The organism is Streptomyces sp. H51, assembly GCF_035656535.1.
Taxonomy (GTDB): Bacteria; Actinomycetota; Actinomycetes; order Streptomycetales; family Streptomycetaceae; genus Streptomyces.
This window is the reverse complement of sequence record NZ_JAYMHD010000050.1, coordinates 113,131-168,287: the sequence shown is the minus strand read 5'-3', so window position 1 is coordinate 168,287 and position 55,157 is coordinate 113,131. Positions and strand designations below refer to the sequence as shown.

Annotated in this window: 54 protein-coding genes and 1 pseudogene (1 of these 55 running past the window's edge); 32 read left to right on the top strand and 23 right to left on the bottom strand. The window is 72.7% G+C overall.

The genetic code is table 11. The features are described from left to right. The first annotated feature begins 156 nt into the window (after window positions 1-156). Window positions 157-1,218 carry an NAD-dependent epimerase/dehydratase family protein gene (locus tag VKA29_RS16840; RefSeq protein WP_324786496.1) on the top strand — a complete coding sequence of 354 codons (1,062 nt, stop codon included), beginning with the start codon at window positions 157-159 and terminating at the stop codon, window positions 1,216-1,218. Window positions 1,219-1,232: 14 nt separating this feature from the next. Continuing rightward, a complete protein-coding gene (locus VKA29_RS16835; protein WP_324786494.1) occupies window positions 1,233-2,291 on the top strand; it encodes a lysophospholipid acyltransferase family protein in 1,059 nt (352 codons plus the stop codon). 201 nt (window positions 2,292-2,492) lie between these two features. Here VKA29_RS16835 and VKA29_RS16830 read toward each other — a convergent pair whose 3' ends face one another. The 3 genes from VKA29_RS16830 to VKA29_RS16820 form a co-directional block, all read right to left on the bottom strand. After that, window positions 2,493-3,719: a DUF5667 domain-containing protein gene (locus tag VKA29_RS16830; RefSeq protein WP_324786492.1), complete on the bottom strand. Its 1,227-nt coding sequence runs from the start codon at window positions 3,717-3,719 to the stop codon at window positions 2,493-2,495. Between the two features lie 233 nt (window positions 3,720-3,952). Continuing rightward, window positions 3,953-4,723: an ECF subfamily RNA polymerase sigma factor, BldN family gene (locus VKA29_RS16825; RefSeq protein ID WP_324786491.1), complete on the bottom strand. Its 771-nt coding sequence runs from the start codon at window positions 4,721-4,723 to the stop codon at window positions 3,953-3,955. 515 nt (window positions 4,724-5,238) lie between these two features. Continuing rightward, window positions 5,239-6,159 carry an HAD family hydrolase gene (locus VKA29_RS16820; protein WP_324786490.1) on the bottom strand — a complete coding sequence of 307 codons (921 nt, stop codon included), beginning with the start codon at window positions 6,157-6,159 and terminating at the stop codon, window positions 5,239-5,241. 96 nt (window positions 6,160-6,255) lie between these two features. Here VKA29_RS16820 and VKA29_RS16815 point away from each other — a divergent pair, with 96 nt between their 5' ends. From VKA29_RS16815 to VKA29_RS16790, 6 genes and pseudogenes are all read left to right on the top strand, one after another. After that, entirely contained in the window at window positions 6,256-6,537 is a 282-nt protein-coding gene (locus VKA29_RS16815) for a glutaredoxin family protein (protein WP_324786488.1), read from the top strand. Window positions 6,538-6,773: 236 nt separating this feature from the next. Beyond that, window positions 6,774-7,535 (top strand): redox-sensing transcriptional repressor Rex, encoded by a 762-nt coding sequence (locus VKA29_RS16810; protein ID WP_324786487.1) that lies wholly within the window; start codon window positions 6,774-6,776, stop codon window positions 7,533-7,535. Further along, window positions 7,532-9,253: a glutamyl-tRNA reductase gene (locus VKA29_RS16805; RefSeq protein WP_324786486.1), complete on the top strand. Its 1,722-nt coding sequence runs from the start codon at window positions 7,532-7,534 to the stop codon at window positions 9,251-9,253. Before VKA29_RS16810 ends, VKA29_RS16805 begins: the two co-directional genes overlap by 4 nt. After that, a complete protein-coding gene (gene hemC / locus VKA29_RS16800) occupies window positions 9,250-10,245 on the top strand; it encodes a hydroxymethylbilane synthase (protein ID WP_324786483.1) in 996 nt (331 codons plus the stop codon). Before VKA29_RS16805 ends, hemC begins: the two co-directional genes overlap by 4 nt. After that, complete coding sequence (locus tag VKA29_RS16795) at window positions 10,242-11,948, top strand: uroporphyrinogen-III synthase (protein WP_324786481.1); 1,707 nt, start codon at window positions 10,242-10,244, stop codon at window positions 11,946-11,948. Before hemC ends, VKA29_RS16795 begins: the two co-directional genes overlap by 4 nt. A gap of 88 nt (window positions 11,949-12,036) precedes the next feature. Next, a pseudogene (locus VKA29_RS16790) lies at window positions 12,037-12,144 on the top strand (ATP-binding protein); the annotation flags it as partial. Window positions 12,145-12,289: 145 nt separating this feature from the next. Here the strand turns inward: VKA29_RS16790 and VKA29_RS16785 are convergent. Next, window positions 12,290-13,009, bottom strand: a complete 720-nt coding sequence (locus VKA29_RS16785; RefSeq protein ID WP_324786479.1) for a hypothetical protein — start codon at window positions 13,007-13,009, stop codon at window positions 12,290-12,292. Window positions 13,010-13,060: 51 nt separating this feature from the next. Then, a complete protein-coding gene (locus VKA29_RS16780; RefSeq protein ID WP_324786477.1) occupies window positions 13,061-13,294 on the bottom strand; it encodes a metallophosphoesterase in 234 nt (77 codons plus the stop codon). 423 nt (window positions 13,295-13,717) lie between these two features. Between VKA29_RS16780 and VKA29_RS16775 the strand changes: the two genes are divergently transcribed. From VKA29_RS16775 to hemB, 3 genes are all read left to right on the top strand, one after another. Beyond that, the gene (locus VKA29_RS16775) at window positions 13,718-14,713 is read left to right on the top strand and encodes a helix-turn-helix domain-containing protein (RefSeq protein ID WP_324786475.1); all 996 of its coding nucleotides are present in this window, start codon (window positions 13,718-13,720) and stop codon (window positions 14,711-14,713) included. Between the two features lie 177 nt (window positions 14,714-14,890). Then, the gene (locus VKA29_RS16770; protein ID WP_324786473.1) at window positions 14,891-15,142 is read left to right on the top strand and encodes a hypothetical protein; all 252 of its coding nucleotides are present in this window, start codon (window positions 14,891-14,893) and stop codon (window positions 15,140-15,142) included. A gap of 68 nt (window positions 15,143-15,210) precedes the next feature. Beyond that, window positions 15,211-16,209, top strand: a complete 999-nt coding sequence (gene hemB / locus VKA29_RS16765) for a porphobilinogen synthase (protein ID WP_324786470.1) — start codon at window positions 15,211-15,213, stop codon at window positions 16,207-16,209. A gap of 24 nt (window positions 16,210-16,233) precedes the next feature. Here the strand turns inward: hemB and VKA29_RS16760 are convergent, their stop codons facing one another. Beyond that, on the bottom strand, window positions 16,234-17,007 hold the full coding sequence (locus tag VKA29_RS16760; RefSeq protein WP_324786468.1) for a DUF4232 domain-containing protein: 774 nt from the start codon (window positions 17,005-17,007) through the stop codon (window positions 16,234-16,236). A gap of 167 nt (window positions 17,008-17,174) precedes the next feature. Between VKA29_RS16760 and VKA29_RS16755 the strand changes: the two genes are divergently transcribed. From VKA29_RS16755 to VKA29_RS16745, 3 genes are all read left to right on the top strand, one after another. Then, window positions 17,175-18,572, top strand: a complete 1,398-nt coding sequence (locus VKA29_RS16755) for a helix-turn-helix domain-containing protein (protein ID WP_420718506.1) — start codon at window positions 17,175-17,177, stop codon at window positions 18,570-18,572. Window positions 18,573-18,700: 128 nt separating this feature from the next. Then, complete coding sequence (locus VKA29_RS16750; RefSeq protein ID WP_324786463.1) at window positions 18,701-19,603, top strand: SAM-dependent methyltransferase; 903 nt, start codon at window positions 18,701-18,703, stop codon at window positions 19,601-19,603. A 118-nt stretch (window positions 19,604-19,721) separates the two neighbouring features. Next, a complete protein-coding gene (locus VKA29_RS16745; RefSeq protein ID WP_324786461.1) occupies window positions 19,722-20,966 on the top strand; it encodes a PLP-dependent aminotransferase family protein in 1,245 nt (414 codons plus the stop codon). 38 nt (window positions 20,967-21,004) lie between these two features. On the opposite strand, the gene VKA29_RS16740 is transcribed toward VKA29_RS16745, so the two are convergent. Then, complete coding sequence (locus tag VKA29_RS16740; RefSeq protein WP_324786459.1) at window positions 21,005-21,868, bottom strand: DUF4253 domain-containing protein; 864 nt, start codon at window positions 21,866-21,868, stop codon at window positions 21,005-21,007. Window positions 21,869-21,963: 95 nt separating this feature from the next. Continuing rightward, window positions 21,964-23,727, bottom strand: coding sequence for an arginine--tRNA ligase (gene argS, locus VKA29_RS16735; RefSeq protein ID WP_324786456.1), 1,764 nt, complete (start codon window positions 23,725-23,727; stop codon window positions 21,964-21,966). Between the two features lie 128 nt (window positions 23,728-23,855). Between argS and lysS the strand changes: the two genes are divergently transcribed. Continuing rightward, window positions 23,856-25,625 carry a lysine--tRNA ligase gene (lysS, locus tag VKA29_RS16730; protein ID WP_324786454.1) on the top strand — a complete coding sequence of 590 codons (1,770 nt, stop codon included), beginning with the start codon at window positions 23,856-23,858 and terminating at the stop codon, window positions 25,623-25,625. A gap of 85 nt (window positions 25,626-25,710) precedes the next feature. On the opposite strand, the gene VKA29_RS16725 is transcribed toward lysS, so the two are convergent. The 3 genes from VKA29_RS16725 to VKA29_RS16715 form a co-directional block, all read right to left on the bottom strand. Then, entirely contained in the window at window positions 25,711-26,964 is a 1,254-nt protein-coding gene (locus VKA29_RS16725; RefSeq protein ID WP_324786452.1) for a DUF2637 domain-containing protein, read from the bottom strand. 156 nt (window positions 26,965-27,120) lie between these two features. Then, complete coding sequence (locus tag VKA29_RS16720; RefSeq protein ID WP_324786450.1) at window positions 27,121-28,026, bottom strand: DUF3558 family protein; 906 nt, start codon at window positions 28,024-28,026, stop codon at window positions 27,121-27,123. 133 nt (window positions 28,027-28,159) lie between these two features. Next, window positions 28,160-29,080 carry a DUF3558 domain-containing protein gene (locus VKA29_RS16715; RefSeq protein WP_324786448.1) on the bottom strand — a complete coding sequence of 307 codons (921 nt, stop codon included), beginning with the start codon at window positions 29,078-29,080 and terminating at the stop codon, window positions 28,160-28,162. 203 nt (window positions 29,081-29,283) lie between these two features. Here VKA29_RS16715 and VKA29_RS16710 point away from each other — a divergent pair, with 203 nt between their 5' ends. Beyond that, on the top strand, window positions 29,284-30,477 hold the full coding sequence (locus VKA29_RS16710) for an RtcB family protein (RefSeq protein ID WP_324786446.1): 1,194 nt from the start codon (window positions 29,284-29,286) through the stop codon (window positions 30,475-30,477). Window positions 30,478-30,579: 102 nt separating this feature from the next. On the opposite strand, the gene VKA29_RS16705 is transcribed toward VKA29_RS16710, so the two are convergent. The 4 genes from VKA29_RS16705 to VKA29_RS16690 form a co-directional block, all read right to left on the bottom strand. Beyond that, window positions 30,580-30,726 (bottom strand): hypothetical protein, encoded by a 147-nt coding sequence (locus tag VKA29_RS16705; protein ID WP_324786536.1) that lies wholly within the window; start codon window positions 30,724-30,726, stop codon window positions 30,580-30,582. Continuing rightward, window positions 30,726-31,502 (bottom strand): SDR family NAD(P)-dependent oxidoreductase, encoded by a 777-nt coding sequence (locus tag VKA29_RS16700; RefSeq protein WP_324786534.1) that lies wholly within the window; start codon window positions 31,500-31,502, stop codon window positions 30,726-30,728. The genes VKA29_RS16705 and VKA29_RS16700 overlap by 1 nt, the downstream gene beginning before the upstream one ends. Window positions 31,503-31,575: 73 nt before the next feature. Next, on the bottom strand, window positions 31,576-31,911 hold the full coding sequence (locus tag VKA29_RS16695; RefSeq protein ID WP_324786532.1) for a YnfA family protein: 336 nt from the start codon (window positions 31,909-31,911) through the stop codon (window positions 31,576-31,578). 157 nt (window positions 31,912-32,068) lie between these two features. Continuing rightward, window positions 32,069-32,863: a helix-turn-helix domain-containing protein gene (locus VKA29_RS16690; RefSeq protein WP_324786444.1), complete on the bottom strand. Its 795-nt coding sequence runs from the start codon at window positions 32,861-32,863 to the stop codon at window positions 32,069-32,071. A gap of 140 nt (window positions 32,864-33,003) precedes the next feature. Between VKA29_RS16690 and VKA29_RS16685 the strand changes: the two genes are divergently transcribed. From VKA29_RS16685 to VKA29_RS16650, 8 genes are all read left to right on the top strand, one after another. Further along, window positions 33,004-34,131 (top strand): LLM class flavin-dependent oxidoreductase, encoded by a 1,128-nt coding sequence (locus tag VKA29_RS16685; RefSeq protein ID WP_324786442.1) that lies wholly within the window; start codon window positions 33,004-33,006, stop codon window positions 34,129-34,131. Beyond that, window positions 34,128-34,895: an FMN reductase gene (locus tag VKA29_RS16680; protein ID WP_324786440.1), complete on the top strand. Its 768-nt coding sequence runs from the start codon at window positions 34,128-34,130 to the stop codon at window positions 34,893-34,895. Before VKA29_RS16685 ends, VKA29_RS16680 begins: the two co-directional genes overlap by 4 nt. An 86-nt stretch (window positions 34,896-34,981) precedes the next feature. Continuing rightward, window positions 34,982-35,716 carry a response regulator transcription factor gene (locus tag VKA29_RS16675; RefSeq protein WP_324786531.1) on the top strand — a complete coding sequence of 245 codons (735 nt, stop codon included), beginning with the start codon at window positions 34,982-34,984 and terminating at the stop codon, window positions 35,714-35,716. Beyond that, a complete protein-coding gene (locus tag VKA29_RS16670; protein ID WP_324786438.1) occupies window positions 35,717-37,198 on the top strand; it encodes a HAMP domain-containing sensor histidine kinase in 1,482 nt (493 codons plus the stop codon). 467 nt (window positions 37,199-37,665) lie between these two features. After that, window positions 37,666-38,175 (top strand): DUF3515 family protein, encoded by a 510-nt coding sequence (locus tag VKA29_RS16665; RefSeq protein WP_324786529.1) that lies wholly within the window; start codon window positions 37,666-37,668, stop codon window positions 38,173-38,175. Window positions 38,176-38,313: 138 nt separating this feature from the next. Continuing rightward, on the top strand, window positions 38,314-39,192 hold the full coding sequence (locus VKA29_RS16660; RefSeq protein ID WP_324786436.1) for a universal stress protein: 879 nt from the start codon (window positions 38,314-38,316) through the stop codon (window positions 39,190-39,192). A 115-nt stretch (window positions 39,193-39,307) separates the two neighbouring features. Next, on the top strand, window positions 39,308-40,000 hold the full coding sequence (locus VKA29_RS16655) for a hypothetical protein (protein ID WP_324786434.1): 693 nt from the start codon (window positions 39,308-39,310) through the stop codon (window positions 39,998-40,000). 159 nt (window positions 40,001-40,159) lie between these two features. Beyond that, on the top strand, window positions 40,160-40,819 hold the full coding sequence (locus tag VKA29_RS16650; RefSeq protein ID WP_420718505.1) for a sigma-70 family RNA polymerase sigma factor: 660 nt from the start codon (window positions 40,160-40,162) through the stop codon (window positions 40,817-40,819). Window positions 40,820-40,965: 146 nt separating this feature from the next. On the opposite strand, the gene VKA29_RS16645 is transcribed toward VKA29_RS16650, so the two are convergent. Continuing rightward, a complete protein-coding gene (locus tag VKA29_RS16645; RefSeq protein ID WP_324786432.1) occupies window positions 40,966-41,247 on the bottom strand; it encodes a metal-sensitive transcriptional regulator in 282 nt (93 codons plus the stop codon). Between the two features lie 26 nt (window positions 41,248-41,273). After that, window positions 41,274-42,326, bottom strand: a complete 1,053-nt coding sequence (locus VKA29_RS16640; RefSeq protein WP_324786430.1) for a hypothetical protein — start codon at window positions 42,324-42,326, stop codon at window positions 41,274-41,276. Window positions 42,327-42,505: 179 nt separating this feature from the next. On the opposite strand from VKA29_RS16640, the gene VKA29_RS16635 reads away from it, so the two are divergent. Further along, window positions 42,506-42,760 carry a heavy-metal-associated domain-containing protein gene (locus tag VKA29_RS16635; protein ID WP_324786429.1) on the top strand — a complete coding sequence of 85 codons (255 nt, stop codon included), beginning with the start codon at window positions 42,506-42,508 and terminating at the stop codon, window positions 42,758-42,760. A gap of 98 nt (window positions 42,761-42,858) precedes the next feature. Continuing rightward, entirely contained in the window at window positions 42,859-45,138 is a 2,280-nt protein-coding gene (locus tag VKA29_RS16630; protein WP_324786428.1) for a heavy metal translocating P-type ATPase, read from the top strand. 325 nt (window positions 45,139-45,463) lie between these two features. Here VKA29_RS16630 and VKA29_RS16625 read toward each other — a convergent pair whose 3' ends face one another. The 4 genes from VKA29_RS16625 to VKA29_RS16610 all read right to left on the bottom strand — a co-directional run bounded on the left by VKA29_RS16625 (window position 45,464) and on the right by VKA29_RS16610 (window position 48,481). Continuing rightward, window positions 45,464-46,159 carry a class I SAM-dependent methyltransferase gene (locus tag VKA29_RS16625; protein ID WP_324786427.1) on the bottom strand — a complete coding sequence of 232 codons (696 nt, stop codon included), beginning with the start codon at window positions 46,157-46,159 and terminating at the stop codon, window positions 45,464-45,466. A 210-nt stretch (window positions 46,160-46,369) separates the two neighbouring features. After that, a complete protein-coding gene (locus VKA29_RS16620) occupies window positions 46,370-47,263 on the bottom strand; it encodes a phosphorothioated DNA-binding restriction endonuclease (protein ID WP_324786426.1) in 894 nt (297 codons plus the stop codon). Between the two features lie 190 nt (window positions 47,264-47,453). Next, window positions 47,454-47,993, bottom strand: a complete 540-nt coding sequence (locus tag VKA29_RS16615) for an SRPBCC family protein (RefSeq protein WP_324786425.1) — start codon at window positions 47,991-47,993, stop codon at window positions 47,454-47,456. Window positions 47,994-48,031: 38 nt separating this feature from the next. Continuing rightward, complete coding sequence (locus VKA29_RS16610) at window positions 48,032-48,481, bottom strand: ASCH domain-containing protein (RefSeq protein ID WP_324786424.1); 450 nt, start codon at window positions 48,479-48,481, stop codon at window positions 48,032-48,034. Between the two features lie 207 nt (window positions 48,482-48,688). Between VKA29_RS16610 and VKA29_RS16605 the strand changes: the two genes are divergently transcribed. Then, window positions 48,689-49,648, top strand: coding sequence for a LysR family transcriptional regulator (locus VKA29_RS16605; RefSeq protein WP_324786525.1), 960 nt, complete (start codon window positions 48,689-48,691; stop codon window positions 49,646-49,648). 148 nt (window positions 49,649-49,796) lie between these two features. Here the strand turns inward: VKA29_RS16605 and VKA29_RS16600 are convergent, their stop codons facing one another. Beyond that, complete coding sequence (locus VKA29_RS16600; RefSeq protein ID WP_324786423.1) at window positions 49,797-50,453, bottom strand: CGNR zinc finger domain-containing protein; 657 nt, start codon at window positions 50,451-50,453, stop codon at window positions 49,797-49,799. Window positions 50,454-50,477: 24 nt separating this feature from the next. On the opposite strand from VKA29_RS16600, the gene VKA29_RS16595 reads away from it, so the two are divergent. Further along, window positions 50,478-51,053: a DUF6817 domain-containing protein gene (locus VKA29_RS16595; RefSeq protein WP_324786422.1), complete on the top strand. Its 576-nt coding sequence runs from the start codon at window positions 50,478-50,480 to the stop codon at window positions 51,051-51,053. Between the two features lie 352 nt (window positions 51,054-51,405). Continuing rightward, on the top strand, window positions 51,406-51,804 hold the full coding sequence (locus VKA29_RS16590; protein WP_324786421.1) for a DUF4440 domain-containing protein: 399 nt from the start codon (window positions 51,406-51,408) through the stop codon (window positions 51,802-51,804). A gap of 87 nt (window positions 51,805-51,891) precedes the next feature. On the opposite strand, the gene VKA29_RS16585 is transcribed toward VKA29_RS16590, so the two are convergent. Next, window positions 51,892-52,530 carry a hypothetical protein gene (locus VKA29_RS16585; RefSeq protein WP_324786420.1) on the bottom strand — a complete coding sequence of 213 codons (639 nt, stop codon included), beginning with the start codon at window positions 52,528-52,530 and terminating at the stop codon, window positions 51,892-51,894. 373 nt (window positions 52,531-52,903) lie between these two features. Between VKA29_RS16585 and hemL the strand changes: the two genes are divergently transcribed. The 3 genes from hemL to VKA29_RS16570 form a co-directional block, all read left to right on the top strand. Further along, complete coding sequence (gene hemL / locus VKA29_RS16580; RefSeq protein WP_324786419.1) at window positions 52,904-54,220, top strand: glutamate-1-semialdehyde 2,1-aminomutase; 1,317 nt, start codon at window positions 52,904-52,906, stop codon at window positions 54,218-54,220. Window positions 54,221-54,252: 32 nt separating this feature from the next. Beyond that, window positions 54,253-54,900, top strand: a complete 648-nt coding sequence (locus tag VKA29_RS16575; RefSeq protein WP_324786523.1) for a histidine phosphatase family protein — start codon at window positions 54,253-54,255, stop codon at window positions 54,898-54,900. A 166-nt stretch (window positions 54,901-55,066) separates the two neighbouring features. Beyond that, window positions 55,067-55,157 carry the beginning of a polysaccharide deacetylase family protein gene (locus VKA29_RS16570; protein ID WP_324786418.1) on the top strand. It continues 1,223 nt past the right edge of the window, so 91 of the gene's 1,314 nt are visible here — the first part of the coding sequence; its start codon is at window positions 55,067-55,069; its stop codon lies beyond the right edge, outside the window.

Genomic DNA, 55,157 nt, shown 5'->3' with positions numbered 1-55,157 from the left:
CGTTCCCGCGTGGTTCACATGGCTCGGTCCGTACGTCCGGCTGTGGACGCGGTGACGTCACGCACCGCGCGGTCGTCACCGGGCGACAACAACCCGCTAAGTTGGCCGCACGGGGGAACCCGCGAGGGGACGAGGGCTGGAAGGAAGGCGCTGATCGTGGGCAAGGTCGTGCTCGTGACCGGAGTGGCCCGCACGCTGGGGGGCCGGTTCGTACGACGGATCCAGCGCGACCCCCGCGTGGACAGGGTCGTCGGCGTGGACGTGGTGCCCCCCGAGCACCACCTGGGCGGCGCGGAGTTCATCCAGACCGACATCCGGCAGCCCACCGTGGCGCGGGTGCTCGCCGAGACGGGCGCCGACACCGTCGTGCACCTGGACGTGACCGGCACGCCGCTGGGCAGCGGCAGCCGCGCGTCCCTGAAGGAGACCAACGTCATCGGCACGATGCAGCTGCTCGGCGCGTGCCAGAAGTCGCCCGCGGTGAAGCGGCTGGTGGTGAAGTCCAGCACGAACGTCTACGGGTCCGCGCCCCGCGACCCGGCCGTCTTCACCGAGACCACCCCGCCGAAGTCGCTGCCCAGCGGCGGCTTCGCCAAGGACATCGTCGAGGTCGAGGGCTATGTGCGCGGGTTCGCGCGCCGCCGCCCCGATGTGGCGGTGTGCGTGCTGCGGTTCGCCAACATCCTTGGGCCGACGGCGGACACGCCGCTGGCGTCGTACTTCTCGCTGCCCGTCCTGCCGACCGTGTTCGGCTACGATCCGCGGCTGCAGTTCGTCCACGAGGACGACGTGATCGAGGTGCTGCGGATCGGCTCGCACGAACCGGAGCGATCCACGCTCAACAGCGGCACCTTCAACATCGCCGGTGACGGCGTCCTGCTGCTCTCCCAGTGCTCCAGGAGGCTCGGGCGGCCCACCGTGCCCCTGCTGCTCCCCGCGGTCACCTGGACGGGCTCCCTGGTGCGTACGCTGGGCATGACGGACTTCTCGCCGGAGCAGATCCGCCTGCTGACGCACGGTCGGGTCGTGGCGACGGACCAGATGCGTGAGACGCTGGGTTTCAGGCCGAAGTACACGACGGCACAGACGTTCGCGGACTTCGCCACGAGCCGCGGCCCCGGCCTCCTGCCGCCGGCAGCCGTCGCGAAGGCCGTCGACCGGGTCGCCGCGCTGGCCGCGCCGGGCAGCGGCCCCCTCCCGACGCAGAGCGCCAACTGAGGAGCGCATCAACGATGGCGGACGCCAAGGTCATTCCGTTCGACGACGACCGGTCTCGCGGGAGCGCCGTTCAGCGGCCGTCGCGGCGCCGCGGCGCGGGGAGCCGGCGCAAGGCCACGGAGCAGCAGCCCGCGCCGGTGCGCGAGGTGCAGTCCCTGCCCGCCGGGGCGGCCGGGCAGGAGGACGCCCCGGTGAGCGGCGTGGAGCAGCCGCCGGAGCAGCCCGGTGACGAGAGCGGTCTGGAGCGCCGCATCGCGAGCGGTCTGTCCTTCCTGCGCCGCCGCCTGACGGGCGACTACGAGGTCGACGACTTCGGCTACGACGAGGAGCTGACCGACCAGGTCCTGATGTCGCTGCTGCGCCCGGTGTACGAGAAGTACTTCCGGGTCGAGGTGAAGGGCGTCGGGAACATCCCGGCCGAGGGCGGCGCGCTGATCGTCGCCAACCACTCCGGCACGCTGCCGTTGGACGGCCTGATGATGCAGGTCGCCGTGCACGACAACCATCCCGCCGGCCGCCATCTGCGCCTGCTCGCCGCCGACCTGGTCTTCGTGCTGCCGGTGGTGAACGAGCTGGCGCGCAAGCTGGGCCACACCCTGGCCTGCTCGGAGGACGCGGCACGGCTGCTGGACCAGGGCGAGCTGGTCGGGGTGATGCCGGAGGGCTTCAAGGGGCTCGGCAAGCCCTTCGGCGACCGTTACAAGCTCCAGCGCTTCGGCCGGGGCGGCTTCGTGTCCACGGCGCTGCGGGCGGGCGTCCCGATCGTCCCGTGCTCGGTCGTGGGCGCGGAGGAGATCTACCCGATGATCGGCAACGCGAGGACCCTCGCGCGGCTGCTGGGCTTCCCGTACTTCCCGCTCACCCCGACCTTCCCGTGGCTGGGCCCGCTGGGCGCGATCCCGCTGCCGACGAAGTGGACCATCCAGTTCGGCGAGCCGATCCCCACGGACGGCTATCCGCCGGAGGCGGCCGAGGACCCGATGCTGATGTTCAACCTGACCGACCAGGTCCGGGAGCAGATCCAGCACACCCTGTACAAGCTGCTGGTGCAGCGCCGGTCGGTGTTCTTCTAGGGCCCGTCGCGGACGGGGCCCGTCGCGGACGGGGCCCGTCGCGGACTGGGCCTGTTTCGCGCGGGGCCCGTTGCGCACGCGACCCGTTCCGCAGCAGGGCCTGTTTCGCACAGGGCCTGGCGGACGCACGGCGGGCGTACGGCGGCGGGGGCGCCCCTACCAGAGGGGCGCCCCCGCCGCCGTTTCCGTCGTACGCCTTCGTCAGTTCGCGTCCTCGCCGTCGATGCCCAGGCCCGGCAGCAGGCCAGGGAGCAGTGGCGGGATCGTCACGTCGGGGCCGCTGGCGGGCGACGTGCCGGTGGACGGTGAGGCGCTGCCGCTCTCCTGCGGGGGATCGAGCAGGCCGCCGGTGTTGCCGCCGAGCAGGCCGTCGTCGGTGCCGGACGTGGACGACCCGCCGGGGCTGCTGGTGCGGCTGCCGTCGGGGGAGCGGCTGCCGGTGCTCGGCTGCGCGGACCGGCCGGAACCGGTCGAGTCCGTGGCCGACGGATCCGCGCCCCGCCGACCGCCCGCGCGGCCGTCCCCGGCCGAGGGGTCGGGGAGCAGGGATTCCAGCGGGGCGACCTCTTCGTCTATGGCGTCGAACACCGACGACACCTGCTCGCTGACGTCGCCGAGCTGCACGGGCAGCTTGTCCCGCAGGGCGCCCCAGGCATCGCGGTGCGAGCGGGAGAACGCGGAGAGGGCCTGGATGGGGCCCAGGGAGTCGGGGTCGCGCTGGTAGGCCTCGTGCAGCAGCCGGTGTCCTTCCGACGCGTCGTGCTGCATGCCGGACAGGGCGCGGCGGATCTCGCCGACGGACTCGTGGTCGAGGGGGCCGGCGCGGCCGCGGTCCATCAGGCGGCGCGCCTCGTTCAGCCGGGTGGAGGCCAGGTCGAGGTAGGCCTTGCCCTGCTCGTCGGCGCCCTCGGTCAGGTAGTTGACCTTGAAGTCCTCGATGCCGCGCTTGAGGCCGTAGAGCGAGTCACCGGGCAGGGCGTCCGAGCTGGCAGCGGCGACTCCGCCGAAGGCGCCCGCGGCCACCCCGACACTCAGCCCGCCCGCGGCGAGCCCCTTGGTGAGCCGTGAACGCGGCCGCAGTCTCCCCAGCGGACTCGCCCGGTGAGCGCCCCGGGTCCGGTGGGCACGCTGCCCGGGCAGCGTAGGGTCCGTCGCCTCCTCGCCGGCGCCCTCCCGCAGCATGGCCTCGAACGCGGCCACCAGCTGGGCGCGCTGGACGACCTTGACCTCGGGGTCGAGCTCCGGTTTGGGCAGCGCGCCGAGGCCCGCGGCGATGGCGAGCAGCTCGCCCTGCCCGGTCCGCTCGGCGCCGGGCGGGGCCGGGGGCGATCCTTCGGACTGCTCGGCCGCCGTGTCCCGGTCGGACTGCTCCTCCAGGGCCTGGGCGAAGGCGCTCGCCCGCCGGTGCGCCGATACGTTCGCGATCACTGGCGGCACCTCCTCTCGTCATGACGGTCGACTCCCCAGGGGGTCCTGAGGGTTGCCCGCACTGCCCGCATCCACACGATCGCACGATCGGAGGCGGTCAGGGAGTCACCACAGGGAGCCTGCATCCCGCACAACGAGTGGCGCGCCACTTGGGTTACGGACCGCGGATGATCGCATCGGGGAGTCAACGGGCTTTTACTGGGCGTGAGTTGGATGTCGCTGAGGGTGGCGGCTCAGCGGGCGTCGTCCGGCAGCAGCCGGGCGAGGGTACGCACGGCGCGGTACTGCAGGGTCTTGATGGCCCCCTCGTTCTTGCCCATCACGCGGGCGGTCTCGGCGACGGAGAGTCCCTGCAGGAAGCGGAGCGTCACGCACTCCTGCTGCTGGGGGTTGAGCCGGCGCACCGCGTCGAGGAGCGCGGCGTTGGAGAGGGACTCCAGGACGGAGTCCTCCGGGGAGCGCTCGACCTCGTTGGCGTCGAGCATCTCGCCGGTGGTGACCTCGAGGCGGAAGCGGCTGGACTTGAAGTGGTCGGCGACGAGGTTGCGGGCGATGGTGACGAGCCAGGCGCCGAAGTCGCGGCCCTGCCAGGTGAAGGTGCCGATGCGGCGCAAGGCGCGCAGAAAGGTCTCGCTGGTGAGGTCCTCGGCGGTCGCCCGGCCGCCCACCCGGTAGTAGATGTAGCGGTAGACGGTGTCGTTGTACTGGTCGTAGAGCCGGCCGAACGCTTCGGCATCGCCGGCCTGGGCGCGTTCGACGAGGTCCATCATCCGGGCGCTGTCGCTGTCCGCGGCCGGGCGGCGGGCGGTGGCGCCGGTCGTACGTCCTCGTCCGCCGACGGCGGCGCTGCCGTCGGCGAGCGCGTAGCACGGGCCGACGGGGGCGCCGGCCACGGCGAGGGCGGGGACGGCGTACGCGGTGGGGACGAAGCCGCGCAACAGGTCTTGGACCGTTGCGCGCAGCGTAGCCAGGCCCGAGGCGTCAACCCCGACGTGTGGGTACACGGGACTCCCAGAGGCAGAGCTTCCATCACGTGCAGTGCGGAACCGTTCACCCGTCGTAGCGACGGAGGGGAACCGGATTGCGTCTGAGGAGAATAACGCTTCGTGCAGGCGCTGCTACACCCAGTTGCTCAAATCATCGATTACGTCGCTTCGGTAATCGTTTGACGCTCTATCGGGTGCCGCAGTGTGACCGTTCGCTGATCGAATCCGCCCATGTTCGTCGCGGTACGGGGCGTGTTGTGGCCGTGTGCAGCCAACGCGGCCGGGTGCGGCGGGTGCTGCCGGGCTCGTTCCGGGCCTGGTCGTGGGCCTGTTCCTGGGCCTGTTCCTGGGCCTGGCGCGGGCCGGCCGTGCGCCTCTCCCGGGCGCCCTGTCCTGAGCGCGTCGGCGTGGCCGCCTGTCGTGCGCCCGGAGCGGACCGGGGGTGGGGCGGTCGTGGACCCTGCTCGTGGGCCGGTCGTTGGCCGGTCGTGGGCCGCTCCCGGGCCGGTGGCCCGGTCGGTCGCGTGGGCCGGTCAGCTGAACCGGCGGCGTCGATGCAGGGCGAGTGCCGCCGCCGTGCCGCCGGCCACCGCGCCCACGCCCGCCGCCGCCGGGATGCCGACCTTCGCCGCCTTGCGGCCGGTGCGGTAGTCGCGCAGCCGCCAGTCCAGTTCGCGGGCGTGCTTGCGCAACTTGCTGTCCGGGTTGATGGCGTAGGGGTGGCCGACCAGGGAGAGCATCGGGATGTCGTTGTGGGAGTCGCTGTAGGCGGCGCAGCGGGAGAGGTCCAGGCCCTCCGCGGCGGCCAGTGCGCGCACCGCCTCCGCCTTGGCGGGGCCGTGCAGCGGCTCGCCGACGAGTTTGCCGGTGTACACGCCGTCGACCGACTCGGCGACCGTGCCGAGGGCGCCGGTCAGGCCGAGGCGGCGGGCGATGACCTGGGCGATCTCGACCGGGGCCGCGGTGACCAGCCACACCTTCTGGCCGGCGTCCAGGTGGGCCTGCGCGAGGGCGCGGGTGCCCGGCCAGATGCGCTCGGCCATGTACTCGTCGTAGATCTCCTCGCCGATCGACTTCAGCTCGGCGACGCGGTGGCCCTTGACGATGGACAGCGCCGAGTCGCGGGCCTCCTGCATGTGCTCGGGGTCCTCGACCCCGGCCAGCCGGAACCAGGCCTGCTGCCAGGCGAACCTCGCCAGGTCCCGCGTCTCGAAGAACTTCCGCTTGTACAGGCCGCGGCCGAAGTGGAACAGCGCGGCGCCCTGCATGACGGTGTTGTCGAGGTCGAAGAAGGCGGCGGCCTTGTCGTCGCCGAGCACCGGGAACGCGGGTTCCTCCGGCGCCGGCACCTCCTGCGAGTGCTTGCGCGCTGCCTCCGCCGAGGCCTCGCCTGCCAACACGCTCCGCGCCGTGGCGGAGCGCCTACGGTGAGTGAGCCATCCGAGAGCGGCCATGACCGTGAGCATAGCCATTTCGGGCGCCGCTTCCCCGGCCATGAGGTTCGAACGCTGTGAACTCTCCGCGGCCGTGTCGTCAAGACAGGGGCGACAATGGCCGGCATGACTCCCATCTTCCGGCGCAAGGCCGCTCCCGCGGAGCGGCTGGTCACCCTCATCGGCAAGCCCGGCTGCCACCTGTGCGACGACGCGCGGCTCGTCGTCGAGAAGGTCTGCGGCGATCTCGGCGTCCCCTTCGAGGAGAAGGACATCACCCAGGACCGCGAGCTGTACGACGAGTACTGGGAGCAGGTGCCCGTGGTGCTCGTCGACGGCAGGCAGCACACCTTCTGGCGGGTGGACGAAAATCGCCTCCGCAAAGAACTGACCGACTAGTACAGGTGTCCGGCGGGTGTCGCTTAGGATCGATGGTGGTCTGGTCTCGGGGGCGGGATTTCGCGAGGAGTGAGTCGGTTTTGCCCTCAGGAACAGTGTGCGTGACCCCGGTCACGTTGGCCGGGCAAATCGGACACAATCTTTGTGCACGCGTTCACAAAGACATAGCCTGCATTCGACGGGGCGGTCTGGGGACGTGTGACCGCCTACAGCCCCGCTCTACCCGCAGGAGCACCGTGGCAACTGGCCGAACACACCGACCGGCGACCCGTAGCCGAGGCATTCCCGAGGCCACCGTCGCCCGCCTTCCGCTGTACCTCCGGGCGCTCACCGCACTGTCGGAGCGCTCGGTGCCCACGGTCTCCTCCGAGGAGCTCGCGGCCGCGGCGGGCGTCAACTCCGCCAAGCTGCGCAAGGACTTCTCCTACCTCGGCTCCTACGGGACCCGGGGCGTGGGGTACGACGTGGAGTATCTCGTCTACCAGATCTCCCGTGAACTCGGTCTGACCCAGGACTGGCCGGTTGTCATCGTCGGCATCGGCAACCTCGGCGCCGCGCTCGCCAACTACGGCGGGTTCGCCTCCCGCGGTTTCCGGGTCGCCGCCCTCATCGACGCCGATCCGGCGATGGCCGGGAAGCCGGTCGCCGGGATCCCGGTGCAGCACACCGACCAGCTGGAGACGATCATCCAGGACAACGGCGTCAGCATCGGCGTGATCGCGACCCCCGCGGGCGCCGCCCAGCAGGTCTGCGACCGGCTGGTGGCGGCCGGGGTGACGTCCATCCTGAACTTCGCGCCGACGGTGCTGAACGTCCCCGACGGCGTCGACGTGCGCAAGGTCGACCTCTCCATCGAGCTGCAGATCCTCGCCTTCCACGAGCAGCGCAAGGCCGGCGAGGAAGCCGCGTCCGGCGACGGCGGCGTCACGGTCGCCGCCCGCACCGAGTCCGCCGACCAAGGGCCCGACGGGGACGTCCCCGCCGTGATGCCGGCATGAGTCTCCTCGTCGTCGGCCTGAGCCACCGCAGTGCCCCGGTCAGCGTCCTGGAGCGCGCCGCGCTGGCCTCGGACGCCCAGGTCAAGCTCCTGCACGACACCGTCGCCGCCGAGCCGGCCACCGAGGCCGCCGTGCTGGCCACCTGCAACCGCATCGAGCTGTACGCCGACGTGGACAAGTTCCACGCCGGTGTCGCCGAGCTGTCCACGCTGCTGGCCCGGCACAGCGGCGTCGGGCTGGAGGAGCTCACGCCCTACCTGTACGTCCACTACGAGGACCGGGCCGTCCACCACCTGTTCTCGGTGGCCTGCGGGCTGGACTCGATGGTCGTCGGTGAGGGGCAGATCCTCGGGCAGATCAAGGACTCCCTGGCCAGGGCACAGGACCTGCACACCGCCGGGAAGCTGCTGAACGACCTGTTCCAGCAGGCCCTCAGGGTCGGCAAGCGCGCCCACTCCGAGACCGGCATCGACCGCGCCGGCCAGTCGCTGGTCACCTTCGGCCTGGAGCAGCTGGCCGCGGGCGGCGAGGTGCAGCTCTGGGCGCGCGGCAAGAGGGCCCTCGTCATAGGCGCCGGTTCGATGTCGTCGCTGGCCGCGGCGACGCTCGCACGGGCCGGGGTCGCCGAGGTCGTGGTCGCCAACCGCACCCTCGACCGCGCCGAGCGCCTCGCCCAGATCCTCACCGAGGGCGCCGACACGGGCGTGGCGGCCCGCGCGGTGCCGATGGACTCCGTGCCGGACGAGCTGACACGTGCCGACGTCGCCGTCTCCTGCACCGGCGCCACCGGGCTGGTGCTGACGGCGGCGGCGGTCGCCGCGGCGACCGGGGCGCGGGCGCCCGGGAGCGGCCCGGCGGGTCCCGTTGACGACCTGGCCGGCATACGCGACGACGCCCCGCGCGATCTGCCGCCCGCCCCCCTCGACACCGAGGACGGCCGGCCGCTCGAACTGTCGGCCGTGCAGACCGGCTTCTCCGTGATGGGCGAGGCCGCCGTGGCCGGCATGGACGCGGCGACCCTGGAGCAGCACGGCGCCTGGGTCGCGGGCGGCGGCGCCGACAGGCGGGAAGCCGTGCGCCGCAGCCTGGAGGCCGACGCCGAGCTGATCACCGCGCTCGCCGCGACCGCCGCCGCCGTCGGCCGGATCCCCGAGCGTCGCAGACCCGAGCCGGTCGCCGAGCCGCAGCGGCCGGAGCCGGTGCTCTTCCTGCTGGACCTGGCGATGCCCCGGGACATCGACGCGGCCGTGCACCGGCTGACCGGGGTGCGCCTGGTGGACATCGAGTCGCTCGCCGAGGCCTCGGCCGACGCGCCGATGGCCGCCGACGTCGACCAGGTCCGCCGTATCGTCGCCGACGAGGTCGCCGCCTTCGGCGCGGCGCAGCGGGCCGCGCACATCACGCCGACCGTGGTCGCCCTGCGCACCATGGCCGCCGACGTCGTCGCGGGCGAGATCGCCCGGCTCGAGGGGCGGCTGCCCGGCCTGGACGCCAAGCACCGCGCCGAGATCACCCAGACGGTCAAGCGTGTCGTCGACAAGCTGCTGCACGCGCCGACCGTACGGGTCAAGCAGCTCGCGGCCGAGCCCGGCGGCGCCGGGTACGCGGACGCGCTGCGCACCCTCTTCGACCTCGACCAGGAGACGGTGGCCGCCGTCTCCCGCGCCGACGACTCCGACACCTCCGAAAAGAACAGCAAGAACCGAGGGCCGGCATGAAAGACAAGGCACTGAGGCTCGGGACCCGGCGAAGCAAGCTCGCCATGGCCCAGTCCGGGCAGGTGGCGGACGCCGTGAGCCAGGTGACCGGAAGGCCCGTGGAACTCGTCGAGATCACCACCTACGGCGACACCTCCCGCGAGCACCTCGCGCAGATCGGCGGCACGGGTGTGTTCGTGACCGCCCTGCGGGAGGCGCTGGTGCGCGGCGAGGTGGACTTCGCGGTTCATTCGCTCAAGGACCTGCCGACCGCGCAGCCCGCGGACCTGGTCCTGGCCGCGATACCCGTCCGCGAGGACCCGAGGGACGTCATCGTCGCCCGGGACGCGCTGAAGTTCACCGACCTGCCCCGCGGGGCGCGGATCGGCACCGGCTCCCCGCGCCGGATGGCCCAGCTGAACGCGTACGCGCGCAGCCACGGGCTGGACATCGAGACGCGTCCGATCCGGGGCAACGTCGACACGCGGATCGGATACGTGCGCGACGGCGAGCTGGATGCCGTCGTGCTGGCCGCAGCCGGGCTGAGCCGGCTCGGCCGCCTCGACGAGGTGACCGACTTCCTGTCGGTCGACACGATTCTGCCGGCCCCCGGCCAGGGGGCCCTGGCGGTCGAATGCGCCGCGGACCGCGCGGAGCTGATCGCCGCGCTCGGCGAGCTCGACGACCCGTTCACGCGGGCCGCCGTGACGGCCGAGCGTGCACTGCTCGCCGCCCTGGAGGCCGGCTGCAGCGCCCCTGTGGGCGCGCTGGCCGACCTTCCCCCACTCTCGGCTCCGCTCGAGCGGGGGGACCCCCAGGCCGCCGAGCAGATAGATAAGGAAATGCGCCTGCGCGGCGTCGTCGGCACGACCGACGGCGCGAGCATGGTGCAGCTGTCCACCACCGGTCCCGTGCCCCAGACGCACGACCGGGCAACGGAACTCGGCCGCGCACTCGCCGCCGAGATGCTTGCCCAGGGCGCGGCCGGTCTGATGGGGGAGCGAGCACAGTGAGCCCCACCACCCTTCCCACCGGCCTCGTACACGGGCACGTCACCTTCCTGGGTGCCGGACCCGGAGATCCGGGACTGTTGACTCTGCGCGCCGTCGAGGCGCTGGCGAACGCGGACGTTCTGGTCGCCGAGCACGACGTGCTCGACGTGGTGCGCAAGCACGCCAGGCAAGGCGTCGCCGAAGTGCACACCGACCCGGACCCCTCGTCGGATCCGGTGCCGGGCACGGGCGCACCTCAGCTGGCGGTCGTTGACGGCACGTCAACAACCGCTGGTGTCCCCGTGGTAAGGGATGCCGCACATCTTGTCATGGAGGCCGCGCGGGGCGGCAGGCGGGTCGTGCGTGCGGTGTCCGGGGACCCGGGACTCGACACGTACGCCGCCGCCGAAATGCTCGCCTGCGCCGCCGCCGGTGTTCCCTTCGAGGTCGTGCCGGGTGTCGCCACGGCCGTCGGCGTGCCCGCGTACGCCGGTGTCCCGCTGCGGGACGCGCAGGGCGCCGACGTGCGGTTCGTGGACGCCCGCACGGCGTCGGACCGGTGCTGGACGGAGGTGGGCGCCTCGGACGGGACGGTGGTCGTCTCCACCACCCTCGACTCCGTGGCCGCCGCCGCGGGCGAACTGGTGTCCGCGGGCCGCAAGCCCGACACCCCCCTGACGGTCACGGTCGCCGGCACGACCACGCGCCAGCGCACCTGGACCGCCACCCTCGGCACGATCGCGCAGACGCTGAAGCAGGCCAAGGTGCTGCCCTCGCCGGAGGGCGGCCGGCCGGTGATAGCCGTGGTCGGTGAGCGTTCCTCCGCCGCCCAGCGCGACCAGCTGTCGTGGTTCGAGTCCAAGCCGCTGTTCGGCTGTCGGGTGCTCGTGCCGCGGACCAAGGAGCAGGCGGCGTCGCTCTCCGACCAGCTGCGCTCCTACGGGGCCGTGCCGCACGAGGTCCCGACCATCGCCGTCGAGCCGCCGCGCACGCCCCAGCAGATGGAACGTGCCGTCAAGGGCCTGGTGACGGGCCGCTACGAATGGATCGCGTTCACGTCGGTCAACGCGGTCAAGGCGGTGCGGGAGAAGTTCGAGGAGTACGGCCTCGACGCGCGTGCCTTCGCGGGCATCAAGGTCGCGGCGGTGGGCGAGCAGACCGCGAGGGCGCTGATCGCCTTCGGCGTGAAGCCGGACCTGGTGCCGAGCGGCGAGCAGTCGGCCGCGGGCCTGCTGGAGGACTGGCCGCCGTACGACCCCGTGTTCGACCCGATCGACCGGGTGTTCCTGCCGCGCGCCGACATCGCGACCGAGACCCTCGTCGCCGGGCTGATCGAGCTGGGCTGGGAGGTCGACGACGTCACCGCCTACCGGACGGTGCGGGCGTCGCCGCCGCCGGCCGAGACGCGGGAGGCGATCAAGGGGGGTGGCTTCGACGCCGTTCTCTTCACGTCGTCCTCGACGGTGCGGAACCTGGTGGGCATCGCCGGGAAGCCGCACAACGTCACGGTGATCGCGTGCATCGGTCCGGCGACGGCGAAGACCGCCGAGGAGCACGGCCTGCGGGTCGACGTCATGGCGCCGGAGCCGTCCGTGCACAAGCTGGCGGAGGCCCTGGCCGACTTCGGCAGGCGCCGCCGCGCGGCGGCCCTGGAGGCCGGCGACCCGGTCACCCGGCCGAGCGAGCGGCGACCGGGGGCGCGGAGGCGGCGGTCTACGACCTGAGCCGGTCGCCGGTCGCCGGTCCGGCGAGGGAACCGTGATGTGGTGAGGCGGAGCGTTTCTGCAGAAACGCTCCGCCTCCTGTCGTTGACTGCTGCTCGTCGAGGAGTTGGCGGACCGCTGGGGCGTGCGGTGCGGGCCGGTGCCGTCGAAGACCGTCTGGGCGGAGGTGGATCTCGGGCCCGGGGCGATGGGGTGAGGCTCGCTGAAGCGGTCCGAGGTCCGGTCGGTCACGGCAGTATCGCGCGGGTGAGCACAGCCGGGTGGGTATGGCGAGGGTCACGGGCCCGGCGTGGCCCTCACCGGTGGCGCCAGGCCGAACCGGTGACCGTGCCTTCGGCGGGTCACTTCGGCAGATCGTCCAGTGTCAGCCCCAACGCGGCTGCCAGTTCGATCGTCCTGCGCGGTGTCGGGCACTGCCTGGCCAGACCGGCTTGGTCGAGGCGGCCGTTACGGGCCTGGAAGAGAACCTTCGCGGCAGGATGCCGGCGCAGCTCGTCCGGGGTCAGCTCGCCGGCGACTCGATGCGCCGTGGCGACCAGGTCGGGGAACGCCGACTGCAGACCTGCGGCCCACTCTCTGAGTGCCTCCAGCCACCGGTGTGCCGCCGGGCCGGAAGCCGAGGAGAACCGCTCTGCCGCCTGAGCCAGCTCCAGCCAGGTGGTCTCGTGCCAGGGCCTGGTCTTCAGGACGGGCAACTGCCACTGCCGCTTGACGGTCGACCAGTGGTCCGCCCGCGCCCGCACCGAGTGGACCGTGAAGCCCGGCAGACACAGCGCGGTCAGGTTCCAGCCGTGGCAGGCACCGGTGTCGAGACCGAAGATCCTGCCATCGCGGATCATCGGTTCCCGGCCGGTCACGTGATGGCCGAACACCACCGGCTTGGCATCGGTGTAGTGCTCGTGCCAGTAGCTGTCCGGGAAGAGTGCCGTGAGCTCTCGTTCGCCCCTCGTCGAGCCGCAGAGGATCTCCTCCCGCTGCTCGGGCAGCGGGATTCCGGACAGCATCGCGGCATGGACGACACGGACGTGCTCGTTCTCGAAGTAGGACGGCAGAGTCCGCATCCAGTCGACCGTTTCGGCGTAGCCGTCGCCGAGCTGCAGACGGGTGATCTCCTACGCGTACGAGAAGATCCCGCGCACGTGCTTTCGCTCATGGTTGCCCATGACCACGACCGAGTTCGGGCGCTCACGGAAGAACCTGACCACCGCACCGGGCGCTGGACCGCGGTCGACCAGATCACCGACGCTGACCAGCAGGTCGTCCGGCTGGATGCCGACTTCGTCAAGCAGTTCGAGCAGCTCGTCGAAGCAGCCGTGGATGTCGCCGATGATGATGGTCCGCCGCATGCGGGCGAGCCTAGGGAGGCAACGGTGCGGCGTACGAAGGATTTTTGTGCGACGAAGGCTCACTCGGTGAAGGCCGCCACGCCTCACGCTGGCAGCGTCCTCGGGTTTCCCGGCCTTCGGGACCTTCCGAGCAGTTCCCGCCTGATCACCTCCCGGGACACGGGGGCCCGGTCGGCCGTGTGCCGGTGGCGCGGGCGGTAAAAGACCAAATAACCCGGGGAAAATACCAACCAACCAAACCAAACCTCGTGTAGGTCACCCGGGCGGGTGAAACCGGGCGGTGTGGCTGGCGTGTTGGCTGGTGGGGCGGGCAGGCTCGGGCCCAGCGGATCACAACTCCAGAGCCCCATACATACGTCGGCCCCCGCCGGGACTGCCATCCCAGTGCGAGGGCCTGACCAACGAGGAAGCAGGACCTTCCCCATGGCTGAGAAGAAGACTAGCGCCGCCCTGCGTCCGATTCCGGGTGTTCGGCGCGGCGCCACACCCTCCGGTGTCACGCACGTACGCACGTACCAGTCCGGCCAGTACGTGGTCGTGGGCAACCACCTCGCCCAGCACCGCGAGTTGTCGCTGACCGCGATCGGGTTGGCCACGCACATCATGTCGCTGCCGGAGGGCGCGCCCGTGGACATCCGCAGCCTCGCCGAGCGCTTCCCCGAGGGGCGCGACCGGATCGCCTTCGCCCTGCGGGAGCTGGAGGCACACGGCTATCTGGAGCGGGTGCGGGAGCGTACGGAGGCGGGGCGGCTGGTCACCCGCACGTACGCCCACCACACGCCGGGGCGGGCCGCCGCGACGGGCCGGGCTCGGGGCCGGAGCGCCGCCGCCGACGACTCGGGGGAGAGCCCGCACGCGTCGCAGGAGGACGACCGAGGCGGCGCGGCCTCGCCGAGCGCCTGCGAACCACCGGCCCCGGACGCGCGGGCCGAACCCGTCTTCGCCGAGCCGCCCCGGTCGTCCGCGGCCCCGCTCCCGCCGGTGGAGGACACCGGCGACGACGAGCGGCACGGGAAGGTCGTCGCCCTCCTCGCTGGGCTGCGCCGCGTCGACGAACGCCTCACCCTCTCCCAGCGGGACGTGAACCGGCTCGCGCCCGCCGTGATCGCCTGGCTCGACCGCGGTGTCCCGGCGGCCGTCGTCCGGCGCGCTCTGACCCTCGATCTCCCCGCGGACCTGCGCAGCCCGGCCGCGGTCCTCGCCTACCGCCTCCGCGAGTCGTTGCCCGCCCCGCTCCCGGCGCGCTGTGCGCCACCGGCCCCCACGGCGGACGACCGCACGAGCCGCCGCCCGCACCCCTTCCAGACCTGCGACGGCTGCGAACGCGCCTTCCGCGCCCCCCAGCCCGGACGCTGCCGTGAGTGCCGCGACCGCCGGCCTGAGCATGTGGTTGTGCTCTCCGCGGGCCGTGCGGCGTGATCCGCGTCAGGGACCGAGAACTGGAGCGGGCAGCCGTCGTCGCGCTGCTGCGGCGAGGGGCGCGTGAGGTGACCAGGGTCCAGCAGGCGGCGGGAATGACCGCCGTCGTCGGACCGTCCGCCCGCTGTGCCGACTTCCGCGTACGGTCCCTCTTACCGAGAGACTGGGAGCACCGTCGTGTCCGATGCCGCGCAGGAACCTGTCGAGGAGCCCAGGCTCTGGGAGGTGAAGATCGGGCTGATCGCCACGGCGGCGCAGCACGAGGAGTTGATGGACCGGATCGTGGAAGTCCTGTGCCCCGACCCGGACCACGAGGGACCCTGCCCCATTCCGTGGGGCATGCACAGCGTCACCGGGGACTCCTTGTCCCCTCGACGGCGGAAGGCACTGCTGAGGGAGATCGTGGAGACCAATGGGGACCCGGCGTAGGAGGGCCGTGACGAGGGCCGACACACCGTCGGCAAAGGTGCTGTCGGGGCGGGCGTAGCGTAGGGCGTATGACGAAGTACGGTTCCTTTCCCGGTACGCGTCCCCGTCGGCTGCGCACCACCCCGGCCATGCGGCGCATGGTCGCCGAGACGCGGCTGCACCCGGCGGACTTCATCCTCCCGGCGTTCGTGCGGGAGGGCGTCAGCGAGCCCGTGCCGATCGGCTCGATGCCCGGCGTCGTACAGCACACGCGGGACAGCCTGAAGAAGGCCGCCGCGGAGGCGGTGGCGGCCGGGATCTCCGGGATCATGCTGTTCGGCGTGCCGGAGGAGGAGAAGAAGGACGCCGTCGGCACGCCGGGGACCGACCCGGAGGGCATTCTCCAGGTCGCCCTCCGGGACGTGCGGGCCGAGGTCGGCGACGATCTGCTCGTCATGTCCGACCTGTGCCTTGACGAGACCACCGACCACGGGCACTGCGGTGTGCTGGACGCGGAAGGGCGCGTCGACAACGACGCGACCCTGGAGCGGTACGCCGAGATGGCCCAGGTCCAGGCCGACGCCGGCGCCCACGTCGTGGGGCCCAGCGGGATGATGGACGGCCAGATCGGCGTCATCCGCGACGCCCTGGACCAGATCGGGCGGGAGGACGTCGCGATCCTCGCCTACACCGCGAAGTACGCCTCCGCCTTCTACGGCCCCTTCCGCGAGGCCGTCGCCTCCTCCCTCCAGGGTGACCGGAGGACCTACCAGCAGGACCCGGCCAACCTGCGCGAGTCGATGCGGGAACTGGCGCTCGACCTGGAGGAGGGCGCCGACATGGTGATGGTCAAGCCGGCCGGCCCCTACCTCGACGTCCTGGCGCGCGTCGCCGACGCCGTGGACGTGCCGGTCGTCGCGTACCAGATCTCCGGCGAGTACTCGATGATCGAGGCCGCCGCCGAGAAGGGCTGGATCGACCGCGACCGGGCCATCCTGGAGACGCTGACCGGCATCCGGCGGGCGGGCGCGCAGAACATCCTCACCTACTGGGCCACCGAGGCGGCCCAGATGCTGCGCGCTCAGTAGGTCAGTAGTCAGTAAGTCAGTAAGTCAGTAGGTCAGGGCGTCGTCCATGCTCTGCTGCCAGTACGTCACCGACAGGGTGCTGTCGTAGTAGACGCCCTTGGCCGGCAGCGCGGGTGTCGCGGCGGCGCCCCCGCTGCTGTTCGGGGTGGTGCCCTGGAAGCCGACCGTGAGCTTGTGGCCGGTGGTGCCGCCGTCGCCGCTGCCGTCGGCGGCCGACAGCAGCACGCCCGCGTAGCCGGACTCGCCGGGCGCCAGGGTCGTCACCGCCTGCGGGTGACTGGCCTCGACCGGCTGCGGCACCCACTGCATCTCGTCGAAGCGCAGCACCGGGTAGTACGTCAGGTCGCAGGTCCGCGAGCCGGTGTTCTTCACCGTGATCAGCAGGTGGTTCAGCGGACGCGGCACCGCCTGCGCCGTGACGGTGGTGTTGGAGCCGTTGCACAGCACGCGGCCCTGTGAGGCGTCGGAGCGAGAGCCGGAGCCGGAGCCGGAGCCGGAGCCGGACGACTTGTCCGCTCCGGTGCCGGCCGTGCCGGTCGAGCCCGTCGAGCTGGAGGAACCGGCCGAGCCCGTCGAGCCGGCGTTGTCCGTGTCGCCGGTACCGCCCGGCGCCTTTCCGTCGGCCGACGGCGACGCCGTCGTCGGCCGGGACGCGCCCTCGTCCCGCGTTCCCGTTCCGTCCTCGCACGCCGTGAGGGCGAGGGCCGCGAGCGCCACGCCCGCCGCGGCGAGCAGTCGCCCACGGGGGCCGGAGGTGCGGGAGAGGCGGGCGGAGCGTGCGGTGCGGTACGTGCGCATGGCGGGATCTCTTTCCTGGGCGGCCGGTCGGATCCGGCGGCGTGCTGGGATGAACCGAAGCCTGTGCGATGATCCGTCCCGGCTGCCACAGCCGACGGACCATCAGGGACGCTGGAACGGAAATGGCGTCCTGACCTGGGGAAACGTCCCTACCCTGGAACGGGGGGATGGGACGCGGGGAGGGAAGAGACGTGTCGGACGGCGGTACGGCGCCCGGGGGCGCGGCCGAATTCGCCGCGCTGCTGAGGGAGCTGAAGGAGCGTTCCGGGCTGAGCTACGGGGCGCTCGCCAAGCGGCTCCACATGAGCACGTCGACCCTGCACCGGTACTGCAACGGGGACGCCGTACCGACCGACTACGCGCCCGTCGAGCGGCTGGCCCGGCTGTGCAAGGCGACGCCGGAGAGTCTCGTCGAACTGCACCGGCGCTGGGTCCTGGCCGACGCCACCCGGGGGCGGAAGGCGCCCACGGCCGCCACGACGCCGACGCAGACCGTGCCCGCGGTAACGGCCGGGGTGGCGGGAGCCGACAAGGACACGGACACGGACACGGAGGCGGAGGCGGAGAGAGGTACGCGCGCCGTGCCCGTCTCCTCCGTGTCGCCCACCGAGGAGCAGTCGCCGCGCGGACGCCGCCCGCGGACCCGTACGGCCGTCGTCGCCGGGATCGCGGTCGCCGCCGTGCTGGGCGCCGTGGCGTTCGCCGTCGGACTGCCGTCCGGCGGGGACGGTGACGGCGCCCGGGCAGCCGGGGCCGCGTCCGCCGACGGGGGCCGCAGGGCGGCGGGCGGCGACGGGAAGGGCGCGTCGGCGTCCCCGTCCGGCGCCTCGCCCTCCGCCTCGGAGTCCGGAGCGGAGCCCCGACACCGGCGGATGCCGGTGCGGACGCCGGGTGCGCCCTCCGTTTCGGCACCTGCCGGAGCGGGCCCCGCCGGCTCCACCTCCGCCGCCCCGCCGCTGACGGCGAAGGCGGAGCCGTACACCTGGGAAAGCCCGTGCTCCCAGCGGTACTTGATCAATCAACCCGCGGCGAAGGTACCGCCGCCGCCCATCGGCGACGACGCCACCGCGTGGGTCGCCGCGGTGGGGGCCGTCTCCTCCGGCGAGCAGTACGTGACGCTCACCGTGCAGGGCACCGGCCGGCAGACGGTGGTGCTGGAGCGGATGACGGTCCGCACGGCCGGCAAGCGGTCGCCGCTCGCCTGGAACGACTACGCGATGGGCTATCCCGGCGTCGGCTGCGGCGGCAACGTGCCGACCCGGTCCTTCACGGTCGCCCTGGACGCCGCGCGGCCCGCCGTGGTCCCGGAGGCGGGGCACCGGGACTTCCCGTTCAAGGTGAGCGAGTCCGACCCGGAGGTCTTCTACGTCAAGGCCGACGCCTCGGCGTACGACGTGCGCTGGTACCTGGAGCTGGACTGGTCCAGCGGTTCGCGGCACGGGACGCTGGTCCTGGACGACCACGGCCGCCCGTTCCGCACCAGCGGCAACAACGGCCGCCCGGCGTACGAGTTCCCGCTCGGCGGCTCGCAGTGGGTCGCGGAGGGGACGACGGACGTCTCCTAGGCACCCCCGAGCACTCCCGTGCACGTCATAGGCGGTATCGGGCACCGACAAGTCGTCTTCGGAGTTAAGTTGTTGACGGTCTGTCGTTTTCTGTCGAACCGCTGCCTCGATCTGTCAGGGAGACTCCCGTGCCCGGTGACGCGCTCAGCCAGGACCCCGCCGAGCTGAGAAGGAGGATCGACACCAGCAAGGCGCACCCCGCCCGCGTGTACGACGTCTTCCTCGGCGGCAAGGACAACTACCCCGTCGACCGGGCCGCGGCCGCCGCCGCGCTCGCCGCCAACCCGCGCGGCTACCTCGACGTGCGGCACAACCGCGACTTCATGCGCCGCGCCGTCACCACGCTGGCCAGGGAGGACGGCATCCGCCAGTTCCTGGACATCGGCACCGGCCTGCCCACCGCGGAGAACGTCCACCAGATCACCCAGCGGATCATCCCCGACTCCCGCGTGGTCTACGTCGACAACGACCCGGTGGTGCTGGCGCACGCGCGCGCCCTGCTCACCTCCGGGCCCGAGGGGCGCACCGACTACATCGACGCCGACTTCAAGAACCCCGCGCAGATCCTCGAACAGGCCGCCGAGGTCCTGGACTTCGACGAGCCGGTCGCGCTCTGCCTGGTCGCCATCCTGCACTTCGTCGAGGACGAGGAGGCGTACCCGATCGTCCGCGACCTCGTCGACGCGCTGCCGTCCGGCAGCCGCCTGGTCCTCAGCCACCTCACCGAGGACCTCAACCCCGAGAACATCCGAGCCGTCCAACGCACCTACACCGAGCGGGGCTTCACCTTCGTCCTGCGCACCGGGGCGGAGGTCGAGCGCTTCCTCACCGACAACTCCCTGGTGACCGCCGACCCCGGCGTGGTCCCGGTCCACCGCTGGCGCCCCGACGGCGCCGCCCCGGTCCCCGAACAGCCGGATGCCGCCCTCCTGGAGACCCTCGACGCCATCGAGAGGGTCCGGTACGCCGACATCAACGACGTCACGGACGCCGACATCAACGTCTACGGCGCCGTCGGCAACAAGCTGTGACCACCCGGGCGGACAGCGGCGTACGGCCGTCCGCATCCCGGAAAGCCGCTTGTAGGTTGCACGTACTTCCCTAGGCTGCGGCGGGAGACGACGTCGCCGCAGCCGAAGGAGCCGTGTCATGACCGTCACCGAGCCTGTTCCCGCCTCCGCTCCAGCTCCCGCCCCTGTCTCCGCTTCCGTGCCGCCGCTCGCGGCACGGGTCCGTACGGTCGGCGGCTCGCCGGTACGGGACATCCTCGCCGTCACCGCCCGCCCCGAGGTCGTCAACTTCGCGGGCGGGCTGCCGGCCCCTGAACTGTTCGACGCCGACGGCGTCGCGGCCGCCTTCCGGGCCGTCCTCGCCGAGGTGCCCGAACGGGCGCTGCAGTACTCCACGACGGAGGGCGAGCCCGCACTGCGGGCCGCGCTCGCCGCCCGCACCGGCGCCCGCGGTCTCGCCACCGACGCCGACGACATCCTTGTCACCACCGGCTCCCAGCAGGCGCTCTCCCTCCTGGCAACCGCCCTGCTCGAACCCGGCGACACCGTCCTCGTCGAGGACCCGTGCTACCTGGCGGCACTCCAGGCCTTCGGCCTCGCGGGCGCGCGCGTGGTGGCCGTGCCGACGGACGCGGACGGCGTCGACCCCGAGGCGCTGGAGGCGCTGGTGGTGAGCGAGCGGCCGAAACTCCTCTACACCGTGCCCACCTTCCAGAACCCGACCGGCCGCACCATGCCCACCGGGCGCCGGGCCGCCGTCGCCGCGGTGGCCGCCCGCCGGGGGCTGTGGATCGTCGAGGACGACCCCTACGGCGAACTCCGCTTCGAGGGTGAGCGGGTGCCCTGGATCGCCTCCTTCGACGACGCCCGCGACCGGACCGTCCTGCTCGGCTCCTTCTCCAAGGTCATGGCACCCGGCCTGCGGCTGGGCTGGCTGCGGGCGCCCGCCGCGCTGCGCCGGGCCTGCGCGATCGCCAAGCAGGCCGCGGACCTGCACACCCCGACCGTCAACCAGCTCGCCGCGGCCCGCTACCTGGCCGACCGGGACCTGGAGGGGCACGTCGTCCGGGTGGCCGGGGCCTACCGCGAGCGCCGCGACGCGATGCTCGCCGGGCTGGCCGACGCCCTTCCCGACGGTTCCACGTGGAACCGGCCCGTCGGCGGCATGTTCCTGTGGGCCCGGCTGCCGGAGGGGTACGACACCACGGCCCTGCTGCCGGACGTGGTGCGGCACGACGTGGCGTACGTGCCCGGCGCGCCCTTCCACGCGGGCCCGCCGGACACCTCGACGATGCGCCTGTGCTTCGTCACGCACACGCCGGAGGAGATCACGGAGGGGCTGCGCAGGCTGGGCAGGGCCTTCGGCGGCAACACCCTCGGCTGAGTCCGGCCGGGGGCTGAGTCCGGGCTGAGTTCAGAGCCTCAGTCCCACCAGAACGACCACATCCGCTGGTCCCGGACCGCGTGTTCGGCGTACGCGCGCACCGTCTCGTGGTGTCCCTGGACGATGTTGTCCGGGCAGAACGCGAAGTGTTCGGCGGCCACCGCCTCGGCCTCGGCCCGGGTGGTGGGCGGCGCCGCGACCGACAGGACCAGCTGGTCGTAGGTGAGCGCGACGACGCGGACGCCGAAGCGGTCCTCCCAGGAGCGCAGTACCGCGCAGAGCACGGCCGTGTCGTCCTCGTGGTTCAGCGGGCCGGGCCAGCCGAGGGCCGCCGGTATGTCGGCGGAGCGGCGGGCCGGGACCAGTGCGAGGCGGGGATCCTCGAACCAGGAGCCGTCCTCCAGGAGGCGGTCGGCGATCTCCGCCGCCCGGACGTCGGGGTCGGCGGACAGGGTCCGCTCGGGGGCGAGGCCGGGCCAGTCCGGGCCGAAGGGGGCGAGCGTCTCCTCCAGGTCCTCGACGGTCGGCTCCAGGTCCGGGCCGTCCTCCTCGACGCCGGACGCGTCCGCCACGTAGTCCTCCCAGAACCCGGCCAGCACCTCGCCGGCGTCGTGATCACCGGGGTAGGACATCTTCCCGGGCCGCAGCTCCCACTGGTCCGGGCCGCCCACCTGCTCGCCCACGTCCACGAGCACCGGCAGCAGCCCCAGCCGGGAGGCGGGCGCGGCGAGCCGCGCCCAGTTGCCGGAGGAGGCCGAGCGCCCGGCGTGCCACAGCAGCGGCTCGTGCCACGCGCCCTCGCTCGTGGCGTCGATCAGTCTCCCGGGCGGGAGTTCCAGCCCGAGCGCACGCCCGCTCGGGTCGGTCGCCAGCCTGGGCAGCGGGTTGGGAAGCATAGCCATGCCAGTGACTGTAGGGGCAGCCACTGACATCGACGCTCCGCCCGCCGCATCCCGGTCGTACCGGGGGTGCGGCGGGCGGAGCGCCGTGCCGTGCGTCAGAGGCGCTCGGGGGTGCGGATGCCCAGCAGGGCCATGCCCTCGTGCAGGGTGCGGGCCGTGACCTCGCACAGGAAGAGGCGGTTCTCGACCTGCTCGGGCGTCTCGGCCTTCAGGACCGGGCACTTGTCGTAGAACGAGGTGTACAGGGACGCGAGCTGGTACAGGTACGCCGTCAGCTTGTGCGGGGCGTACTCGCTCGCGGCCTCCGCGACCGTCTCCGCGAACTGGTCCAGGTGCAGGCCCAGGGCCCGCTCCGGGGCGGTCAGCTCCAGCTCCGGGTGCGCGGCCGGGCGCGCCTCGCCGGCCTTGCGGAGGATCGACCGGATCCGGGCGAAGGCGTACTGGAGGTACACGGACGTGTCGCCGTTCAGCGACACCATCTGGTCCAGGTCGAACTTGTAGTCGCGGCTCGCCGACGTCGACAGGTCCGCGTACTTCACCGCGCCGATGCCCACCTGGGCGCCACGCTCGGCGATCTCCTCCTCCGACAGGTCCTGCGCCTTCTCCCGCACCACGGCGCTGGCCCGCTCGATCGCCTCGTCGAGCAGGTCCACCAGCCGCACCGTCTCGCCCTCACGGGTCTTGAACGGCTTGCCGTCCTTGCCGAGGACCGTGCCGAAGGCGAGCTGCGCCGCCTTCACGTCCTCGTTCAGCCAGCCGGCCCGGCGGGCGGTGTCGAAGACCATCCGGAAGTGCAGCGCCTGGCGGGCGTCGACGACGTACAGCAGGGAGTGCGCCTTCAGGTTGAAGACGCGGTCGCGGATCGCCGACAGGTCGGTGGCCGCGTAGCCGTAGCCGCCGTCGGACTTCTGCACGATCAGCGGGACCGGGTTGCCGTCCGGGCCCTTGATGTCGTCGAAGAACACGCACAGCGCGCCCTCGGAGCGGACCGCGACGCCGGACTCCTCCAGCAGGCGGCAGGTCTCGGCGAGCATGTCGTTGTAGCCCGACTCGCCGATGATGTCCGCGTCGCGGATGTCCATGTCCAGCTTCTCGAAGACGGAGAAGAAGTAGATCTTCGACTCGTCCACGAACTTCTGCCACACCGCGAGCGTGTGCGGGTCGCCGGCCTGGAGGTCCACCACCCGGAGCCGCGAGCGCGTCTTGAACTCCTCGTCGGAGTCGAACAGTTGCCGTGCGGCCTTGTAGAGGCGGTCGAGGTTCGACATCGCCTCCTCGCCGGTGACCTCGGACGCCTTGTGGTCCAGCTCGTGCGGGTGCTCGTCCAGGTACTGGATGAGCATGCCGAACTGGGTGCCCCAGTCGCCGATGTGGTGGCGGCGGACCACCGTCTCGCCGGTGAACTCCAGCAGCTTGACGACGGAGTCGCCGATCACCGCGGAACGCAGGTGGCCGACGTGCATCTCCTTCGCCACGTTCGGCTGGGCGTAGTCGATGACCGTGGTGCCCGGCGCGTCGGCGTACGGCACGCCGAGACGGCCCTCGGGGTCGGCGGCCCGGGCGGCGAGGTTCCGGGTGATCGCCTCGTCGGTGACCGTGATGTTGAGGAAGCCGGGCCCGGAGACCTCGACCTCCTTGAACAGGTCGCCGGTCTCCACCCGCTCCACCACCCGCGCCGCCAGCTCCCGCGGGTTGGCCTTGGCCTTCTTGGCGAGCGCCAGGATGCCGTTCGCCTGGAAGTCCGCCCGGTCGCTACGTCGCAGCAGCGGGTCGGCGTCGGCGGCCTCCGGCAGGGTGGCCGAGAGGGCGGACGCGAGGCGCTGCTGGACGGAATCGCTGAGGGACGTGACCGGGGCCATAGGAAGGGGTGCCGTTCTCCTCGTGGGGATGGATAGACACACTCAGTATCCCATGGGGGGTAAAGCGGTTTTCCCGTGCGCGATCCGGTCTGTGAGAATGGGGTGTCACCCCGTTCAGAAAGAAGGACGTGCCGATCGTGGCTCAGAGCACCGAGACCACCGACTGGGTCTCCCGTTTCGCGGATGAGGTCATCGAGGAGTCGGAGCGTCGGGCCCCGGGCAAACCGGTCGTCGTCGCGTCCGGTCTCTCCCCGTCCGGCCCCATCCACCTGGGCAACCTCCGCGAGGTCATGACCCCGCACCTGGTCGCCGACGAGATCCGCCGCCGCGGCCGCCAGGTCCGGCACCTGATCTCCTGGGACGACTACGACCGGTTCCGCAAGGTGCCGGCCGGGATCGCCGGCGTCGACGAGACCTGGGCGGAGCACATCGGCAAGCCGCTGACCTCCGTGCCCGCGCCGAAGGGCTCGCCGCACCCGAACTGGTCCGAGCACTTCAAGGCCGCCATGGTCGACTCGCTCGCCCAGCTGGGCGTGGAGTTCGACTCCATCAGCCAGACCGAGCAGTACACCTCCGGCGCCTACCGCGAGCAGATCCTGCACGCCATGCGGCACCGGCAGGAGATCGACGCCATCCTGGACCAGTACCGGACCAAGAAGGCCCCCGCGAAGAAGACGCAGAAGCCCGTCGACGAGGCCGAGCTGCAGGCCGAGGAGGGCTCGGGCGCCGCGTCCGAGGACGACGGCTCCTCCGGCTCCGCCGGGTACTTCCCGTACAAGCCGTTCTGCGGCAACTGCGAGAAGGACCTGACGACGGTCACGTCCTACGACGACGACACGACCGAGCTGACGTACAGCTGCACCGCCTGCGCCTTCTCCGAGACCGTCCGGCTCAACGAGTTCAACCGCGGCAAGCTGGTCTGGAAGGTCGACTGGCCCATGCGGTGGGCGTACGAGGGCGTGATCTTCGAGCCGAGCGGCGTCGACCACTCCTCGCCGGGCTCCAGCTTCCAGGTGGGAGGCCAGATCGTCGGCATCTTCGGCGGCAAGCAGCCCATCGGGCCGATGTACGCCTTCGTCGGCATCAGCGGCATGGCCAAGATGTCGTCGTCGCGCGGCGGGGTGCCGACCCCGGCCGACGCCCTGAAGATCATGGAGCCGCAGCTGCTGCGCTGGCTGTACGCCCGGCGCCGGCCCAACCAGTCCTTCAAGATCGCCTTCGACCAGGAGATCCAGCGCCTCTACGACGAGTGGGACAAGCTCGACGCCAAGGTCGCTGGGGGCACCTCCCAGGCGTCAGGCACTGGGGGAGGCTCCGCGCTGCCGGGGGACCTCGCCGCGCACGCCCGCGCGGTCGGCACGGCGAGCGGTGAGCTGCCGAGGACGCCGAGGCCGCTGCCGTACCGGACGCTGGCGTCGGTCGCCGACATCACCGCCGGCCACCAGGACCAGGCGCTGCGGATCCTGTCCGAGCTCGACCCGGACAACCCGCTCGCCTCCCTGGACGAGGCGCGGCCCCGCTACGACAGGGCCGAGGCCTGGATCAACACGCACGTGCCCGCCGACCAGCGGACCATCGTGCGCGACGAGCCCGACGCCGAACTGCTGAAGTCCCTCGACGAGGCCTCCCAGCAGTCCGTGCGCCTGCTGCTCGACGGCCTGGAGTCGCACTGGTCGCTGGACGGCCTGACGCACCTCGTCTACGGCGTGCCCAAGGTCCAGGCCGGTTTCGCCGCCGACGCCACGCCCAAGGAACTGCCGCCGGAGATCAAGACCGCCCAGCGGTCCTTCTTCGCGCTGCTGTACCACCTGCTGGTGGGCCGGGACACCGGTCCGCGGCTGCCCACGCTGCTGCTGGCGGTCGGCCAGGAGCGGGTGCGGCGCCTGCTCGGCGAGTAGCCGGCGGCCGGACGGCACCGGAAGGCAACGGGAAAGGGGCCCTCACCGAGAGGGCCCCTTTCCCCTGCGCTCACCCGCGCACGGGTCAGGCGATGTGCTCGTCCGTCAGTTCCGCGTTGAGGCGGTTGGAGAAGCGGTTCACCATGCGCTTGGCGTCCGCCTCGGGCAGCATGATGCCGTACGTCGCCTCCACGTCCGCGATGAACCCGCGGGGAGTGGGCGCTCCGTTCCCGCTCTTTATCGACTCACGGAAGACCTGGTAGTACGCGTCCTCGCTGGGCTCCGGCGGGCCGCCGCCCTCGCCCAGCTCCCGCGTGCGGCCCGGGCTCACCGGGATGGGGAAGCTGCCGGTCTCCTCCGGGGACGGCTCCTCGGCGAACGGCTCCTCGACGTACTGCTCCTGGTACTGCTCGGCCTGCTGCTGCTCCGCGATCCACTGGGCGTACTGCTCGGGGTCGTACGTGGGGTCGTAGTCGCCGTGGTACTCGATCTCCTGCGGGTGCCGGGCGTGCAGCCAGGGGCTCTCGTCCGGGCCGGGCACCGGCTGCGGCGCGGGCGCCGCCTCCACCGAGCGGACCGCCGGCGCGGCGACCTGCGGCACCGGCGCCGGGGCCGGCTCCGGCGCGGGAGCCGGCGGCAGCAACGCCGGTTCGATGCCCGCCGCCGCCAGCCCCGCCGGGGCCGTCTCGGCCAGCGGGACCCCGTACCGGGCCAGCCTCAGCGGCATCAGCGACTCCACCGGGGCCTTCCTGCGCCACGCCCGGCCGAACCGCGACCGCAGCCGCGCCTGGTACACCAGCCGCTCCTGCTCCAGCTTGATGACCTGCTCGTAGGAGCGCAGCTCCCACAGCTTCATCCGCCGCCACAGCAGGAACGTCGGGACCGGTGAGAGCAGCCAGCGGGTGAGGCGGACGCCCTCCATGTGCTTGTCGGCCGTGATGTCGGCCATCCGGCCGATCGCGTGCCGGGCCGCCTCCACCGCGACCACGAACAGCACCGGGATCACCGCGTGCATGCCGACGCCGAGCGGGTCCGGCCAGGCGGCCGCGCCGTTGAAGGCGATCGTCGCCGCCGTCAGCAGCCAGGCGGTCTGACGCAGCAGCGGGAACGGGATACGGATCCAGGTCAGGAGGAGATCCAGGGACAGCAGGACGCAGATGCCCGCGTCGATGCCGATCGGGAACACGTAGGAGAAGTTCCCGAAGCCCTTTTTGATCGCAAGCTCGCGGACGGCGGCGTAGGAACCGGCGAAGCCGATGCCGGCGATGATCACGGCGCCGGTCACGACCACGCCGATGAGAACGCGGTGCATCCGAGTCAGCTGCAGTGGCGCGGCCACCCGTACTCCCCTCCCCTTGCGTGTTGTTGCGCGCAACAGAGTGGCACATGTGTACGGCGGACATGGTGCCGGTACGCCGGGAGCCCGGCCCGCGAGGGGGACCGGGCTCCGTCGGAAAGCGGGGCTGAGCTGCGCCTGGGCACCTGGGTGTGACAGTCAGCTCTTCTTCGACGCTGTAGCGGACGAGGACGCCTTCACGGCCTTCGACGCCGACGCGGACGCCGACTTGGACGGTGACGCGGACGACGGCTTCGAGGCGGACTTCGTGGGCGAGGGACTCGTCGTGCCCGCATCCGTGCCGCCGCCGTCGCCGTTGGCCGCCGCCACCGCGGCCACCGCCTCCTTGGCCGCCTTCTCGGCGAGCTTCATCAGCGTGTCGGCGCTCGGGGTCTTGTCGCCGGCCAGGCCCGCGCCGTTGTAGTCGACGGTGACGACGACGTTCTCCACCCGCGTCACGACCGTCTGCTGCTTGAAGGATCCCTCCTTCTTCTTCAGGTCGTAGCGCACCGACGTCGCCTCGTCGCCCGTCCCGGAGACCGGCTGCGACTTCGTGTTCTTCGCGCCCGCCACCGACTGGGCGTCCGCTATCTGCTTCTCGTAGTACGCGTGCGCCTGCTTGTCGCCCTCGCCGCGCGAGACGTCCGAGTCGAAGCGCAGCAGCGAGACGTTGAGCCAGCGGAACTGCGAACCCTTCACGCCGTTGTTGTCCAGGCTGTTCCAGGAGCAACTCGCCCGCGTCGCCGTGTCGTCGGACGTGCCCTCCTTGCCCGACTTCGCGCCCTTGGGCACGAGCGAGGTCAGGGTCTTCTTCGACAGCACGTCACACGACTTCGGCAGCTCGGAGTACGCCGCCGCCGGTACCGTCGGCGACGGGCTCGCGGACGCCGACGCGGTCGCGCCGCCCGGGTTCTTGTCGCCGCCGTCGTCGGAGCCGGAGTCCGAGGAGCAGCCGGCGACGATCAGCATCACCGGCACCGCCGCCGCGCAGACCAGGGTGCGGCCCCTGCCCCTCGCTCGCTGGTCTCGCTCGTTCCGCCGGTCTCGCTGTGCTGGTCGCTGCATGGTTCCTTCACTCATGACGCTCGTGGTTCCTGCGGTCGGATCGGGTCCGAGGGGCCACGGTACGCGGTGGGACAGGTGTGCGTTTCCGCTTCGCGCGCTTCGCCGGCGGGCGGGCGGGGGCGGGTGAAGGGTGCTAACCGGCCAGTGCGTCGGCCAGTTGGGCGGCCAGTTTCCGGGCCTTGTCCTGCATTTCCTTGCTGTCCGGGACGACGCCGACGGCCGCCGGCTGCTCCTCGTACTCGATGGTGACGATGACGTTCGACGTGCGGAACGCCACAGTCACCGTGCGCCGCTGGGCCGTCGAACCGGAGCTGTCGAGTTCGTCGTCGAGGAACGCCTCGTCGCCCAGGCCGTCGAGCAGGCGGGGCTGGAGGTCGGACGGGGTGACGGAGGAGGAGGCGCCCGGCTCGGCGGCGCCGGAGCCCGCGCCCGCGCCGGTGGCGGCGCTGGGACCGGCGCTCCCGTCGGACGTGCCCTTGGAGGTGCCCGTGGACCTGCCTTCGGACGTGGCCTCGGACGCGGTCTTGGAGCCGGTCTTGGAGCCGGCTTCGGACGTGGCCTTGGAGGTGCTCTCGGCCGTGTCGGCGGTGGCGGAACCCGTCGGCTCGGGGAGGTCGGCCGCCGCCCGCAGAGCCGCGAACAGGTCCTGCGCCTGGCTGTCGTCGCTCACGGAGTTGTCGTACGACACCACCCGCTCCAGATCGACGAGCAGATGGTCGGTCGCGGCCGCCGACTGCACCTTCCAGCGGCAGCCGACCTTGCGGTCGGTGTCGTACGTCAGCGTCGCCTCGCCCGCGTACGCCTTCTCCCGCTGGTCCTCGTCCGTGATCTCCTTGATCCCGGGCAGCAGCGAGTCGAGGGTGCCCTGGCCGACCGCGCCGCACGGCTCCGGGAGCGTGCGGTACCGGCCCGGCTGGGCCGCGGCCGTCGCGGTGCCCGCCTCGCCGGGATTGGCGTCGTCCGTCGGGGTGCCGCCGCCCGAGCCGCCGGTGCAGCCGGTCAGCAGCGCCGCGAGGAGCGCGGCGACGCCGGGTACGTACGCCTTCCGCAGCACGGTCAGGCCCCTCTCGACGGTGGGTGGTGTCCGGTGATCACAGTGTCCCCGCTGGTTATTCGCTTGCCGCACGGGGGCGCTCCCAGAACACAATGTCTATCGCACGCATGGCCGTGGACGCCGGTCCGTCATCCCTTTCGTCGACCTTGGCACCGGTTTTGCGATTTCGGGCTTCTGTTCATTTTCGGGGGAATGGGGACGTCATGTCATACGTGGAGATACCCGGGGCCAAGGTACCCATCCGCATGTGGACCGACCCGGCGACCGTCGAGGACGGAGCGCTGCAGCAGCTGCGCAACGTCGCGACCCTGCCGTGGATCAAGGGCCTGGCGGTCATGCCGGACGTGCACTACGGCAAGGGCGCGACGGTCGGCTCCGTGATCGCCATGCGGGGCGCGGTCTGCCCCGCGGCGGTGGGCGTCGACATCGGCTGCGGCATGTCGGCGGTGAAGACGTCCCTGACGGCGAACGACCTGCCCGGTGACCTGTCGCGGCTGCGCTCGAAGATCGAGGCCGCCATCCCGGTGGGGCGGGGCATGCACGACGACCCGGTCGACCCGGCCCGCCTGCACGGCTTCGCGACGGCCGGGTGGGACGACTTCTGGCAGCGGTTCGGCGGTGTGGCGGAGGCGGTCAAGTTCCGTCAGGAACGTGCCGGGAAGCAGATGGGAACGCTCGGCAGCGGCAACCATTTCGTCGAGGTCTGCACGGACACGACCGGTTCCGTCTGGCTGATGCTGCACTCCGGCTCCCGCAACATCGGCAAGGAACTGGCCGATCACCACATCGGCGTGGCCCAGCAGCTCCCGCACAACCAGGGCCTGGTCGACCGCGACCTCGCCGTGTTCATCGCGGACACCCCGCAGATGGCGGCGTACCGCAATGATCTGTTCTGGGCGCAGGAGTACGCGAAGTACAACCGCTCGATCATGATGGCGCTCCTCAAGGACGTGATCCGCAAGGAGTTCCGGAAGGCGAAGCCGGTCTTCGAGCCCGAGATCAGCGCCCACCACAACTACGTGGCCGAGGAGCGCTACGACGGTATGGACCTGCTGGTCACCCGCAAGGGCGCGATCCGTGCGGGCTCCGGCGAATACGGGATCATCCCCGGCTCGATGGGCACGGGTTCCTACATCGTGAAGGGTCTCGGCAACGAGAAGGCGTTCAACTCGGCGTCCCACGGCGCCGGCCGGCGCATGAGCCGCAACGCGGCCAAGCGCCGCTTCTCGGCGAAGGACCTGGAGGAGCAGACGCGGGGCGTGGAGTGCCGCAAGGACTCCGGCGTCGTGGACGAGATCCCGGCCGCGTACAAGCCGATCGAGCAGGTCATCGAGCAGCAGCGGGACCTGGTGGAGGTCGTGGCGAAGCTGAAGCAGGTCGTCTGCGTCAAGGGCTGAGGCCCGTCGGCGGCGGGACCGCGTCCCTCCGCCGGCGGACCGCGTCGCTCCGCGGGCCCCGGCCTGCTTCGTGTGCCTGCTTCGTGTGCCTGCTTCGTGTGCCTACTTCGCGTGCATCACTGCGAAGATCATGACGAAGGCGACGACGTGGATGCCGAAGAGGAAGTAGCCGAGGTAGTACCAGACGTAGCGCTCGCGCTTCTTCTCCAGCGCGAGGCGTCGTTGCTCGGCGTCGTCCGCGGTCGGCATCACAGCTCCCGGTGCACTTTGGTGTTCGACGCCTGGGCGCGCGGGCGCAGGACCAGGAGATCGACGTTGACATGGCTGGGCCGGGTGACCGCCCAGGTGATGGTGTCGGCGACGTCGTCCGCGGTCAGGGGTTCGGCGACGCCCTCGTAGACCTTGGCGGCCTTCGCCTCGTCGCCGCCGAAGCGGGTCAGCGCGAACTCGTCCGTCTTGACCATGCCGGGCGCGATCTCGATGACCCGGACCGGCTGTCCGACGATCTCCAGGCGCAGGGTCTCGGCGAGGACGTGCTCGCCGTGCTTGGCGGCGACGTAGCCCGCGCCACCCTCGTACGTGGCGAGGCCGGCGGTGGAGGAGACGATCACGACCGTGCCGTCGCCGCTCGCGATCAGCTTCGGCAGCAGCGCCTGGGTGAGGTTCAGCGTGCCGAGGACGTTCGTCTCGAACATCGTGCGCCAGTCCGCCGGGTCGCCGGTGGCGACGGGGTCGGCGCCGAGCGCGCCGCCCGCGTTGTTGACCAGCACGCCGACCGTGCGGAAGGCGGTGGCGAACTCGTCCACCGCCGCGCGGTCCGTCACGTCCAGCGGATACGCCGTCGCCGAGTGCCCGGCCGCCTCGATCTCCTCGGCGAGTGCTTCGATGCGGTCCTTGCGGCGGGCGGTCAGTACGACCCGGTAGCCGGCCGCGGCGAGCCGCCGGGCCGTGGCGGCGCCGATACCGCTGCTCGCGCCGGTGACGACGGCGATGCGGGACGCGGCGGACGGTACGGCGGTGGCCATGGGCTGCTCCTGGGGACGCGTCATTTCGAACGATCGTTGCCGACTACAGGTGACTACAGGGTATAGAGCCCGGCTACCGGTTCCGCGGCGCCCACATGATCACCGCCATGCCGGCCAGGCAGACCAGCGCGCCGGTGACGTCCCAGCGGTCGGGGCGGTAGCCGTCGGCGACCATGCCCCACAGGATCGAGCCGGCGACGAAGATGCCGCCGTACGCGGCGAGGACGCGGCCGAAGTGGGTGTCGGTCTGGAAGGTGGCGACGAAGCCGTACGCGCCGAGGGCGAGGACACCGCCGACGATCCACGGCCGGCCGCGGTGTTCGCGTACGCCCTGCCAGACCAGCCAGGCGCCGCCGATCTCCAGGACGGCGGCGACGGCGAACAGGGCGGCGGAGCGGAGGATCGACATGCCGCGCAGCGTGCCACAGGCGGTGCCATCGAAGACGGCGTGGGCCCTGGCGTCCTCCAGGGCGTACGTCTCGGCCACCCGCGGCGTCGGCACTGCCGGCGTCGGGTGTCCCGGCGTCGGGCGTCCCGGCGTCCCGGGCGGGCGGGGGCCTGGGGTCTCAGCGCACGCGCTGCGTCGCGTACGCCGTCGGCGGGACGCCCACCGTCGCCGTGAAGTCCCGGACCAGGTGGGCCTGGTCGGCGTAGCCGAGGTCGGCGGCCAGGCGGGCCCAGTCCACGTCCCGGTCGGTCTCGGCGCGTTCCAGGGCCTCGTGGATGCGGTAGCGCAGGACGACCCACTTGGGGCCGACGCCGACGTACGCGGCGAACAGGCGCTGCAGGAGTCGTACGGACATGCCCTCGGCGCGGGCGAAGTCGCCGACGCGGCGGATGGTGCGGTCGGTGCGGATGCGGTCGGCCAGGGCCATCGCGAGGTCGGCCTGGGGGTCGGGGCGGGGGCCGAGGCCGAGCAGGAAGGCGTCGAGGGCGGCGACCCGGGCGTCCTCGTCGTCCGGGTCCAGGACGGCCGCGGTGTCGGCCCGCGGGAGCGGGACGCGCCGGCCCGTCCACGCGCTCACCGGCCGGTCGGGGAAGAACGGCCGGAAGCCGCCCGGCCGGAACTGGATCCCGCACACCCGGCCGCTGCCCTCCAGCTTCTGTGTGAACAGCTCCAGCCCGATGCCGGCCACCTCGGCGAACGGCTTCTGGCCGGACAGGCGCTGGAAGACGATGTTGACCGACGGGTGCGGGACCAGGTGCGAGGCGTACGGCTGGGTGAGGTCGTAGTCGATCAGCCAGTAGTGCTCGAGGTGGAGGCGAAGGGGTTCGGCGGGCTCGCGGCGGCGGAAGTCCACGCGCGCGAAGAGTCCCGCGGCGTCGACGATGCCCCGGGTGTCACGGCGTGGTGCGGCCATACCGGGATCGTAGGACGGAGCACCGACAGCCGGGTGCCCGCGCGGTGGGTGCGCCTGGGGCTGCGGGCCGGGAATACGGCGTGGGGGGCCTTGGTTTGCCGGTATAGTTGAACAGTCAACAACTTGGAGGTTGGGCGACCATGCAGTTCGGCATCTTCAGCGTCGGCGACGTCACCCCGGACCCGACCACGGGCCGCACGCCGACCGAGCGTGAGCGCATCAAGGCCATGGTCGCCATCGCCCTGAAGGCCGAGGAGGTCGGCCTGGACGTCTTCGCGACCGGCGAGCACCACAACCCGCCGTTCGTGCCGTCCTCGCCGACCACCATGCTCGGCTACATCGCGGCGAGGACGGAGCGCCTGATCCTGTCCACGTCCACCACGCTGATCACCACCAACGACCCGGTGAAGATCGCCGAGGACTACGCGATGCTCCAGCACCTGGCCGACGGGCGGGTGGACCTGATGACGGGCCGCGGCAACACCGGCCCCGTCTACCCCTGGTTCGGGCAGGACATCCGCCAGGGCATCAACCTCGCCATCGAGAACTACGCCCTGCTGCGCCGCCTGTGGCGCGAGGACGTCGTGAACTGGGAGGGGAAGTTCCGTACGCCGCTGCAGGGCTTCACCGCCACGCCCCGCCCGCTGGACGGCGTACCGCCGTTCGTGTGGCACGGCTCCATCCGCTCCCCGGAGATCGCCGAGCAGGCCGCCTTCTACGGCGACGGCTTCTTCCACAACAACATCTTCTGGCCCGCCGACCACACCAAGCAGATGATCGAGCTGTACCGGGAGCGCTACGCCCACTACGGGCACGGCACGCCCGAACAGGCGATCGTCGGGCTCGGCGGCCAGGTGTTCATGCGCCGCAACTCCCAGGACGCGGTCCGCGAGTTCCGGCCGTACTTCGACAACGCGCCGGTGTACGGGCACGGGCCGTCGCTGGAGGACTTCGCCGCGCAGACCCCGCTCACCGTCGGCTCCCCGCAGCAGGTGATCGAGAAGACGCTCGCCTTCCGCGACTACGCCGGCGACTACCAGCGCCAGCTGTTCCTGATGGACCACGCCGGGCTGCCGCTGAAGACCGTGCTGGAGCAGCTCGACATGCTCGGTGAGGAGGTCGTGCCGGTGCTGCGCGAGGAGTTCGCCAAGGGACGTCCGGCCGACGTGCCCGAGGCGCCGACCCACGCGTCCCTGCTCGCCGCCGCCCGGAAGGACCAGGTCCAGGTCCAGGCCGGGGTCCAGGAGAAGGAGGAGTCCGTCGCATGAGGCTCGTCGTCGTCTCGGCGGGGCTGAGCGTGCCCTCGTCCACCCGGCTGCTGGCCGACCGGCTGGCCGCCGCGGTGGGCCGGCAGGCCCCGGCCGACGTGCGCGTCGTCGAACTGCGCGAACTCGCCGTGGAGATCGCGCACCACCTCACCAACGGGTTCCCCGGCCGGAACCTGGCCGCCGCGCTGGAGGCGGTGACGGACGCCGACGCGCTGATCGCCGTCACGCCGGTGTTCTCGGCGTCGTACAGCGGGCTGTTCAAGTCCTTCTTCGACGTGCTCGACCGGGACGCGCTCACGGGCACGCCGGTGCTGATCGCGGCGACCGGCGGCTCCGCCCGCCACTCCCTGGTCCTCGAACACGCCCTGCGCCCCCTCTTCGCCCACCTGCGCGCCCTGATCGTCCCGACCGGCGTGTACGCCGCCTCCGAGGACTGGGGCGCGGAGGGCCTGGACGGACGGATCGAGCGGGCGGCGGGGGAGCTGGCGGCCCTGACGCGCGCGCTGCCGGCCGGCCGCCGGGCCGGGGACGGTTCTCCGGCCGGGGACGGTGTTCCGGCCGTCCGCCCGGCCGGGGACGGTGTTCCGGCCGGGGGCCCGGTCGGCGACGGTTTCCGGGCCGTCCGCCCCGCCGGGGGCGGTCTTGCGGTGGTGCCGTTCGCGCAGCAGCTCGCGGCGCTGTCGCCCACCGGCGCGGCCGGAGCGGCCGGAGCGGCCGGCGCGCCCGGCGCGCCCGGCGCGGGAACGACACGGGCGCGACGGTGAGAGCCCGGTAAAAAGGGTGGTCGCGGACAGGCCCGCCCCCGCTGAGGTGCCGCGCGCCTTGGCACACTGAAGCCGTGTCCCACACCGTGCTGCTCGCCGAAGACGACCGCGCCATCCGCCATGCCCTGGAGCGCGCCCTGACCCTGGAGGGCTACCGGGTCACCGCGGTCGCCGACGGCGTCGAGGCACTGGCCCAGGCCCACAAGACGCCGCCGGACGTGCTCGTCCTGGACGTGATGATGCCCGGCATCGACGGACTCCAGGTGTGCCGGGTGCTGCGCGCCGAGGGCGACCGCACCCCGATCCTGATGCTGACCGCCCTGGTCGAGACCGCCGACCGCATCGCGGGCCTGGACGCGGGCGCCGACGACTACGTCGTCAAGCCGTTCGACGTGGAGGAGGTCTTCGCCCGGCTGCGGGCGCTGCTGCGCCGCACCAGCCCTGATCCCGGGCCCGTGGCGGCGGGCTCCGCGGCGGCCGCCACGCCGGCCGGCGTGCCGAGGGAGCCGGCCGTCCCCGACCGGCAGATCGAGGCGGCCGGACTGCGCATGGACGTGCAGGCGCGGCGCGCCTGGCGCGGCGAGCGCGAGCTGGAACTCACCCGCACCGAGTTCGAGCTGCTGGAACTGCTGGTGCGCAACACCGGGATCGTCCTCGACCACTCCACCATCTACGACCGCATCTGGGGCTACGACTTCGGGCCCGGCTCCAAGAACCTCGCCGTGTACGTCGGCTACCTGCGCCGCAAGCTCGACGAGCCGGGCGCGCCCGCGCTGATCCACACGGTGCGCGGCGTGGGTTACGTGCTGCGGGAGGACTGAGTGGGCCGCCTCGGACGGCTGCCCACGATCAGGCGGCCCGGGCTGGTGTCGCTGCGGACCACGTTCGCGGTGTCGTTCGCGGCCGTCACCGCCGCCGTCACCGTCCTCGTCGGCGTCCTGTCGTACAGCGCCGCCGCCCGGCTGGTGCGCGTCGACCAGGAGTCCGTGTTCGACCAGGTCGTGCAGGACGTGCGGAACGAGGTGCGCCGGCACCGGATGACGACCGAGGACTTCTCCTCCTCGGCGCCGGGCCACGACGTGGTGCGGCCCGCCCGCACGGACGTGCAGGTGCTCGGGCCGGACGGCACGGTCGTCGACCCCGGCCGGCCGGGACTGCCGGTGACCTCCGCGGACCGCGCCGTGGCCGCGGCACCGGACGCCGGGGCCCTGGCCGAGCACCGGGACGTCGACGTCGGCGCGGACGTCTACCGCGTCGCCACCGTCGCGCTCGGCCAGGGGCGGGGCGCGGTGCAGGTGGCGCAGGAGTTCAGCGACACCGAGGACCTGCTGCGGGCGCTGCAGCAGCGCACGCTCACCCTGATGGCCGCGATCGTGACGGCCGCGGGCCTGGTCGGCTGGTGGCTGGCCCGGCGCATCACCCGCCGGCTCGTCGTGCTCACCTCCGCCGCGGAGGACGTCGCGCGGACCCGGCAGCTCGACGTCCAGGTGCCCGTCACCGGGTACGACGAGGTCGGACGCCTCGGCCGGGCCTTCGACCGGATGCTGGGGCGGCTCGCCCAGTCCGAGGAGGACCAGCGGCGCCTGGTCCAGGACGCCGGGCACGAACTGCGGACGCCGCTGACATCGCTGCGGACGAACATCTCGCTGCTCCGCCGCATCGACGAGCTCCCGCCCGCCACCCGCGAGGAACTGGTGGCCGATCTGTCCCAGGAGGCCCGCGAGCTGACCGACCTGGTCAACGAGCTGGTCGACCTGGCGGCCGGCCAGTCCGACACCGAGCCGCCGCAGCGCGTCGACCTCGCCGACCTCGCCGAGGACGTCGCGGGGCTCGCCCGGCGGCGCACCGGACGGGAGATCGTCGTACGGGCGGCCGGCGACACCGGCACGGCCGGGCGGCCGGGCATGCTGACCCGGGCGATCTCCAACCTGGTCGAGAACGCGGCCAAGTTCGATCCCGAGTGCACCGGGCCCATCGAGATCGACGTCACCGGCCCGGGCCTCCCGCGCACCGGGCCCCGCTCCGGCGGGGACGTCCCCACCGGTCCCGTCCGCATCGAGGTCCTCGACCGCGGTCCCGGTGTCGCCGACGCCGACCTGATGCGCATCTTCGACCGCTTCTACCGCGCCGCCGACGCCCGCGCCCTGCCTGGCTCCGGCCTCGGCCTGTCCATCGTGCGGGAGGTGGCCCTGGCCCACGGCGGCGCCCCGTTCGCCTACCGGCGGACCGGGGGCGGATCGGTGATCGGCTTCACGGTCGGCGGCGCACCGACGGCAGGCGTGTGGGCCGGGGGACCGGGCTGACACGGGGCGGCCGGGCGTGGAGCCGGGCGTGGAGCCGGGCCTGGGGTCCGGCTGTGGCTCGGCTGGGGTCCGGCTGGGGGTTCTGAGCGGGGGCCGGCGCGGTCCGACGTGGGGCCCCCGGGGTGTCCGGCGCGGTCCGACGTGGGGCCCCCGGGGTGTCCGGCGCGGTCCGACGTGGGGTGGGGCCCCCGGGGTGTCCGGCGCGCGGTGTCCGCGCCGGACCTCGCCGCGGTCGCCCCTGGCGTCATCCGGTGCGGGCCGAGGCCGTGCGTCCGGCGTGGCAGTCGCCGCCCACGAGCGCGGTGCCCGCCGTGGCCGGGGAGAGGAACGCGGGGCAGGCGGGCGTACCGGAGACCAGGGGGCGAGGGCCGACGGCCGGGGGCGATGTGCCGGCGGCCAGGGCCAGGGGCCGGCTGGGGCGGGCCGGTGGCAGACTGCCCGGCGGGGGAAGGAGCAGTGACGTGATCATGCTGTTGCGGCGGAGGCTCAGGAGGGTCGCCCCGGCCGTTGTCGCCCTGACCGGCGCCGGCCTGGCCACCGGCGCCGTTTTCGCCGTACTCGCCGTAACCGCGGGGCAGCCGGCCGTGCCCGGTGCCGCGGCGCGGGGCGACGCCCCGGAGTGCGCGCGCATCGCCGGGGACTACCCGGCGGTCCTCGACGGTCGGCGGCTGTCCGGCACGAGCCGGCCGGGGGTCGCCGTCTGGGGCGACGGTGCGGTGACCCTGCGCTGCGGACTCCGGCCGCCGCCCGCGACCGTCGACCCCTGTATCGACGTGGACGGTGTGGACTGGGTCTGGGACCAGTCCGCCTCCCGCGAAGGTCGCAGGGTCCTGGTCACCTACGGGCGCGACCCCGCGGTGGAGATCTCCGTCGCCGGCCGGGTCACGGGCGTCGACGCGGTGCTGGTCGAGCTGAGCCGCACGGTCCGGCCCATCCGTCGGCGGGCCGAGTGCGTGGGGGACGGCGACGTGCTGTGACCGTTCCGGCGGTGTGGGCCGGTGCGTCCGTAGGGGCCGTCCGGCCCATGCGGTGTGCGGCGTGTTGGCGGAAGGTGGGAGGGAGCAGCGGACGCGGGCGACGACGCCGGCGACGGACCCGATCGCCGGAGGTGCGGCATGACGAAACCGGTCGTGGTGGGCGTGGACGGCTCGCCGTCCAGCATGGAGGCGGTCGAGGCGGCGGCGCGGGAGGCGGAGCGGTGCGGGACCGGGCTGCGGCTCGTGCACGCCTTCGGCTGGCCCTCCGGCCGGGTGCCGCCCGGCGTGCCGCCGTGGAACCCGGCCGCGGCGGGCGTGCGGGAGATGGTCGACGGCACGGTGACCCGCGCCGAGGAGCGGGCGCGCGAGGTCGCGCCGCACCTGGAGATCGCCCGCGAGGTCACCGTCGGCGAGCCGCTGATGGTGCTGGAGATCGAGTCGCGCACCGCCTCGCTGGTCGTCGTCGGCAGCCGTGGACTGGGGGCGTTCGGCACGCTGCTGCTCGGCTCCACGGCCGTGCACCTGGCGGCCCACGCACGCTGCCCGGTGCTCGTGGTCCGCGGCAGGCCCGACCCGGCCGCTCCCGTGCTGCTCGCCGTCGACGGCTCGCCGGCGGGCGAGCGGGCGGTCGAGTTCGCCTTCGCCGAGGCGTCGCTGCGTGGGGTGGGACTGCTGGCCGTGCACGTCTGGAACACCTGGACCGACGGCGCCGCCCAGGGCCCCGGCGACCCGCTCAACGTGATGGTCGACCTCGAACACCTCCGTGAGGCGGAGCAGCGGCTGCTGGACGAGACGCTGGAGCCGTGGGAGAAGCGCTGGCCCCAGGTCGCCGTCGACCGGCGCCTGGTGCGCGCCCGTGTCCGCTCGACCCTGATCGAGGCCAGCCAGGAGGCGCAACTGGTGGTCGTCGGCGCCCGCGGGCACGGCGGCTTCACGGGCCTGCTGCTGGGCTCCGTGAGCCAGGCGCTGCTGCACCACGCGGCCTGTCCGGTCGCCGTCGTCCGCGGCGAGGCGTGAGCGGGGAGAACGCGCTCGTGGGCAGGATCACACCCCGCGTGCCGAGTGCGCCACCCGCACCCCGCCCGTACCCACGGATGATGGGGGATGTGCGGATGCGAGGATGAGAGACGCCATGACAGCAGGGTGGTGGTCTCGCGCGATACGGGCCGCGGTGTTCGCGGCCGTGTGCGTGCTGCTCGCCTCCCTGGGCCACGTCATGATGTCCGGCCACCACGTGCCCGCCTGGACGCTCGTCGCCGGTACGGCCGTGACCGGCGCCGGGGGCTGGGCGCTGGCCGGCCGTGAGCGCGGGCTGCCGCTGATCGTGGCGGTCGTGGTCGCCGCTCAGGCGGGCCTGCACACGGCGTTCTCGCTCGCCCAGCCGGCGAGCGGGGGCACGTCCTCCGCGGGCGCCGGCGGCGCTGCCGCCACGGACATGGGCTCGACGGACATGGGCTCCATGGCCATGGGTTCCATGGGTTCCACGGACATGGGGCACATGAGCCACCTGGGCCACATGGATCACGGGCACCTGGCTCCCTCGGCGGGCGACTCGTCGTCGTTCGGCATGCTCGCCGCCCACCTGCTGGCCGCGCTGCTGTGCGGACTGTGGCTGGCGTACGGCGAGAAGGCCGCCTTCCGCATCCTGCGCGCCGTCGCCGGATGGCTCGCGGCGCCGCTGCGGCTGCTGCTCGTCGTACTGCCCGCGGTCGCCGACCGCCCGCGCCCACGCGTGCGCCGCCACGCCCCCGACCGGGCGCCGCGTCTTCTCCTCGTCCACGCGATCACTCACCGGGGTCCGCCCGTGGGGACCGCTGTCGTCTGACGACAGCCGGCTTCCCGGAGCGGCCCCCGTGCCGCGCCCCGGGCACCGGCCGTAGGCCCGCCGCTGCGGGCGCCGTACGGCCGTCTCCCCACTTCACCGGACCGCCCCGCGCCGCCCGCGCGCCCCGGTCCGGATCACGGACGACGAGAAGGACACCACGTGATCACTCCTGTCCTGCCCGCCCCGCGCGGCACGAGAGACAACAGCGGCGGACGCGGCGCGAGCGACGACGGCGGCGCGGGTGACGCGACGGCGTCGCGCGACGACTCGATCACCGCCTGGGCGCTGGCCGCCCGCGGCGGCGACGCGGACGCCGTCGAGCGCTTCGTGCGCGCGCTGCACCGGGACGTGCGGCGCTACGTCGCCCACCTGTGCGGCGACCCGCAGGCCGTCGACGACCTCGCGCAGGACACGTTCCTGCGCGCGCTGGGCAGCCTGCACCGTTTCGAGGGCCGTTCGTCGGCCCGGGCGTGGCTGCTGTCCATCGCCCGGCGCGCGGTGATCGACAGCTACCGGTACGCCTCCGCGAGGCCCCGGCTGTGCGACGTGCCGGACTGGCAACTGGCCGTCGAGAACGTCCAGCCGCAGGACCTGCCCGGCTTCGACGACGGCGTCGCCCTGCTCGACCTGCTGGCGTCGCTGCCCGACGAGCGCCGGGAGGCCTTCGTCCTCACGCAGCTGGTCGGACTGCCGTACGCGGAGGCGGCCGAGGTCAGCCACTGCCCGGTCGGCACGGTCCGCTCGCGCGTGGCCCGCGCCCGGGCGGCCCTGATGGAACTGCTGGAGGACCAGGACGACCCCGCGCTGCAGGCGGCCTGAGCACGGGGGAAGGGCCGGTGCCGGCATCCTCGCCCCCGTCGGCACCGGCCCCTCGTGTTCCCGCCGTCCGACCGGCCGACCGGCCGACCAGCCGACCAGCCGACCGGCCGGCCGTCCAGCCTTCCGACCGGCCGACCGGCCGTTCGTCAGGAGCGCACGAGGCGGGCGATCGCGTCGCTCGCCTCCTTCAGCTTGATGTCGCCGCTGTCGCTGCCGTCCGCCACGGCGGTGCGCACGCAGGTGTCCATGTGCTCGTCGAGCATCTGCAGGGCGAAGGACTGCAGGGCGCGCGTGGTGGCGGAGATCTGGGTGAGGACGTCGATGCAGTAGGTCTCCTCCTCCACCATCCTCTGCAGACCGCGGACCTGTCCCTCGACCCGTCGCAGTCGCTTGAGCACGTCCTCTTTCCGCATGCCGTACCCGGCCATCGGCCGCTTCCCTCCTCGGTGCGGGGTCAGTGCTGGTGGTCGCCGCCGGTGTGCTCCTCGCCGTTTGCGGGCTTCGGCGTGCCGGAGGCAGGGGTCCGTCCGGCGGCAGGAGTCCGTCCGGCGTGGACGGTGAAGGCCGCGGTGCGGACGGTGCCGTGGTGCTTGAAGTCGAGGAACAGGCGGTACGTCCCGGCGCTGGGCGCGGTGGCGGTGAAGGAGATCTCCGGGCCCGGCTCCGTGGTGCCGTCACCGGGTTCGCCGTTCGGGTGGACGTGGAGGTAGGCGAGGTCGCCGGAGCGCAGGGCGACCAGGTGGCCGTACGCGCCCAGGTAGGGCTCCAGATCGGTGACCGGGCGGCCGTGCCGGCTGACGGCGAGGGTCAGCTCACCGGCTCCGCCGGGGCGCAGGCCGCCGTTCAGGGTGACGGTGTAGCCGTCGATCGTCGTGGTGGCGGCGGGCCGGGGCAGGGCGGCCGCCTTGTAGGCGCCGGAGACTGCGAGGTCCGCGCCCAGGGTGAGGCCGGTGGCGCCTTCGACGTCCGGGGTGAAGTCGGCGAAGACGCGGTAGGCGCCCGCGGCGGGCAGGTCGACCGGGGTGCTCCAGGTGCCGTCGGCTGCCCGTGTGGGGTGCAGGTGCCGGTAGGTGACCAGATCGCGTGAGGCCAGGATGAGGTGGAGCTCCTTGCCGTGCTCGCGCCGGTAGGAGGTCAGCGGCCGTCCGTCCTGGCCGCGGATGACGAAGCGGAGTTCGCTCTTCTCGCCCGCGGCCAGGCGAGGGGTTCCGAGGCCCAGGGTGTATCCCGCCTCGGAGATCTGCAGACCCGCCGGGGTCGTGTCCGCGTGTCCGCCGTCACCGCCGTCACCGCCGTGTTCGCCGTCACCGCCGTGGCCGTCGCCGTCGTGTCCGTCGTGTCCGTCGTCTCCGTCGTGGCCGGCGGGTGTCGGGCGGTCGTGTGCCGCGTGGGCTGTCGGGGCCCGGTCCGGGGCGGCGGGGTCGATCGCCGCGCCGACGCCGTACGCGGTGCCGAAAGTGGCCGCGAGCGCGGCAGCGAAAACAGTGATCTTCACGCCGGTGTTCATGAGGTGCCTCTCTCCTCGGCGTCGCCGCTTCTGCTGGAACTGACCCCGACTATATACCCCCTGGGGGTATATGCAAGAGGGGTTGCGGCCCTTGCGAAACATACCCCCAGGGGGTATATCTGATGACGTCAGTAATACCCCTGGGGGGTATAAGCGATCTACTTGTCCTGGAGGAACCCATGTCCTGCTGCACCACCGGTACCGCCGCGGCCGTCGAAGGCATCGCCACGGTCTACGAGGTCTCCGGGATGACCTGCGGGCACTGCAAGGCCACGCTCGCCCTGGAGATCGGCGCCGTGGACGGCGTGCTGGCGGTCGACGTCGACCTCGAGGCCGGCCAGGTCACCGTCACCACGGCGGACGAGCCCGACGACGCGCTGCTGGCCGAGGTCGTCGACGACGCCGGCTACGAGCTGACCGGCCGCGCGTCCTGAAACGCCCGCACACCGGCCGGGCCCGTCCGGGGCCCGGCCCCCGTGCTCCGCACTGTCCCGTTACCGTCCCGTTTGCCTGATCAGCCCGAGGAGTAGTGATGGCTACCACGGTCCCCGACACAGCCGAGGTGGAACTCGCCATCGGCGGCATGACCTGCGCCTCGTGCGCCGCCCGGATCGAGAAGAAGCTCAATCGGATGGACGGGGTCACCGCCACCGTCAACTACGCCACGGAGAAGGCCAAGGTCCACTACTCCGCTGACGTGTCCGTCCCGGACCTCATCGCCACGGTCGAGGCGACCGGGTACACCGCCCGCGAACCCGAGCCGGTACGTGCCGAATCCGCGTCCGGCGCGTCCGGCGCCTCCGGCGCGGGGCACGCGGAGCCCGCCGACGGACTGCGGCCGCTGCGGGAGCGGCTGGTCACGGCCGTGCTGCTGGCCGTCCCGGTCATCGCGATGGCGATGGTGCCCGCCCTGCAGTTCGAGTACTGGCAGTGGCTGTCGCTGACCCTGGCGGCACCCGTCGTCACCTACGCGGCCTGGCCCTTCCACAAGGCCGCCTTCACCAACGCGCGGCACGGCGCGGCCACCATGGACACGCTGATCTCGGTCGGCACGTCGGCCGCGTTCCTGTGGTCGCTGTGGGCGCTGTTCTTCGGCACCGCCGGCACGCCCGGCATGACCCACCCCTTCGAGCTGACCATCGCCCGCACCGACGGCGCCGGGAACATCTACCTGGAGGCCGCCGCCGGGGTGACCGCCTTCATCCTCGCCGGGCGGTACTTCGAGGCCCGCTCGAAGCGCAAGGCCGGCGCCGCGCTCAAGGCCCTGCTGGAACTGGGCGCCAAGGACGTCACCGTGCTGGGCCCGGACGGCGGTGAACGCACGATCCCCACGGCGGAACTGGTGGTGGGCGACCGCTTCCTGGTCCGCCCCGGCGAGAAGATCGCCACCGACGGCACGGTCGTCGAGGGGGCCTCCGCGGTCGACGCCTCCATGCTCACCGGCGAGTCGGTGCCCGTCGAGGTCGGTGTGGGCGACCCGGTCACCGGCGCCACCCTGAACGCGGGCGGCCGTCTGGTCGTCGAGGCGACCCGGGTCGGTGCCGACACCCAGCTGGCCCGGATGGCGAAGCTGGTCGAGGACGCGCAGAACGGCAAGGCCGCCGCCCAGCGGCTCGCCGACCGCGTCTCCGGGGTCTTCGTCCCCGTCGTGATCGCGCTGGCGCTGGCCACCCTGGGCTTCTGGATCGGCAACGGAGCCGGACCGGCCGCCGCGTTCACCGCCGCCGTCGCCGTACTGATCATCGCCTGCCCCTGCGCCCTGGGCCTGGCCACGCCGACCGCGCTGATGGTCGGCACCGGGCGCGGCGCCCAGCTCGGCATCCTCATCAAGGGCCCCGAGGTGCTGGAGTCCACCCGCAAGGTCGACACCATCGTCCTCGACAAGACCGGCACCGTCACCACCGGCCGTATGACCCTGCTCGCCGTCCACACCGCCGACGGCACCGGCGAGGCCGAGGTGCTGCGCCTCGCGGGCGCACTCGAGCACTCCTCCGAGCACCCGATCGCGCGGGCGGTGGCGGCGGGGGCGGCCGACCGCGTCGGCGCCCTGCCCGCCCCGGAGGACTTCGCCAACGTTCCCGGTCTCGGTGTGCAGGGCATCGTCGAGGGTCACGCCGTCCTCGTCGGCCGCGAGAAGCTGCTGCGGGAATGGGCCATGGAACTGCCCGTCGGGCTGGCGCGCGCCAAGGCCGCAGCCGAGGCCGCCGGCCGCACCGCGATCAGCGTCGCCTGGGACGGTGAGGCCCGGGCGGTCCTCGAAGTCGCCGACGCCGTCAAGGACAGCAGCGCCGAGGCGATCAGCCGGCTGCGTGCGCTGGGCCTGACCCCGATCCTCCTCACCGGCGACAACCGGGCCGTCGCCGAGGCGGTGGCCGCTGAGGTCGGCATTTCCCCCGAGCACGTCATCGCCGAGGTCATGCCGGAGGACAAGGTCGACGTCGTCAAGCGCCTCCAGGGCGAGGGCCGTGCGGTGGCGATGGTCGGCGACGGGATCAACGACGCCGCCGCGCTCGCCCAGGCCGACCTGGGGCTGGCGATGGGCACCGGCACCGACGCCGCCATCGAGGCCGGCGACCTCACCCTCGTACGCGGCGACCTGCGTGCCGCCGCCGACGCCATCCGCCTGGCCCGCAAGACGCTGGGCACCATCAAGTCCAACCTGTTCTGGGCCTTCGCCTACAACATCGCCGCCCTGCCGCTCGCCGCGGCGGGACTGCTGAACCCGATGATCGCCGGAGCGGCCATGGCCTTCTCCTCGGTCTTCGTCGTCGGCAACTCCCTGCGGCTGCGCGGCTTCACGGCAGCGGACTGAGAACGCCTCAGCAGAGGCAGAGACAGAGGCAGAGGGTGAGGGCGGCGGGCCTCCGGGCCCGTCGCCCTCACCCTCTCGCGTACTCTCGCGTACTCCCGCGTCCGGCCCGCGGGAGTCACCCCGCGCCGCCTCCGGGGTGCCTGCCCAGCGTGACCTGCACACGCAGACACATCCCCAGCACCTGTCGGACCAACGTCACCCGTGCCGTGCCGAATCCGCACCACGTCCCGCACGACGTCCTGGCCGCCGCTCGGGCGATGTCCTTCGCTGTCATACGACCTGTATACCCCCTCCCGGTATGCCCGGTCGCCGGAGGGCGGCCCGGTCAGCGGGGCAGGGTCTGGGTGACGCGCCACAGACGACGGGGCAGGCCGCCCTCCTCGAAGGCGTGGACCTCGCTCAGTACCCAGCCGTCGGCGAGGGCGTCGACCAGATCGCGGTCGAAGAAGTGCACGGCGAAGCCGGCGTGCTCGAAGATGCCGTCGCCGTGCGGGGTGCCGGTGCCGTAGTGGGCGTCGCCGGTGTGCCGGACGGTGTAGACGAAGGTTCCGCCCGGCCGCAGGACGCGGCGGACCTCGGCGACCAGGGCGTGCAGCTCCTCGGTGGACAGGGCCATGCACAGCAGCATGTGCGCGAAGACGGCGTCCACGGAGTCGTCCGGCAGGGGCAGCGGATCGCGGACGTCCTGCACGGCGGTCCTGACCCGCTCCTCGACGCCGCTCGCGCGGGCGGCCTCGTGCAGCTGTTCCAGGGCCACGGGGGAGAAGTCGACGGCCCGGACGGTGAAGCCCGCGCGGGCGAAGTACAGGGAGTCGCGTCCTTGACCCGCGCCCAGCTCCAGCACGTCCCCGGCCCCGGCCGTACGGAACACCGAGGCGGCGTGGACGGCCGGCTCGGAAGGTTCCTCGCCGTACATGCCGGGGTTCGTGGTGTAGGTGCTCTGCCACTGCCGCCGCTGCGCGTCCGCCAGCCGCTGCTCGCCGTCCGCCATGGCGTTCCGCTCCTCTTCACCGGCCGACACCGTGGCCCCCTTTCAGCATAGGAGGCGACCGCACGGAGCGGTTCCCGCACCGTCCGGGTGGCTTGCGCAAGGGTCCGCCGAGCATCCGCCCGGGGGACGCCGGTTCCAGGGGACGGTGCGCATGCGCCGACCGGTGCCCGCTGCGGACCACCGCGGCAGGCCGTCGTGCGGCCCGCCCGGCCCTGCGCCGGTCCCCGAGGCGTGCGGCGGTCAGGCGGCCGTGGCCGGGCGGGGGTCGCCGTGGAAGACCTGACGGGTGTGCCATTCGCGGTGGGCGGCCGCGACCGGACGGGCGCCGGGTTGTGGTCCTACGAGCGGGCGGCCGGCGAGGGCTGTGACGTGCTCGCGGGCGGCGGCGCTGTGGCCGACGAAGCGCTGTGAGACGAGGATGCGGTGATCGTCCCCCATGCCGAGGACGCCCTTGTCGAAGAGTCTGTGGTGCAGCGAGCACAGGCAGAGCCCGTTCTCGGTGTCGTCGGGTCCGCCGAACGCCCACCAGCGCACGTGGGCGGCCTCCAGCCCGACCGGCACCGTGCCGATCCTGCCGTCGTAACCGCAGAAGGCGCACCGGTACTCGTAGGCGATCAGGACGCGCTCCCGCATCCGCGGATCCCGCTGCCTGCGTGCCGTGGACGGCTGCTGGAGCTCGGCCGGCTCCAGCTCCAGGCCGACGGCCTCGCACAGTTCGCCGTGGAGGGAGGGCGGGAAGTGCAGGTCGAGCAGCAACCGCGCGACCTGGCCGAGCAGTTCGGGTTCGCGTCGCAGCGCCGCCCGCAGCTCCGGCGCCAGCCGCCCGACGGCGCCGGTCCGCCGGAGGTTTCCCACCCCGCTGCCGGGGCTGCCGGGGCCGCGGTCGGTGCGCACCTCCCACACACCGTCGCTGACCAGGTGGTGGAAGGGATAGGCGGGCGTCGTCCGGTGCGGCGGGCCGTACTCGGTCAGCAGCCGCTGCAGGTCCTGCTCCACCGCGCTGTACCGCAGGCCGTCCTCGGCGTCCCGCTGGAACCGGCCGAGGGCGTACAGGAGCAGCAGCGGCTTGTGCGGAGCGCGGGTCCCGCTCCTGCCCCACTGCCTCAGCTTCGCGATCCGCTCCAGCCAGTCCATGGCGGCTGATCGTAGACGGGCGCTCCCGCCCGGACGACATGGGCGGGACGGTGAGACTCCGCCGTGGCTCCGAGGTGGCTCCGCCGTGGCTCCGAGGTGGCTCCGCCGTGGCTCCGAGGTGATCGCCCGGCCGCGCCGGAAGGCCCGCGAGAGCCCGGCGAAAACCCGGTTCCCGGGACAAGTGCCGCACTCAGGAAGCTTGTTGTGCCTGTTCCGCGTCCGCCTTGATCCCGTTGAGCGTGGCGTGCATGCCGTCGCGCAGCTCACCGAGGCGGTGGGCCACGAGACGGTCCTCCTTCTCCGGCATCCGGTCGATGGCGGCGCTCAGCCCCGAGCGGCCGGGGCCGATGCGTACGGTCTGCCGGAGCAGGGTGCCCCCCGCCTCCGGGGTGAGTGCGAAGCGCCAGGTCGCCATCGGTTCCGCCGGGTCCGGCGTCGTCGTTCCGAAGCGGCCGTCCGCGTCGAGGACGCACCAGGCGAAGGCCCGCTCCGGGGCGAGTTCGGTGATCTGCGACACCGTGCGCCAGTCACCGATGAGGGGATGCCGGTTGTAACCGGCGAAGCGTGCTCCCAGCGCGGGAGCCGCCGCGCCGTCGAGCCATTCCGCGCGCTGCAGTTCGGGACTCCAGCGGGCGGGCGCTTCGATGTCGGTCACGATCTCCCAGACCCGGGGCGGCGCCGCGGCGACGAAGATCTCACATTGCGTGCCGGGCATGTCCGCGTATGACATGGCGTCTCCTTGATCGTCCGGTACCGGTGGTCCCGCGGTCAGCCGGCCGGATCGGCGGGCCGCGCGGTGTCCGGGGCGTCGGGCTCGACCACCCGGAAGCGTTCGGCGACGACGAGGGTCTCGTCGTCGATGACCGGGGTGTGCCCCAGGAACTCGCTCACGCCGCTGGACCGGAAGAACTCCTCGTGGGCTGCCCGCCACTGGGCCGCGTCCGAGTAGCCGCGCCCTTCCGCGCGGGCGAAGTCGTCGTCGATCTCCTTCAGGGGAACGACGCGCACGTCGACGACTTCGATCGTGACGGCCGGACGGCCCGCGGAATCGAGCACGGAGAAGCGCTGACCGGTCACCGGCAGCGCTTCTCCGGCGTGTTCGTAGATCTCCAGCAGTCCGGTGAGCGCGGTCTTCCGGCCGCTGAGGATCGCCGTCACACCACGGTCACGTTCCGGGCCGGGAAAGGCGAGTTCAAGCGTCGGGAGGTCATGGGGCACGGTCGGGTTCCTCTCGGCTCGGTGGGTCGGCACCCGCCCCGCCGCACCCTGCTTCGTCCGGACGAGGCAGGGAAAGCGGGGCAGGGTTGCCGCCTGGGCCCGCGGTGATCCTCGGCGACGCCAACAGGCAAGTCAATCCTCGGGTTTGCTTAACAAGCTCCCAGTCCGGGCTTGGGCCGGGGACGGGCTACCGTGGCCCGCGTGCCGATGACCTTCGAGGACCTGCGCGTGTTCGTGGCGGTCTGTCAGGCGGGAAGCCTGAGCGCCGTCGCCCGCGACCTGTCCTGCACCCAGTCCGCAGTGAGCCAGCACGTCAAACGGCTGGAACGAACGACCGGGGTACGGCTGCTGGAGCGCAGGTCACGCGGCGTGGTGCCCACTGCCGAGGGCATGGTGCTCCAGGAGGCGGCGCGAGAGGGGATCGTCGGACTGGACCTGGCCCTGCGCCGGCTCGGTGAACTCGCGCGCGGCGAAGCCGGATCGGTCCGCGTGGCGACGGGTGCGACGACGGTACGGCACTTCATGTCCGCGGCGGTCGTCGACTTCCGGGCGCGGCACCCCCGGGCGAGCCTGGAGTTCCGGACGGAGACCGCCACGCGCAGCTGTTTCGACGCGCTCGCGACGGGGGCGGTCGACCTGGCCTGGGTGACCATCGGCCGTCCGGCACCAGGTATCGAGCAGAGCACGGTCGTGGAACTGCCCTGGGTGCTGGCGGTCCGGGCCGACGATCCGCTGGCCCGGCGCGCTCCGGTGACGGCCGCCGATCTCGTCGGCATCAGGCACATCCGGCTGCCGGCCAACTCCTTCTCCCGCGCCCACCTGGACACCGCCCTGGCCCGCCTGGGCGTCCGTCCGACGTCCGACACCGGCGTCGCCGACTGGGACACGGCCATCCTGCTGGCCGGGCTCGGCGTCGGGCACGCCGTCGTCCCCGCTCTGCCCGGACAGCTCGACGCGGGCGGGCCGGACAGCCCGTTGCGGTTCCTGCCGCTGCCCGATCTGCCGCCGCTGCCGGTCGGCTGGGCGGTCCGCCGCTGGGACGCGCTGACCCCGCTCGCCCGCACCTTCGCCGACATGGTCCGGCAGCACTGCCGGACCACCCGCGAGGCGGTGGACGGGCCAGGCCGGGAGCCGACGGTCCGGACCGCGCCGGTGCCGCAGGACTGACCGCGCCGCCGGCCCGGTCGGCTGTCCGGGGCTCCGGCCAGGTCGGTTGTCCGGGGTTCCGGCCCGGTCGGTTGTCCGGGGGTTCCGGCCCGGTCGGCTACCCGGGGTTCCGGCCAGGTCGGTTGTCCGGGGGTTCCGGCCCGGACGGCTACCCGGCGCTCCGGCCCGGTCGGTTGTCCGGGGGCTCCAGCCTGGCCGGCTGTCCGGGCGCTCCGGCCCGGCGGCGCCGGCGGTAGGCCGCGGAGCGGTCCCTGCTGCCGCATGCCGCACTCGAACACCAACGGCGGCGGCCGGGGCGGCTGGTGTCGACGAACAGCAGCGCGCATTCGGGGCTTTCGCACTCCCGGACGCGTGCGGCGAGCGCGCCGGTGAACAGGTCGACGGCGTCGCGGGCGACCGTGCTCAGGGCGGCCGACTCCGCGCCGGGGGCCGGGGTGGTGAGTCGTGCCGCCCCGCGCCGGAGCACCGGGACCAGCGGCGCGGCTGCCGCGGCGGCGTTGATGAGGGCTTCGTCGGCCTCGGCCGCGGGGCGCCCGGCGATCAGCGCCTTCGCGCAGCGGTGGACCGCCTCGCGCACGGCGCGGGCCGTGTCGAGCCCGGCCGGTGTGACGGTGACGGTCTCGTCGAGCAGACCCGCCTCGCGGTACCAGCGGGCCAGATCCGCGGGGTCGCGCAGCCGCTCGATGTTCCGGCGCCAGCGCTCGCCGACCGTGGCCACGAACGCCAGACAGAGCCGCCCCGAGCGGAAGTTGAACTCCAGCTCCGCGGCGGGCGGGTCATCGGGCGGTGTTGCGTCCCACTTCACGTCACGACTATAACTCGTGATGTGATGGAGAATCCGAACGCTGCCGCACCCGCGGACCTGCACGGCATCGAGGAATTCCTGCGCTCCCGGGACGCCGCGGACCTGGCGCACCCCGGCGGGACGCTCCTGGAACACCTGATCCGGGTCAGGCACCGGCTGGCGGACTGGGGTGCGCCCTACGAGGTCCAGCTCGCCGGTCTCTGCCACGCGGCCTACGGGACCGACGGCTTCGCCAGATCACTCCTGAGCCTGGACGACCGCCCGGTCCTGGCCGCCGTGGTCGGCGAGCGGGCCGAGGCGCTGGTGTACCTGTACGCGAGCTGCGACCGGGCGGCCACCTATCCGCGCCTCGGCGGCCAGCGGCGGCCGGTCTTCACCGACCGGTTCACCGGCACCGGCCACGATCCCGCCACCGAGGACCTGCGCGCCTTCCTGGAGATCACCGCGGCGAACGAGCTCGACGTGTTCGAGCACAACAGGGAACTGGCGGACCGGCACGGTGCGGGGCTGCGCCTGGTGCTGGAGCCCGTCCGCCACCTGCTGTCCGCGGACGCGTGGGAAGCGGTGCGACGCGGGACGCGCAGCCGCCCGGCCGCGTGACCAGTGGGGCAGACCCCAGCGGGACCGCCCCCGACCCTGCCGTCCCCGGCCTTGCCACCGACGGCTCGACGACCTTCGTTGCCGCCGTTCGCGCCCCGCGCCGTCCGGCGGCCCTGCCGAGGCACCGGAGCGGGCGGAGCAGGAGGCACCGGAGCGGGCGGACCCGAGAGCCCCGCTCCCACCACCCGTGCGAACCCCGGCTCACCGGAAGCCTTCGGACGGGGCGGCCGCGGCAGTGGAACGGCCGCCCCGTCGCCGTCGGGACGAGACCGAGGCCCGCCCCGCCCTCGCCGCGCGCCCGGCGGCACGCTGCCGGCTGCTTGGGGCGCCCCTTCGGTGTTACTGTCGCGCCGTGTCCAAGACCGAGATCGACGCGGTGACGGCCGAGTTCTTCGGCGCCTTCGACAACCGGGGTGGCAAGGTCGCCGATGTGGCCCGGATCCGCCGGCTGGTTCTTCCGAACGGTGTGATCGTCAAGTCCGGTCCGGAGTTCACGGTCTACACCGTGGAGGAGTTCATCGAGCCTCGCCGGCGGCTGCTGACCGACGGCCGGCTCGTCGAGTTCTCCGAGTGGGAGGTCTCCGAGCGGACCGAGATCGTGGGCGACATCGCGTCGCGTCTCAGCGGGTATCGCAAGTCCGGGGTCCTGGACGGCGAGCCGTACGAGGGCGGCGGGACCAAGACCATCCAGTTCGTCCGCACCCCGGACGGCTGGCGGATCTCCGCGTTCGCCTGGTACGACCAGCCCTGACGTCACCCGCCGGTCCCCGCACGGCCGCCGGCACAGGCCACGCCCCGGTCCGAAGCCCCGGGGCGAGCGCCCCGGGGCGATCCCGGGTCAGGGCCAGACCAGGCAGTACGGCTGGTGTCCCGCCTCGTGCAGGCGGTGGCTGAAGTCCTGCCATTCGTGCAGGAGTTGGTAGACGTTGAACGCGTCCCGCGGGCCGCCGCGGTCGGGGACCGTGGACCAGATGAACGCCGCCGCGCCGACCGCCTCCTCGCCTATGCCGCGCAGGGGGTCGACGACCGTCATGGGCAGTTTCACCACCGCGTAGTCCGGGTGCAGGACGACCAGCTCGAGCGGCGGCACCTTGTGCAGCGGGACGCCCTCGATGCCGGTGAGGACCATCGCCGCCATCGTCTCCGGCTTGATCTTGGTGAACATGCCGCCCATGCCGAGTTCGTCGCCGCCGAGTTCCTCGGGGCGCATCGAGATCGGGACGCGGGCCGCGGTCGCGCCGTCGGGCGCGCCGAAGTACTTGTACGTCACCCCCACCCGACCACCATTCCTGCTTCCCGTACTGAGCTGATCGATCCGACGTTCCATACGTCGTTCGTCGCGCTCCGACTCACCCGGTACGCCGTGTCCTTTGAGTGCTTCCGCAGATTCCTCCGCTTCGCGTCGGTGCCTTCCCCGCCGGGCACGTCGAGGACCCAGGTCGTCAGTCCCCTCGCCCAGTCCGCCACCGCGATGCATATCTCCACCCGACTGCTTTTCTAGGACGCGTGGCCCCCGCCGCGCAACCCGATCATCGTGTCAGTGACCTCCCCCACGGCCGCACGCCGAAACGTGCGCTGAAATACCTCTCCGCGGGATCCTCGGAGCCCCTGACCACGCCCGTGTGCGTCATGGGGCTCGTGAGCTGTGTGTATCAGGTCCCAGTCTCGCAGACCACGGGGCTCGGGGAGGGGCCGCCGGGCCAGGAGGCCGGGCAGGGGCCGGGCGGCGGGACCGGGCCCGTGTGCCCGCCCGTGCGCCCGCTGCCGCCGGCGGCTGCTGGCCTACCCTGATGAGGTCACTGGCAACCGGATCCCGAGCAAGTCGGAGAAGGTCGGAGAAGTCGCAGGTCATGAGCGAATTGCCCTATTCATACGACGCGCCTGTCTCGCAGGCCCTGTTCGACCGAGCGGCCGCCGTCACCCCCGGCGGCGTGAACTCCCCGGTGCGCGCCTTCGGCGCCGTGGGCGGCACGCCCCGGTTCATGGTGTCCGGCAGCGGGCCGTACCTCACCGACGCGGACGGGCGCGAGTACGTCGACCTCGTGTGCTCGTGGGGGCCCATGATCCTCGGGCACTCCCACCCCGAGGTGATCGCCGCCGTGCAGGAGGCCGTCTCCCGCGGCACCTCCTTCGGCACGCCCGGTGAGGGCGAGGTCGCGCTCGCCGAGGAGATCGTCGCCCGGGTCGAGCCCGTGGAGCAGGTGCGGCTGGTCAGCAGCGGGACCGAGGCGACCATGTCCGCCATCCGGCTCGCGCGCGGCTTCACGCAGCGGTCCAAGGTGATCAAGTTCGCCGGGTGCTACCACGGGCACGTGGACGCGCTGCTCGCCTCCGCCGGGTCCGGCCTCGCCACCTTCGCGCTGCCCGACACCCCGGGCGTCACCGGCGCCCAGGCCGGCGACACCATCGTCCTGCCGTACAACGACCTGGAGGCCGTGCAGGAGGCCTTCCACCGGCACCCGGGCGAGATCGCCTGTGTGATCACCGAGGCCTCGCCGGGCAACATGGGCGTCGTGCCGCCGCGGCCCGGGTTCAACCAGGGCCTGAAGGACGCCTGCCGGGAGAACGGCGCCCTCTACATCTCCGACGAGGTCATGACCGGCTTCCGTACCAGCCGCGCCGGCTGGTACGGCGTCGACGGCGTCCGGCCCGACCTGATGACCTTCGGCAAGGTGATGGGCGGCGGCTTCCCCGCGGCGGCGTTCGGCGGCCGCGGCGACGTCATGGCGCACCTCGCGCCCGCCGGGCCCGTCTACCAGGCCGGCACCCTCTCCGGGAACCCGGTCGCCACCGCGGCCGGCCTCGCCCAGCTGCGCCTCCTCGACGACGCCGCGTACCGGAAGGTGGACGCCGTGTCGGAGCGGATCCGGGGGCTGGTCACCGAGGCGCTGAGCAAGGAGGGCGTCGCGCACCGGGTGCAGAACGCCTCCAACATGTTCTCCGTCTTCTTCACCGACCGCGAGGTCCGTGACTACGAGGACGCCAAGAAGCAGGAGTCCTTCCGCTTCACCGCGTTCTTCCACTCGATGCTGGCGCAGGGCGTCTACCTGCCGCCCTCGTCCTTCGAGTCCTGGTTCGTGTCCACGGCCCACGACGAGCGGGCCGTCCAGAAGATCGCCGACGCCCTCCCGGCGGCGGCCCGAGCCGCTGCGGAGGCGACGGCGTGAGCACCCCGAGCGACCTCACGGTCGTCCACCTCATGCGGCACGGCGAGGTCGCCAACCCGGACGGGATCCTGTACGGGCGGCTGCCCGGGTACCACCTGTCCGAGCTCGGCCGGCAGATGGCCGACCGGGTCGCCGACCACCTCGCCGGCCGCGACATCACCTACGCCGTCTCCTCCCCGCTGGAGCGAGCCCAGGAGACGGCCACCCCGATCGCCAAGGCGCACGGCCTCGACCTCGCCACCGACGAACGGCTCATCGAGGCCGACAACATCTTCCAGGGCAAGACCTTCGGCGTCGGGGACGGAGCGCTGCGCCGGCCGGAGAACTGGAAGTACCTGGTCAACCCGTTCAAGCCGTCCTGGGGCGAGCCGTACCTCGACATCGTCGTACGGATGATGCGGGCGCTGGACGCGGCCAAGGACGCCGCCCGCGGCCACGAGGCGGTGCTGGTCAGCCACCAGCTGCCGATCTGGACGGTGCGCTCGTACGTCGAGCGGCGGCGGCTGTGGCACGACCCGCGCAAGCGGCAGTGCACGCTCGCCTCGCTGACGACCTTCACCTACCAGGGCGACCGGATCGTGTCCGTCGGCTACTCCGAGCCGGCCCGCGACCTCGTCCCGGCCCATCTCCTCGCCGGAGCCAGGCCGGTGAAGGGGAAGGACAAGGCGTTCGGCGCCTGAGACGTCCGAAACGTCCCCCTGGCGGGCCGGGTTCCCCCGGTTCCGGGTCGCTCCATGACGTCCTCGTGACATTCGTTGCGGAATCGGTGAGCTGGGCCGGAACCTCCACGTTCGTCATGTCCTCTGATTATGTGAACCAACAGAGAACATGACGAACGGGGTTGGAATGCGCGCTCTCTCTCGGAGAGGAATGCTCGGTCTCGGTGCGGGAGCCGCGGCCACCGTGGGACTCGCCGGCTGCGGCAGCCTCAAGCCGT

Bases quoted from the DNA above. Each gene is read 5' to 3' on its own strand.
- VKA29_RS16835 (WP_324786494.1), top strand. From the start codon at position 1,233: ATGGCGGACGCCAAGGTCATTCCGTTCGACGACGACCGGTCTCGCGGG.
- VKA29_RS16820 (WP_324786490.1), bottom strand. From the start codon at position 6,159: ATGGCCGCTCTCGGATGGCTCACTCACCGTAGGCGCTCCGCCACGGCG.
- VKA29_RS16815 (WP_324786488.1), top strand. From the start codon at position 6,256: ATGGCCGGCATGACTCCCATCTTCCGGCGCAAGGCCGCTCCCGCGGAG.
- VKA29_RS16805 (WP_324786486.1), top strand. From the start codon at position 7,532: ATGAGTCTCCTCGTCGTCGGCCTGAGCCACCGCAGTGCCCCGGTCAGC.
- hemC (WP_324786483.1), top strand. From the start codon at position 9,250: ATGAAAGACAAGGCACTGAGGCTCGGGACCCGGCGAAGCAAGCTCGCC.
- VKA29_RS16785 (WP_324786479.1), bottom strand. From the start codon at position 13,009: ATGCGGACTCTGCCGTCCTACTTCGAGAACGAGCACGTCCGTGTCGTC.
- VKA29_RS16780 (WP_324786477.1), bottom strand. From the start codon at position 13,294: ATGCGGCGGACCATCATCATCGGCGACATCCACGGCTGCTTCGACGAG.
- VKA29_RS16775 (WP_324786475.1), top strand. From the start codon at position 13,718: ATGGCTGAGAAGAAGACTAGCGCCGCCCTGCGTCCGATTCCGGGTGTT.
- hemB (WP_324786470.1), top strand. From the start codon at position 15,211: ATGACGAAGTACGGTTCCTTTCCCGGTACGCGTCCCCGTCGGCTGCGC.
- VKA29_RS16760 (WP_324786468.1), bottom strand. From the start codon at position 17,007: ATGCGCACGTACCGCACCGCACGCTCCGCCCGCCTCTCCCGCACCTCC.
- VKA29_RS16755 (WP_420718506.1), top strand. From the start codon at position 17,175: ATGGGACGCGGGGAGGGAAGAGACGTGTCGGACGGCGGTACGGCGCCC.
- VKA29_RS16745 (WP_324786461.1), top strand. From the start codon at position 19,722: ATGACCGTCACCGAGCCTGTTCCCGCCTCCGCTCCAGCTCCCGCCCCT.
- VKA29_RS16740 (WP_324786459.1), bottom strand. From the start codon at position 21,868: ATGGCTATGCTTCCCAACCCGCTGCCCAGGCTGGCGACCGACCCGAGC.
- argS (WP_324786456.1), bottom strand. From the start codon at position 23,727: ATGGCCCCGGTCACGTCCCTCAGCGATTCCGTCCAGCAGCGCCTCGCG.
- VKA29_RS16720 (WP_324786450.1), bottom strand. From the start codon at position 28,026: ATGCAGCGACCAGCACAGCGAGACCGGCGGAACGAGCGAGACCAGCGA.
- VKA29_RS16710 (WP_324786446.1), top strand. From the start codon at position 29,284: ATGTCATACGTGGAGATACCCGGGGCCAAGGTACCCATCCGCATGTGG.
- VKA29_RS16705 (WP_324786536.1), bottom strand. From the start codon at position 30,726: ATGCCGACCGCGGACGACGCCGAGCAACGACGCCTCGCGCTGGAGAAG.
- VKA29_RS16700 (WP_324786534.1), bottom strand. From the start codon at position 31,502: ATGGCCACCGCCGTACCGTCCGCCGCGTCCCGCATCGCCGTCGTCACC.
- VKA29_RS16695 (WP_324786532.1), bottom strand. From the start codon at position 31,911: ATGTCGATCCTCCGCTCCGCCGCCCTGTTCGCCGTCGCCGCCGTCCTG.
- VKA29_RS16690 (WP_324786444.1), bottom strand. From the start codon at position 32,863: ATGGCCGCACCACGCCGTGACACCCGGGGCATCGTCGACGCCGCGGGA.
- VKA29_RS16685 (WP_324786442.1), top strand. From the start codon at position 33,004: ATGCAGTTCGGCATCTTCAGCGTCGGCGACGTCACCCCGGACCCGACC.
- VKA29_RS16680 (WP_324786440.1), top strand. From the start codon at position 34,128: ATGAGGCTCGTCGTCGTCTCGGCGGGGCTGAGCGTGCCCTCGTCCACC.
- VKA29_RS16665 (WP_324786529.1), top strand. From the start codon at position 37,666: ATGCTGTTGCGGCGGAGGCTCAGGAGGGTCGCCCCGGCCGTTGTCGCC.
- VKA29_RS16660 (WP_324786436.1), top strand. From the start codon at position 38,314: ATGACGAAACCGGTCGTGGTGGGCGTGGACGGCTCGCCGTCCAGCATG.
- VKA29_RS16655 (WP_324786434.1), top strand. From the start codon at position 39,308: ATGACAGCAGGGTGGTGGTCTCGCGCGATACGGGCCGCGGTGTTCGCG.
- VKA29_RS16645 (WP_324786432.1), bottom strand. From the start codon at position 41,247: ATGGCCGGGTACGGCATGCGGAAAGAGGACGTGCTCAAGCGACTGCGA.
- VKA29_RS16640 (WP_324786430.1), bottom strand. From the start codon at position 42,326: ATGAACACCGGCGTGAAGATCACTGTTTTCGCTGCCGCGCTCGCGGCC.
- VKA29_RS16635 (WP_324786429.1), top strand. From the start codon at position 42,506: ATGTCCTGCTGCACCACCGGTACCGCCGCGGCCGTCGAAGGCATCGCC.
- VKA29_RS16630 (WP_324786428.1), top strand. From the start codon at position 42,859: ATGGCTACCACGGTCCCCGACACAGCCGAGGTGGAACTCGCCATCGGC.
- VKA29_RS16620 (WP_324786426.1), bottom strand. From the start codon at position 47,263: ATGGACTGGCTGGAGCGGATCGCGAAGCTGAGGCAGTGGGGCAGGAGC.
- VKA29_RS16615 (WP_324786425.1), bottom strand. From the start codon at position 47,993: ATGTCATACGCGGACATGCCCGGCACGCAATGTGAGATCTTCGTCGCC.
- VKA29_RS16605 (WP_324786525.1), top strand. From the start codon at position 48,689: ATGACCTTCGAGGACCTGCGCGTGTTCGTGGCGGTCTGTCAGGCGGGA.
- VKA29_RS16595 (WP_324786422.1), top strand. From the start codon at position 50,478: ATGGAGAATCCGAACGCTGCCGCACCCGCGGACCTGCACGGCATCGAG.
- VKA29_RS16585 (WP_324786420.1), bottom strand. From the start codon at position 52,530: ATGCATCGCGGTGGCGGACTGGGCGAGGGGACTGACGACCTGGGTCCT.
- hemL (WP_324786419.1), top strand. From the start codon at position 52,904: ATGAGCGAATTGCCCTATTCATACGACGCGCCTGTCTCGCAGGCCCTG.
- VKA29_RS16575 (WP_324786523.1), top strand. From the start codon at position 54,253: ATGCGGCACGGCGAGGTCGCCAACCCGGACGGGATCCTGTACGGGCGG.